The following is a 57,671-nucleotide window of genomic DNA, read 5'->3' as shown; positions in this document are numbered from 1 at the left end:
GTCGACTACGGTGCAGTTCATCTCGACGGAAGCGAAGTCACCGAACTCATCGAACAGCCAGCAAGTGGCGAGTTTCGGCTATTCAACGCGGGGGTGTACGCTTTCACCGAGCAGATATTCGAGACATTGGAGACGCTGTCCGTCGAACGTGGCGAACTTCCGCTGACCGATGCTATCCAACAGTTGATCGCCGACGACAACCACAGCGTCAGTGGCGTCCGCACCGATCATTTCTGGATGGATGCCACCCATCCGTGGGATCTGCTGTCGCTCTCACGAGAGCTCCTGAGTCGTGGCTGGGTCGACGCACCGACCGTCGACACTGACATCTACGTCGCCGAGTCGGCACACGTCCACCCCGATGCAACGCTGGTCGGCCCGGTCGTCGTCGACAGCGACGCCGTGATCGAGGCTGGCGCAGTCGTCGGTCCGTACGCTGCTATCGGTGCAAGCACCACAGTTGGCTCCGGATCGGTAGTCAGCGATGTCGTCGTCGACACTGACACCGTCATCGGCTCCAACACCACCGCCATCGAACTCGTCGCTGGACAGGGCTGCGAGATCGGTGCCGCACTCACCGCTGCCGGTGGACCAGCGGATGTCGTCTTAGACGAGCAGGTCTACAGCAACGTCGACCTCGGTGGCGTGATCGCTGATCGGGTCGACATCGGCGGCGGCGCGACCCTCGAACCGGGGGCACTAATCGGTCCCGGGTCGACCATTGGCGCAGGCGTAATTATTCGTGGCCACATCAACGCTGGCAGTGAGGTGGTCCGCTAATGTGTGGCATCGTCGGCTGTATCGGCCGTGGTGATGGTACCGTCGACGTACTGATGGCGGGCCTCCGAAGCCTCGAATACCGAGGGTACGACTCGGCAGGTATCGCACTCGGCCCATCAATGAGAGTACTCCGCAAATCTGGAGAACTCGACGAACTCGCCGAGGTCGTCGAGACCACCGAGCCAACCGGCACCTACGGCATCGGCCACACTCGCTGGAGCACCCACGGCCCGCCAAACGACCGCAACGCCCACCCACACACCGATGAAACCGGGCGAGTCGCGGTCGTACACAACGGAATCATCGAGAACTACGCCGAGCTCAAAGCCGAACTCCAAGAGGGAGGTGTCACCTTCACTAGCGACACCGACACCGAGGTCGTCCCGCATCTGATCGCCCAAGCATTGGACGCCGGCGACGACCCCGAAACCGCCTTCCACAACACCGTCGACCGCCTCGAAGGGAGCTACGCCATCGCCGCAATCATCGACGGTAGCGAAACGATCTACGCTGCCCGCCAAGGCTCGCCACTCGTCGTTGGCGTCGGTGACGACTGTACCTATCTGGCGAGCGATGTTCCGGCCTTCGTCGAACACACCCGTGATGTCGTCTTCCTCGAAGACGGCCACCGTGTGATCGCCACGAAAACCGGGTATACGATCCTCGATGGGGATCGTGAGCCGGTCGACGTCGACGTCGAGACTGTCTCCTACACAGCCGAGGCCACGGGCAAGAGTGGGTACGACCACTACATGCTCAAAGAAATTCACGAACAGCCCACCGCGCTCCGACAGTGTTTCTCCGGGCGAAGCGACGCCCTCGCAGGGACAGTTACCTTGGAGGAGATCGACGAGATCCCGCAACCAAATGCGGTCCAGTTCGTTGCCTGTGGTACTTCGTACCACGCTGCGCTGTACGGAGCGGCCATCCTCCGAGAAATGGGCATTCCCGCAGAGGCGTATCTCGCAAGCGAGTACGCACTATCGCCGCCGCCGCTCACTCTCGGCACACTCGTGGTCGGAATCACCCAAAGCGGCGAGACCGCTGACACGCTTGCTGCGCTCCGGGACGCGAAAAGCCGCGGTGTCAACACGCTCGCACTCACCAACACGGTCAACTCGACGGCCGCTCGCGAATGTGATCACGCGGTCTACATCCGCGCTGGACCCGAAATCGGGGTCGCCGCAACCAAGACCTTCTCCTCGCAGCTCGTGGGCTGTAATCTGCTCGCCGAGGAGTTGGTCGACGGGCCGCGAGATCTCCGCCCCCTCATCGAGTCACTTCGGAACCTGCCGGACGACGTGCAGTCGATTCTCGACTCCTCGGCCGCCGAAGAACTCGTTGAGGAGTACGGCGGTAGCGATGCCTACTTCTTCATCGGTCGGGGAACGAACGTCGCGGTCGCTCTGGAGGGCGCGCTCAAATGCAAGGAGATCAGCTACGAACACGCTGAGGGGTTCCCGGCGGGCGAGCTCAAGCATGGCCCACTCGCACTTGTAACTCCTGACACACCGGTATTCGCGGTCGTGACTGGTGACGACGAACGGGCCCGGAAAACACTCGGAAACATCAAGGAGGTTCAGGCTCGTGGCGCACCAGTAATTGCGGTCACGGATGGGAAATCCAATGCCGCCGAGATCGCCGACGAGACGCTCATGATCCCTGAAACCGAGGAGCGCGCCGCCCCCGTGTTAGCGAACGTCCAGCTCCAGTTGTTCTCGTATCATCTCGCCGATGCACTGGGTCGACCGATCGACAAACCACGGAATCTCGCAAAAAGCGTCACTGTAGAATAGTTTTCGAATAGAGTCTAAATTGAAGCGTTATAGGGGTTTGAGATTAATATCGTCAGATCAACAATAACATAGTCTCCAGAAACAGAAAGGACAACCGCGAACTATTGCATAATGTAGAAGTCGACGCCGTTGAAAATTTCGACGTCTGTCGGCTCTCTCATTCCGAAAAATCAAACAAACTTCAATCTATTTTGTCGACGGAGGAGTTTGGATCTCCACACCCGATCCTGAGTGAGGAGTGAATTTCACAGAACTACAAGGCGGATGCCACGGGGCTTGACCCCGAGGCAGTTTACGTAGTCATTCATCAACCACTCAGAGGTTTTCCTCATCAACCTCAACAAGGGTGAGTAGTCACACACCACTGTGTCGAGTGTTCCAAGAAAAACACGAACACGCTGAGAACACTACCTCATTTGGTATGAGATGTCTCTATTCAAGACTACTGCTATTGTAGAGCTGTAGAGCAGCTGCAAGCACAATTTCGGAGGTAGAGACACACCCCACTGTGTCAAGTGTTTCACTTCACATCAGCAGATAGCATCGAACAGCCACACCCCACCGTGTCGAGTGTTCTCCACAAAACAGGATCAACTCTCACAGATGCTGCTCAATACGACGTGAAAGCGCGACACCATCGAGTGTGTCGACAACCTCACACACAAGTTTGAGCCCAACATTGAATTCGTACTCGTAGTACTGGCCACCAGCACGACCCTCATTTCGAGACTGCCGGTTGAGAATGCCAAGCATTGCAAGGTCTGCGAGATGGTCATGCATTCGTCGACGAACTAAGGGATCGATATCTGACTGTTCAGCAATGGTTCGATACCGTGGATAAATTTCTCTGACACGGGCTGGTGTTTCTTCCTCTAGTGCAAGCGTAAGTGTTGCCACCAGAGACAAATGACCATGCTGTGTCAGTTCACGCATCCCATGTTCGATCTGACTCTGTTCAAGTGCCTCACGAGCTTTATGAACATTGTCTTCGGTGATCTCTGATTCGTCGGCAGCTCGCGCTAGCTCACCTGCTTTGTAAAGCAGATTTAATGCCTGTCGTGCACTCCCTGTATCCTGAGCAGCAAGTGCAGCACAAAGCGATATCACACCGTGCTTAGCTGCATCATCGTATAGCGCCCCAGCTGCACGTCGATGAAGAATCGCTTCAAGTTCAGGACCATCATATGGTGGAAAGTGGATGTCTTCTTCACAGAGTGTATCTTTGACTTTCGGTGAGAGGTTATCACGGAATCCAAAGTCATTACTGATACCGATGACCCCCGGCTTTGCAGATTCAAGATATCCGTTTGAGCGAGCACGTGGCAGTTCATACAGGATTTCGTCATTACTACCAATATGATCAATCTCATCAAGAACGAGTAAAATCGTCCCACCAATTGCATCAAGTTCCTCATAGAGAATATCAAAGATGCGTTGTTGTGGGTAACCTGTCGTACTGATACGATTTTCTGCAGGTCGGATAGTGTTGACTAGGTTAACAGCAACCTGGTAGGAAGACGAGAGGTTCGTACAATTAAGCCAATAAACTGAGAGATCAATATCGTCATACTGTTTTGTGTCTCGTTTCAGTTGATCAAGAAGGTACCGTGAGACGGCTGTCTTTCCTACACCCGTCTTTCCGTACAAGAAGATGTTCCGTGGCTGAGCACCATTGACGACTGGCTGAAGTGCAGTCTTGTAGGCACTGAGTTCTTCTTCACGCGCAGTGATTGACTCCGGTTGGTAGTCTTCCCGGAGCATCCCTTCATCGCAGAAAATCTCCGTATCACGGGTAAAGGTGGTCATTGAGTATCTCTAATTGATATCTATTGTCTAATAAAACCACCGTGTCGAATGCGTCAAGTGTTATTTGGAACAGATGATCACAAGAATAACACTCGACACAGTGGGGTAACACACAAATTAAAACTGGCTTATTTTAGTTCAAAATAGGGTTTAATCACCGAAAACACTCGACACGGTGGGGTGTCTCGATGCTGTCGACTACATGAGTAGATTACAAAATCATCATTAGCCGAGAATCCAATCGATATGATCGATAGAAAACATTCGACGCAGTGGGGTCTGAGAGAGGGGTATGTTAGGGACATCTCACTACTCGCGATAACACTCGACATGGTGGGGTGCCCGTGTAACACGTCTGAGCTATAGTCTTTTGAGTGTAAGTTCCGGTATTGTGGGTTAGAGTCTCAAAAATAGGTGTCTAAACTGAATTCAATCCTTCTCACCCTTAACGATCAACTCATCAAACAGCTCTATAGTAACTTGCGAATACGTCCTTATAGCCGTACAGCTAGGTGCAGTAAACGAATACCGTTCGAGTGGCGTCGTTGACTCTTAACCTCCGCAGGTCAAGCGAAATCCACGATTTAACTGAGGTCGACCCAACAAGTGCATCAACAACACGGTGATCCAGTTCACGGTTGGCAACCAAACTGCATCTGCAGGCTCACAGCCGACCATCGAATCGTAGTCAGCGGTACTCCATATGTGTGAGATCATGCGTCGACCACTCGACCAAACTGGGAGAAGCAAGAAGGCCCACTCCCAGCGAGGCCGTCAAGCCGAGCAGGATAGTAATTCATCATAGCCAATGGGCGCATAGATAAAATTGGGGAAGATTCTTATTTCTACCCACCATATCTTTGGGTATGTCCGATGTTACACTTGATGAACGAGGCCGTCTAACGCTCCCGAAGAAGGTGCGAGAGCAGTATGGAGACCGTTATCATATCGTCGAAATTCACGATGGGATTAAGTTAGTTCCACTCGCAGAAGATCCGCTTGATGCGCTCCGAGATGAGTTCGCAGACGTAGAGAAGACAGCTGAGGCCCTTCGTTCGGAAGCACGGGAGGCGGCATTGGACGAGGCAGGAAACTAAATGTATGCAGAAACTGATTTTCTTCTTGCACTGATTAAGGATGAAGATTGGCTTGGGGAGGCTGCTGAAACGGTATACCAAACCCACCGTGACAAACTGTGGACCTCCCAATTCACGCTCATCGAACTCTTGTTAGTCGCATATCGAGAAGACAAGGATACAGAACGAGTCATCACTAACGCCGCCAATCTCGTCGAAGTTCGTGGCGATGTTGATACAGTCGTTGCAGCGGCGACGTACGTAGAAGACCACGGATTCACCCCCTTCGACGCCCTGCACCTAGTTGAGTCAGGCGGAGACACCATCGTTTCCAGTGACGGCACATACGAGGGATTTGCTCCCCGTATCGACCTGAAGACAGTAATCGAAGATTGACCCCTCTCAGGCCTGAAACTGTGGGTCTGTGCTCGCACTAGGTATTATATCGGAGTCAAGTAGTTCAAAAGACTCTGATTATCTCCATCACTCCTCTGTGCGTTCAACAATCAATTGATCAAACAACTCAGGCGTAACCGCCGAGTAGGTCCGAATCGCCGTACACCCCGGTGCACTAAACGAATAGCGATCAAGTGGCGTCGACGAACTTTTGATTTCGGCAGGATCGAGCGGAATCCGTGCCTCGTGTTTCGACGAGCCGACAAGCGCCGTCACAACACGATGTCCGAGTGCACGGTTCGCTACCAACCAGACGGCCGCTGCAGGCGCACAGTCGGCCATCGCATCGTAGTCGGCGGGCACCCCGGTATTCAGATCGTTTGTGGGTCGTTCGACCTCAACAGTCACCACGGGCTTGTCGTCGACACCCAACCCAACGAGATCGAGCCGTGTCCGCTCATCCGGGGGACTCCAGTACCGCTCGACGCGATGAACAGGCGACGAGGGTCGCTGGGCGAGTTCGCCTAATGCCCGAGCTGCAATTTCGATGCCCTTGATGTGGGCGGCCGACTCGTTGGCATCCCCATACTTGGGCTCGGGTGGATCCGCACCATTACGGAGGTCTCGCAACAACCCTCGTCCGTCATCGGTCAGATGATAGTACTTCCCCCGTAATTCGTCTTGGAGACTAATTAGACCCATCTCTTTGAGTTCAGCTTCATCGGCACTCGTACAACCCACCTCATCGCGCAAGGGTCGCATTGTCTGGGTAACGATATCCCAGGCCCGTGAATCAATTGCTCGGCGTTGGGCCTTCTCAATCAGCCGCAAAAACATGAGCTGTCGAAGCGAGATGGGTGCAGTCTTGACGTCCCAAGGGTCGATCTGCAAACCGATCTCTGTGATGGGCAAGTCGACGTCCTCAAGCGAGGAGTCTCTGCGAACTGTACGAACTGCATCACAGACGCCTTCGAAGGTTGGAGCGAATGTTTCGTCCGTCGACGGACAGTGAACTGTATCGGTCTGGCTGTCGTACTCGATGCCGTCAGGCAACGATGCGGTCCAGAGTGTGTGTCTGAGTCCGCGGGCGATCTCCTGGTCGCTAAATTCGGTCGACGTCGTACTCTCGGAGGCGGTCACCACATCAGGTCGGCTACGAGAACGCTCGTAGACATCACGAATGGCTTCAGCACAACTCGCTTGTTCGGCGTCTGTGAGTTCGATCTCACTATCTGGATGGCCCTTCGGGAGTGGCAGTGCCCCGACAACGAACGGATCGAATGGCATATGACCTCTTGGAGCGGTCATACTCACTAGCCAGTCACCAACCGGTACTTCGCCGAGAATCCGCTTGGCATCGGTTTGGCTATATTTATGATCGACGGCGGCTTGGGCTGCAAGTGCATCAGACGGGCCGCAAACGAAGGTGCCGATATTACCTGACAGGCTCTCAATTGAGCGATCACTAAATTGAGACAGAAGCTGACTCATTAAGTACAGCCCTACATTAAATTCACGCCCTTCTGCCATAATGTCAAGTAGTATTTGGCTATCTGAAAAAACGTGTGCCTCATCAAGAAATAAAGACGCAAGTGGGTGAATATCACGAGTCGACCGCTGGCGGAGTCGCCCAGCGACAAAGAACTGTGAAACCACGGCACGGCCAAGTTGCTCACGCCGCACACTACTGATCCCACTCATATCAAATATCATTACAACATTATCATTCATTAAAGAATAGAAGTCAATTTGCTCCAACAACTCTGAAGCAGTTCCAAACGCATCCGCAGTGAGACTGCTTCGAAGCAACGGAGTGAGTCGACGAATCGCCCCGTTTGCGAGTGCTTTTCGTGTTTTCGCTGACTCATTGACGAGCGTGTTTATAACAGTTTGGTACCGACTATCAGAGACAGATACAGAATATGTTCCTTCCGATACACTATTCAATTCAGAAACTAGATCTTCAATATTAAAACTATTTAGACCAGAATTAAATAATGATGAGATTATTGTACGAAGTAAATCTAATGACTGAGATGCTTGATTAAAACCTTTTTTGTCGAAAGCCGTCGCTTCAAATACACCCATCGCGGCGTCGACAACAATTTCGATAAGCCGTTCTCTGCTAATATCGATTTCAGGATTATCAAGATAAGGTGTAAGTGTAAATAACGGAAGTCTCGGAAGTGCTTCTACTGCTTCGATAACAGTTATGTCCTCAAGATTTATGTCAGAATGGTAGCACATAGGGAGAAATTCTGTTGCAAACCCGCCCTTTGGATCAACAATAAATGTCAGGCCACTATTATTTTTGGCTGCGCTCAGAGCGGCTATCTGGCAAGTGGTTGTCTTTCCGGCCCCCGAGCGACTTATATGGGCAATATGTCGTCTCCGTTGTGAGGGAGGAATGACAAGCGGCTTCTCTGAGGGCTGAGTAGCCGATTCATACAACAGCCCAATCGGAATCCCACCGGAAGTATCGGTGGTAAGTACATGTTTTGGGGGATGATTCTGCCGCAGCGAACTAGCGTTAGGGAGTTCTGTGGAATTATACATCAGAATCAGAGTGCTTTCGCCGCTGTAGGATGTTATCCATATCTTGTTCAAGCAGATCCAATGTCCGCTTTTTGCCGTCGGTCCTGTAGAACAGATGCTTTGGCAGGTGACGTTTGATGTCTGTACTTGCGTAGGCTATTTTATCTGCGGCGAGTTCAGTCCCGACTTGTTCACATTTATATTTATGGTCAGATGTTGATAAATCGGTCAACCCGTCAATGAGTGGTTTAGATGGGCGGCTTTGTTGTTCTGAGTACGCAATAAGCTCGGTAGGTTCAACATAATACACGCGGTCTTCCTGATCGATATTCGCCTCACTCTTATCACGAAACCAGTTGGTGGCGTCATCGATCTTTTGCTGGATAATACTGTTGTCTTGTGCTTGCTCTTCGTCAGATTCACCGATAAGTTTTGGACGGATAGTCAACACAATCAGATGGTTGTATGGAGATGTACCGATTAGTTCGATGAGTTCATCAAGTACTGTCCGAGATGGTGTGTTGGGTAGACGATTAGTTTCTGTGAGAGTTCCGATTGGAGCTTTTGGGAGTTTACCACACAACGCATAACCGTCCATTTGCTTATCCACGTGAGCATTTAAAAAAGCACTCAGGGGATTCCAATCAGGAAGATAGATTGTATTAAGATCGGGGATATCATTGATTTCGAGATGCGGCTGGTCTGCATATCCAGATTGACCCGTGAATGCGATTATGGGACCGCTCTGAATATTTGTGAGAAATAGTTGCATTGACGCCCTCTTATTATATACATTCTGTAAGCAATGATGCGTAGAGTGAGTAAGCAAGTGGGTGAGCGCTGTAGAGTCAGTTCTAAATCCATCAACTGGAACAATGTACACTGATCTGTCTTTGAGCTGTCCATCCAGTTCTTCTAGGGGTTTTGTAATTGGTCTCATCGAAGTTCCTCCTCAATTTCATCAAACGTGCACTCTATCTCTGTGTATTCCTTGACTGTTGTCTGGGTGAATGGCACCCATCGCCACGCTCGTTCAAAAGCGGTCGAGAATTCAGTTCTAACATGTTCATCTTTTATGATTTTTAATAACTGTCGGAAGCCTGAAACAAACAATATAAACAATATCGTCACAACCACCATTGCTCCTATGAGGAATATAAGATCATACTGAAACAGCATAGCCATAAACCAAAGTAGTAAATCTACAACAATATCTGGTAGGCGTGGTCTCAGTGCCGACTCTATAAGTTCATCTGCCAGAAGCAAGTTAGTTTGATAAACCATGTTGAATACCTAAGATGAGTTTCTTACATTGTTATAAATCTTTCTATCAAATCCATTTTATTTAATTTTGATTGGATTGCAGTTCATATGACTTTGACCGAAGGCTCCGAAGCATTGATGAATGCAGATAGGAGACTCAGTAACACGTTATGCATGATCTAAATGAAATCTCAGATCTACCAATGAGCACTACAATTATGAAACAGGCTATAAGTAGTGCCATAAGAAAAATAATCAAAACAGAAAGAGAGACATCTGTTGATTTTGATTCAAACGTAGATGTTTTTGTGGCCTCAAACGAAATTGAACCCTATTTAAATCCGCCAATAACGGTTAATGATGTTACAGGCAATAATGTAGATGAAATAGAACGTATCGAATTTCATCACTTAGCAAAACAACTCATAACAATTCAAAAGACACTAGTCTCAAATCTTCGGACAATTATTGGAGGTGCACGGTCTGGGTATCATACATCTGATGTAGAAGTTATCGCAGAGACGCCAGACCACTATATTTTGCATGACCGGCAAGAAGTAATCGCAGAGAGTTTACAAGAGGTATGCAAAGTAACACACACAACGCTCACCGCCCACGTCATTACTGTCAATAAAATTCTCGATTCGCTCCAAATTGATCATCCAGAGGGAACAGCACCATGCTGGATAATTATGAAGCCACCACACTGGTATGATGGGCAATGGGCCGTCGTACAGACAATCCAACATCTAATTCAGTCTGGCTTGTCACCGACAGAAACCCTTGACTATTGGATGTGTTCAATTATGGACGTACCAGTGCCATACTGGAGTCACATTCGAGACAAATCGGAATCATCTCAATACCGTCGCATTAGTACAGCAAAAGAAAAACTTGAGGGTCAACCTCCACAAGAAACCAGCCCCGAGTATGAATATTTCACACGGACATATGAGAGTAAAACAGTCGACGGTAAGGAATTTATTACGGTAGATAATGGATTCCTACATTCACAACGTAATGTTTCAAACCCATCATTGAGAGGCAACATGATCTCTGGTTATTCCGGTGCTGGCCCTAAGCAATTAGCAACTGCAATATTAGCCGACGCCTTTGATCGGGATACAGCTATCAAATTCAACCAAAAACTTAATGGCCAAGTCCACAAGATCGCCGATGAGAACGATGACGGCGGATGGACGCTCTCAGAAGATCAACTCTTGAGTTGGATATTAACAAACACTAATTGATTTGGCTCTATTAAAATCCATAGAAGAATACAGTTTCAGGCAGTAGTACGGCTGAATGCAGTCTCTCCCAAAGTCACAGTTACTCTGATTTGTCGAGAAGACAACTACTTAGTTCGGCGAGCAGTCGCACAATACTCCACGATGTTCTCAAAACTACCCCTAATAGATAATAATTTGATGTTAGTCAGAAGACTAGAAGAGTTCGTCAAGAGGCCGGTCTGCACCGTCTTCGGTCTCTGCGTCTTCATCCAGCTCAATAGGGGAGCATCGAAGAGTCGACTGCGACCATATGTTCGGGTTTGAACAACGGTGTCGTGTCTACATTCTTGAACTGAACCTAAAACGAGTCCGAGACAGTATTCAAGCGCAATATCCACCTCAGCCATCCAATCGGTCGGAACCGATCCTAGATTCAATCACGCATGGTCGACGGATATGTTTCAAATCTAGCTTCGAACGGCAACTAAGCCCTCCCGAAGGGCGCCCAATGCCTACGTCGTTTTCGAACAAGACACGGGCGCGAGCCCCGCTGTTCGGAACCTTGTGTGGGATCAAGTCCGACGAGCACGAGATCACCGCGATAGATGCCCATCGAGGAATCACCCTCATCGGAGACCTCACCGAATTGATCGACAACGAGCGTTCCTTTTTCATACCAGTAGTTGGTAATACGGTTTCTTTACTCACTCTGAGAGGTGGAAGCAGTGTTCTGACCCAAACGATTATACTCAATCCCACTCTAAGTGGGAATATGACCAAAGTGGATTCAAAAGGGCGAATCGTCCTCCCGAAGAAGGTGCGAGAAGGTCTCGGTATTACTCCCGGTACAGAAGTAGCGATCCACGAAGAAGACGGGAAAGCAGTCGTAAAACCTGAAGACAATCCCGAAAAAATTATCGAACGCATGAATCGACTCATCGCCGAAACGTCTTCCGAGCGAGAGGAGACGATGCCGATTGGCGAAGGGGCTGACCCCATTGCCCAGAAGCACAGAGACGCGGTTCGAAGAGGGGCAGAGGAAAACAGCGATGAGTGACGCTGATAGATCGTATCTTTTCGATGTCGGTGTGATAGCCCTCGCACACACAGCGGCTCCAGTCCGTGATTCTGCGCTCTCGTACATCCGAGATGCCATCACTGGCGACATAGATGCCGTTGTTCCGTATCCTGCGTTATTTGGAGCACACACCGTCCTGACGACGTACTACGGACATTCAAATGCAGACGCATCTCGGCTGCTCCAGAATTTCATGGATGCGAAACAAATTCATTGGTACGACGGGATGCCCGAGAACGTAGTTCGGAGCGGGTTTTCTCAAGCAAGTGAAGCAAACGTTGGTGGATGGGACGGGTACTATGCTCAGGTAGCGATAGACCAAGGGGTGGACACCGTATTGACGATTGACGACGATTTCGAACGATTTGATACGTTCGAGACCGAGGTCATTCTCTCAGCCGACGAATTTAGCGAACTGAACAGATTTCTTGGAAACTAATTCCGCACCTCACTCTGAATAAAGAAACCGTATTACCAACTACTGACAAACAAGATAGGCTCACATTGTACACTTGGCATCCTCCCGCACTTGAAGACGCGGGAATCCCGAGCGTTGAGATATTAGGGTTTGCAGTCTACCACTTGATCCCTCGGTGAGAATCCGTGGGACAAGTCATGAAGATAGACTCCGGGCTGTGCCAACCAGCCGGTACACCTATTTCCACCAAAACCAGGTGGAGACTCGGAGTTACTTTGATTCAAGTCGAGACGGATGTTTTCCGCCCCGTTCACATCAGCGTTGAACGCCGCATCACACGACTCACACACGTACAACCCGCGTTCCACACGCTGACTGTCGTCTTCTCTACCGCACACACAACACGTCTTGCTCGTGTCGCGCTCTGAGACTTCTACCACTTCGATACCCTCAACCTTCGCTTTGTACGTGAGAATCGATGTGAAGCGGTCGAACGCCCAGCCGTGCAAGTCAAGGTTGCCGTGACGACCCCAGTTCTTCGACTTACCGTTCTCATTCTCTCGAACACCCGCGAGTTCCCCGACGTTGATACGACCCACTTCACGTTCGATACACTTCTCAACGATGTGCTTCGCTAATGAGTGGAAAAAGTGTGTTCGACGTTCCGACCATTTGTGATGTAATCGAGTGGCCTCAGAACCTCCTGAGTCGTCGCACTTAGCGATCTCCTTCGGGAAGTAGTACCCGTCCTGTTTCAATCGGTTTCCGGGGTACAAGTCGGCTTCCTCGGTGCTGTATGCGACCGCTGCGAAGTTACAAATACCGAGGTCAACGCCTGCTGTCTCGTCACCGGGAGCGTCTGGAGTCTCAATTTCGTGCTTACACACGAGGTGGAGTTCCCATTGCCCCTTCGACTTATTGTAAACAGCTCTGACTTGTTGAACATTTTCAACCGTGACCTCGGGACGAGCCTCGTATTTAACGAGGATGTAGTCCCAGTCTCGCGGATGGTCTTTGTGATTCGCGCCTTTCGAGAGGCGGACACGGTTGTGTTTGGTGTCGTGACGGATGCCTTTCTGCTTCCACGTCACCGTGCTTCGAGGGTGTTCTTCGTGGACGCGGTTGCCGTCGTTGTCGTAGTAGTTTCGTTTGCGGTAGCCGGGCGGATTGGCACGAGAATCGTTCTTGCGTTTTCCGTACCACGAGTTGAAGGCTTCAGCAAGTTCTTCCAGAACGCGCTGACTGGACTGACTGTGCAGTCCCTTGTAGTTGTCATGACCTTTCAACTCACGTTTCAAGTCCGAATCGTCGGGGATCTCGCCCGTGTCCTCCCACACTTCTCGGGAGTGATAGTTTGCAACGTTCCACAGTTTCGATGCACTCCATCCATGCAGGTCGAGCATCCGCTCCACTTGTGAGTAGTTACGGATTTTCGCCCGATATGTTCGATGGATGTGCATTCGTGAAACGACTCCATAACCAGTTATGTAGCGTTCTGTAGCAAAAGTTTGGATTAGAACGTGGAATATCTAGCCGGGCAATCGGGAGGTAGTTGGTGTAGAGGATTGTCGGATTCATCCTGCGGCTAAAGCCGCAGGTATTCTTCTTGAATATCTATAATGAGTTCCGACAAGAAACGGGTCCAGTTCCGGGCCCCGAACCGGCTTATCAACCGAACTGATGCACTCGCAGCAGTGTTAGGTGAAGACCGAACAGACATTCTCGTGACTGCACTTCGTGAATATCTCCAGGACGCAGTTCACGATGATACACTCACCCAAGAAATTGGTCGTGTCGCAAAGTCCTCTAGAGTTCAGTAGTAACTGACTCCCGTGAAGGCGGGGTTGCCTCTGGTGTCCAAACCGAGGTACCCCATGCACGCCACAATCGACGTGCGGTTCGAACTGAGTATCGACGACGACAAAACGCTACCGCTCGCCACGCTTGCCGAGGCCGTCACTGACCAGAACCTCGAAGCAGTCCTTCTCGAATCGCTGGTCGAGAGCCTCGACGCCGCCAGCGTCGAGGCGCTCTGTGGTGAGAAACACGCACATGGCAACGGTGACCAGCGCTTCCAACGCGCCGGCACCGACACCCGCACAGCTGTCACAACTGCCGGAGAACACGAGTTCTCTCTCCACTACGTCGAAGATACAGCCGCTTCCCCAGACGAATCCAGCTACTTCCGGCCCGTCGAAGACGTTCTCGACTTCGACGGGCAGAACCGCTATCAGCAGGACATCGCCGCCAAAAGCGTCGATCTCGCTACCTCGCTCAGCTATCGAGACGCTGCCAATCACGGCGACAGCTTCGTCTCGATGCCGTCGCCGACCACCATCAACCGCCGTGCCAAGAAATACGGCCACAAGCTCAAACAGTTCCTTCCAGACTGTGTCGCTGGCACAGACGCTGACGCCGTCATTCCTGACGGGACAAAGTGCCACAGCCAAGACGACGACCGCTCGTCCCACTCCGTCCAAGCAACGCTCGGCGAAGACACCGCCGAAGAGTCACGCTCCCTGCTGGATCTGTCGGTCAACGCTGACTGGGACGAAACTGCCGCCGAACTCGATGATATCGGCGCAGTCACTGACGACGCGACGGTCGTCAGTGACGCTGATAGCGGCATCGTCACAGCCTTTACCGACGAAAACCGTGACCACCAGCTCGATCTCGTCCACGTCGGCCGAACGCTGGGTTACACCCTCTGGGACGATGGCGTCTTCTCCTTGGACCGTCGGAAGGAGATCGTTTCGGAGGTGATCGACGAGGTGTTCCATCTGAAGAACTCTGTGGCGAAGCATCGTCCAGCGGAGGAGTTCGCGGCGATCCGCTCGCGGATCGCGCGAACGAGAGAGCGATTAGAGAAGACAGCGTGGCAACTGGAGCAGTTCGGGTCAGCAAAGGCTGCAGGGTATCTTCGGCGGTGGCTGCCGTCGATTGTGACGTTCGCCGAGCACGCTGTCGAGGGGTTCGAGGTTCCGTGGACCTCGAACCCCGTCGAACGACTGATGGGCGAGGTCAGCAAGCGGTGCAAGAACCAGTGGATGCGCTGGACAGCAGAGGGATTGGAAGCGATACTCCAACTTCGGTTGGTGAAGTACGCCGACCCCGAGTACTACCAAGCGTTCCTCGACGAACTGCTCCAACGTTCGACCAAAACAGCCATCAACTGTGACCTCTCAATTGAGAGTACCAGCGGCAAAGTCTAGACCGCTTTGCAACACGACCAAGAAATTGCCGCAGCCTACTACGACGATGAAATTACCTATGAGCAACTCAAGTCACTGGTCGGCGCACAAGAGGCTGCCAACCTCCGTGTATTGAAACAGCAGCTGGACGACGGCTTCGTTGACGACATCGCCGAGATATAAATGACGAAACTGGTTGCAGATATCTCTGGGCTTGTTAGTCTCGGCATCACTGACGGTACCAACCCTGATCCACTCTCTCTGTGTCTAGCCGTCTACGATGTTTTTGTACCAACAGCAGTGATTGAGGAACTCCAAGAAATCGCCTCATACAATGACATCCATGGTCGGACCGCAACCGTAGTCTGTGATCGAACCGCTGAGTTGACGATACAGTCAGTCGATCTCGACGCCGAGTTCCCGCTTGACGATGGTGAGAACGCTGCAGTGACACTCGCTAACGAAATCGATGCTGAACTGTTTCTGTGTGACGAATTCAATAATGTTGGTTTAATTCATGCCTCACTCGCCAATATACGGCTTGTAACAACGCCAACGTACTCTCGGTGTTTGTCCGAACAGAACGGCTGACAGCTGGCCAAGCCCTCGCTCTCCTCGAAAAAATGAGCAGTGCTCGAAGTTGGAACGAAAATAGCTACGTCCAACGGGCTCGATCGCTACTTGATAGTTCGTAACAGCAATAGGGGTGTGGCCTTTCTTGATTTCTTCACCCACCAAAGACCTGTCACTCACCAATAAATCAAATCGGTGGAGTAAGCGAAACAAATTGATGACACAGTTCCGAATTCATCTTTCGATCGACATTCATCAGCCAAGTTCGCTCGAACAATCACTATCAAGCGCGGATCCGATACTTGGTGAGGAGTGACCACGTCGACTCGAGATGCTCGGCGAGGTCGTCGACAATGGTGCCTTTCGAATGGGAATCTTGCATATGGAACTTGGCCATTGCCGTACACAATCTTCCGTTTTGGTGGCCAACCATCGGTGATATTGACTCATCATCCAAAATCATAAACGGCCGTGACAGACGCTGTATCAGCTCCTGACACCTTTGTCAGCAAACCTGTCCAATAGAGATTCGCTCCGACAGTTTGTCTCGCCACTGCTCGCCGACCCACCATCTGTCGACACCACAGTGTGCCAGCGGCTACTAGGTGATGTCGCACGATGAGTTGTGTGCCACACCAACGGATCTCGACACACTACACACATCTCTCGAGACGCACAGATACCCCACCAGTGCTGTCGACGACAGCAATCGAAACGTGATCAACACACTCGAGAGAACATATAGAATCCATAGAAGACTGCATTGTTCGCTGACAACCGTGCTTTGTGTCCGGTATAAGAAGAACAAGTGGGAGAGACAGAGAACCCCTCAAGGCCGTAAGGCCGACAAAAAGACAAGCTATGGAGACATCAAGGAGACCACGACAACACACCAACGGTCGTCGTGAGCGTCTTCCTACAGCGACACAAGCGTCGACAGATTGGGGCAGTCGACAGTAATGTCAAATCGTGTTCGGTACAGACTGATGGAGTCTCAGTAGGGAAACTGCAAACAGATAGGCCACCACAGAATGGACTCACTCAACAGAACATATCGAGAGTCGACGATAGCTGGTTGTACCCTAGAACCGTCGACATAGCAGTTCGACCATGCGACATAGATTAGCCCAATAAATATCTAACATGCACTCAGAGAGGAACAGTCGACGACTAACTACACACAGACAAAGACCATAGATCACACCGATATCGTGTTCGTCGACAGATCTTGTGTCCACACGGTCCACCATCAGTCGACGTGATCCACACACATTGGTCTCCGACCTCACCCCGTCGTCTGGGGGTGTCTATTCGCCCCGAAGGGGCTTTGCTTAACGTATTTTCAGCTCTATCTCCCTTATACCGGCCGGAGGCCGGGTCTGTCAGTATCTCTAGTCTACCACTCGCTAGCCTAGAAATGCTCTCGATCGCCTAGAACCGATAACAGTTCCTGTCAAAAGACACCTGCTGTTTGGCAGAAATACGTCCATGTATGCCATTTTTCTTCTGACATGGGTGCGATGTGTTCGCATCGCATAAATACACATGACAACAGAGACTGACACAGTTCTCGACGTAATAACTACGCCGGAACACGCACCCAAACGACGGTACCGGTACCACCGCCGCACTGACTCGGGGTATTGGCGCACCGAATACGAATGGACTGGCTGTCTGTGGCGAATGGTCGACCGCCAAGCACTCAGTAAGATCTCGATTCACCAGGAGGTCGACCTATGACAGCTGAGGATCGAACACCCGAGCGCGTCGACGACGTGTTCGTCCAACTGAGCCATCCACGCCGCCGTGCAATCATGCTGCTTGTCGCGGCTGGAGGCGGCCACGGTGTCGATTTACGAACTGCGGCAAGTACGCTCTATGCACTCGAACAAGGCGTGAGCCCGACAAAGGCACCGACACGTGAGGTTACCAACCTCCGAACGAATCTCAAACGAAGCCACCTCCCGCAGCTGACGGCTTCGGGACTACTTGAACAGGACGGCGACCGACTCACTGCAGGGCCTGCATTCGGAGTCTCACTGGAGGTACTGCTTTCGGCAGGCTACTGGCTTGGAACTGCACAGCAACAACAACTCCGAGGTGACAGAGAAAAATAGAGCGCGTCTCTCTCATTGTAACCTACCGGACGCAGTGATTAGCTGAATACAGGTGCTAAGCCCCCTTCCTCAGCGAGTGCCGTAGGCGCGAGCAGGGAGGGGATACAGTGCCGTCATCATCTGTTCGTACACTGTTCTGTTGAAATCCCACAGACCCACGCAACCGCAATGTTCTTTGATTGGGGTGGCCTCTTATTGAGTGAACCCAATAGAATACGACCTCGATTCAGGTTCGCATTCGATGTATTCGCTCCACTACCACCTGATACTCACCACGAAGTATCGGCGCGGAGTGCTAACCGAGGAGCGAACCCAATTCATTCACGAGATCATCTGCGGGTTCGCGGACAATTACGGTGTCGAACTGACCAACCTCGACGGCGAGGACGACCACGTACACATCCTGTTTCGAGCGAAACCCACCACAGACCTCGTGAAGTTCATCAACACAGTCAAGGGCGCGACCGCCCGCCGTATCCGAAATGAGTACGCAGACGAACTGAAAACCGACCTGTGGGGTGACTCGTTCTGGAACGATTCGTACTGCCTCATCTCAACGGGTCAGGTGTCGCTGGATATGCTGAAACAGTACGTCGATAATCAACGCGAGTAGAATGTACTACGCCTACAAGTATCGGCTTGAGCCGTCCGACGCCCACCGCGAGGAGTTAGACCGCCACCGCGATATTTGTCGGCAACTGTACAACCACACGCTCTACCGCCTCAACGAGTACCAAGACGAACACGACGAACTACCCTCCATGACCACGCTTCGGTCGGAGCTCCCCGACCTCAAACAGTGGTGGGACAGCCTCTCGGACGTCTACTCGAAGGTTCTCCAAACTGTTGTAGAACGTCTGTTCGATAACCTCAAAGGTCTCTCCAAGCTCAAGGACAAGGGCTACGGCGTCGGTCAACTCAAGTGGAAGCCGCCACGGGAGTTCCGCAGTTTCACCTACAGTCAGTCTGGCTTCAAGCTCGACAAGAAGGGCGGTCAGACTGTGCTGTCTCTCTCGAAACTCGCGGACATACCGATACGGCTCCACCGCGCCATCCCCGACGATGCGAAACTCAAGCAAGTCACCGTCAAGAAGGAACCGACGGGAGAGTGGTTCGCCACCTTCGGTGTCCAAATGGACCGTGAACCTCCTGAGCCACCAGAGAATCCCAAGAAGTGCGTCGGCATCGATGTGGGGATTCTCACGTACGCCCACGACACCGACGGAACGGCGGTCGGGTCGCTCGACCTTTTGGACGAACGCGAGCGGTTGAAGCGGGAGCAACGGAAACTCTCGCGCAAACAGCACGGATCGAACAACTACGAGAAGCAACGACGTCAGGTTGCGGAGTGTCATGCCGACCTCCGACGAAAACGCCGCGACTTCCTGCACAAACTTTCTGCCTACTACGCTCGGGAGTACGACCTCGTGGCGGTCGAAGACCTGAACGTCAAGGGGATGATCGAATCACCGTCGAACAGCCGCAACACGGCGTCTGCCGCGTGGCGGACGTTCCTCTCGCTACTTGAGTACAAGTGCGAGCGCGAAGGAACGCACTTCGTGGCGGTCAACCCGAGAGGGACTACCAAGGAATGCGCGTCTTGCGGCGTTTCGACGGACAAGCCGTTGTGGGTCCGTGAACACTCCTGTCCCGCCTGCGGGTTTGAGGCGGACAGGGACGCGAATGCGGCGTGGAACATCCTTTCTCGCGGTGCAAAACACATAGGAGTGGGACGCTCCGAATCAACGTCTGTGGAGACTGCGTTCCCTACGGGAACCACTACGGTTCCTGCAAAGCGCGTCTTGGAAGCAGGAAGCCCTACCCTCAAGGAGCCAACGGTGTCAGCCGTAGGCGAGTAGGGTAGGGTAGTTCACTTCGCCACTCGACGAGGTGATGAGTGATAATCGTCGGGAACTTGTTCGGCAAGTTGCGGCGGCTGACCGCGACAGCAATCGAGAGATCTACGATGCACTCGAACACGAATAGCTGCCGTGACAGTCTTCACCGTGATTTTTGTCGCTTTACTTCCGTTCTATACCTTGCATGCTACCGCTATCAGATATGAGTGAGATCCTCCTATTAGGTTTGAACTCGCAAAACAAGAGTTGAACCTCCACTGAGCAACCGTCGACAGCACCCAACCACGTGCAGTGCTGTAGGTGGTTGCAGTTGTGGAAAAAGGAACTTTGGTACGGGGCGGGGCGAAGACGGTTGCAGTCGCCGAAAAGGAACTTCGGTGCGGTGTTGGGCAGGGCGGGAGGCGTCTGCGTCCACGGAATGAACCGCGGTACGGCGGCTGCTGAGAGAGACTGCCTGATCGACAATGAGCGCCGTTTACGACAGCTATTAAGTCAGATCAAATGCATACTCAGTGAATACTGCACCCACTGCAACTAACCGTTTGATCGGTCGACCAGACACTTTGAGAAATAATATAAAATGACATACATCGTTTGAAATACTCATATTCAAACTCTAAACACTTCTTGGGATTTATTGAATCAAAATACTGTACACACTGCAAATAACGAGGTAGTAAGTGAAAAGTAGCCGATGGTAGATGATACAGCGAACGGTGAATCAGTTGAGATACTCACATCAAAACTACAGATACTGCCACCAGAGTCCCAAATTGAAATCAGTTGGTCTTCTACATCGAACGAAACTCACCGAGTACAAGGTGAGATAGTCGACTATCACCACAATTCAGCAGCGAGACGTATTGAGACAGAAGACAGAACACTACTGTTAGTACCAGATGCGAGCCACGAAGAGATTACGGTCTCAGAGCTAACTACGGCTGCAATAATAAATTCTCTCGGGACATTGCAAACAGTGACTGGTTTACAGCATGCCAAAGAAACGCTCAAAATCAATTCAAAAGGTGTTAAATTACCACCCTATCTTTTGGGCTACAGTGGGTTTCTTGTTGTCGACACGCACAGCAGTAGCAAAGAGCTTCGAATTCCAGAATCAGGGCTCAACCAGTACGACGATCGCTTATCATGTGTTATACAAGAGATTATAAACGAAGACGAGCCCTCGGTTGTGAAGATACGACTTCGATCTGGCCCTCATCGGCAATACGAAATCATTGATAATCAGACCAAGTCAAATACAGATAAAAGCAAAGAGACAGTCATTGAATCGGATTATAGTTCACTTGAGCCACTAATCCACACAGTTGCGGCACTTACTGAGAAAATCAAGGATGACAAACAGCTGTCTAAGGACGTAACAAAAGCAGCACTACATAAGCTTCAATCACTGCAAACACCGTTGCTTAAAGCTTATAGTGTGCTCTGTGATCCAGAACCGGATGCTACACCGGTACCATCGGCTCAACAAGCAGACGTCAATACAATAGAGTATCCAACGATTCTTGAACAAATCCAAGCTGAACTCAAACAGTTAGCAGACACAGTATGTGACGAACCAAGTATAGACGTAAGCAGTCAAAAAGTGTACTCGTTCATTCCTGCACAACGAACTATTGACGATCTTTTTTCATTATTGACACCTCCAATACCAGATGTAGATGACTATGATAGAGGTTCGTACGTACCACCTCGCGAATACACGGAGGGGCGTGGTAACGGTGATGGACGATGGCTAGAGTACCAACTCAGCAACGCGTTAGTTCGATGGGGATACAATACAGACATACGGGAAAACGTCTACTGCGTTGAGATTGACGTTGTAGCAGCTCGCCGCAAAAAACAAAATGACCCAACAGACTGGATTGTTGCTGAATGCAAAGACTGGGAGAGTCGACCAATCACACCGGATGTAATTTTCCGACTCTGTATGTTGGCATACACGTGCAAAGCAATGCCGTTGCTTTGCCATACAACTCATCTCACTGAACGGGCTATAGAAATTGCACGCACATGGGAAGTTAGAGTACTCAAACTTGAAGACCTCTATCGAGGATCACTACCAGCCCCAGATATGCTTGATATACAGTATGATATAGATACGTACAGATATGCAGGGGCACTTCGGGAATCACGGAGTATGCTACCTATAATATTCTATAATAAACCAAACAACCACTTCACATATGTGCCCGGATACAAGCCAGATGGGCCACTCTATCAATACAAATCAGTCGAGGAGACAACCGAAACCGACTAACAGTCAGTAATTCACATTTTGAATCCCGGCCGAAGATCAACTCTACGACATCCTTTCGGACCTTCCGAAGTTGCTGAATAGCAGTGAAAATATCTCTCCAAACTATTGTTCGTGAGTCTATCAAATAACAACAAAAGCGAGACCTCGAAAAACCCTCAGTTGTCAGCAGACGCTACCGGTTCGGATTCATGCCCATCTTGTAACCGTCGCTCGGCCTCGTCCCGATCTTCTGGATAGCCGATATCCATCCGCCATCCCTCAAGCCCAATCGCATCAATTGTTCGTCCACTCTGAATCAACAGATCAATTGCTTCGCTGATCTCGTACTCGTCACGATTCGACGGCTGGACCAGATGGCACGCATGGAAGATCGCTGGCGTAAACGTATAGAAGCCGGTCATCACGAGGTTCGATGGTGGCTCTTCGGGTTTCTCGACGACATCGGTGATCTCGCCGTACTTGTTGGTGTCGCAGACACCGTAGCGGGAGGCCTCTTCCCAGTCGACCTCCTCAACTAGGAACGCTGCGTCTGCACGGTCTTCTTGCTGCCTCCGAACAACGTCAGCCAAGTTCGCCTCAAAGACATTGTCACCGAGAATCAGCATGAAGTGGTCGTCAATGTACTCCTCGACGGTCAACAAGGCGTGAGCTAATCCCTTTTGTTCGCGCTGGTGGGCGTAAGTAATTGGAATTCCCTCGTACTCGTCACCATAGTGGTCGATGATCTCTTCTTTGAGATAGCCGACGACCACAACAAGCTCGTCCGTGCCGAGGTCGACGAGTTGGTCGAAACAGTGGGAGAGGATTGGTTTGCCGTCGACTTCGACCATCCCCTTTGGTTTGTCATCGGTCAGCGGCCGCAGCCGCGTGCCCTTCCCTGCAGCGAGTACAACTGCTTGCATGGTCGTAGCGAACAAATCAGCACATAAAGACTTTCTTATGAAAATGACATTTTTTATACCATAATGAGACTCATACGGATCTCTGAGCAGTACCTCAGGAGCGTATTAGCTATGGCGACTCCTGTTTTCCGAACGATGTCAACGAAATCGTCGCCGCTGTCAAAAAGAAGGTTCAGAACTTGCGAGCGAAATCGCTAAATCCCCTAGACAGACAAATGTGTGTCCTCAGTGTTCGCTAACGTCCAACTCCAATTTCTTACCATCTCGTCAATGCACTGGGACGACTAACCGATAAGGCGCGGAACTTCGTCAAAAGTGTCACCGTCGGATAGCTACATAACTGTCGAGGCTGCCGGACAGTTGTAATCGAAAGCGAAAGCACCACTGCAACAGTTCTGCTCGTATGAACCATGACCGACTCCATGCTCGGAAACCGAGCCACGATATCGACCGCTGGTCGACAGGAACCGTCGAATCGGTCGACCAGCGGGATGGACACTGCATTGTCACGGTCAGAGACACTGACGGCGAAGCGGTCGAACTCACTGTGACGCTCGCGATTCGGGACCTGTTTCTCAGTCGGTTAGCTATCGACGACAGCGAGTCGCCGGTTGGCGAGCGTGTCTGGTACCGAAAACATGGTGGCTGAGAGTGCCGCTCTGTCCGTCACGTGGCCCACGCGGCAGCTATAAACAGCGGCTCCGAGTGGGGTCGACGGGCCGCCCACTTAGCTACTGAACTCGTTGCAAACCGGAATCCCGAGCGTATCGTAGTCGCTCATGGCAGCCAATTCGTCCGGCACACTGTGGATGTCGATCTTCTTCTCGACAAGCGTCGTCGGATCGAGTTTACCGGATTCGATCATATCCAGCATCTCGCTGTAGCGGGAGGGCTGGAGGCCGAGCGAGCCCTTAAACTCGATTTCCTTGGCGACGATTTCGTCGGTCGGTAGCGACACCATCCCCTCCTCTTCGGAGGTGGTCAGCCCGATCTGGACGTGGGTGCCACCCTTTCGGAGACTGTTCACCGCGTTCCGGCAGGTGGTTGCAATACCCAACGCATCGGCCGAGACGTCCGCGCCACCGTTGGTGATATCGTGGACCTCGGCCGCGGCATCGTCGACCTCCCTAGCGTTGACAGTGTCGACAGCACCGAGTTCCTCGGCCTTGTCCAGTTTCTCGTCCATCAGGTCGACGCCGATGACGTTCCCACCGAGTGCGTTGGCGATGTGGACCGCCGAGAGGCCGATCCCGCCACAGCCGTGGATGACGACGTCGTCACCTGCGCTAACCGGGGCTCTGTGGGCCATCGCGTGGAATGAAGTCATGAACCGACAGCCACAGCCGGCGGCGGCCTCGGCATCGATGCTGTCGGGCAGCGGGATCGCATTGATGTCGGCGTTGGGGATGTGGACTTCTTCGGCGAACGCGCCGGGAGCCTGATTCATAAACCCGAGGCCGATGTGGTTCTCACAGATGTTCTCGCGGCCGTTGCGACACATATCGCAGCTGCCACAGGCGAAGTTGAACGGGATGGCGACCTCTTGTCCCTCTTCGATACTCTCAACGTCCTCGCCGGTAGCGACGATACGACCGGTTGGTTCGTGACCGAGGACATGTGGTGGGTCAGGGCGGTAGCCGAACCAGTCCCAATCGCCCTGCCAGCAATGCCAGTCCGAGCGACAGACACCACAGCCGATGACCTCGGCGACAGCGCCGTCAGGGTCGGGGTCCGGTCGGTCGACGTCTTGGACCGTCAACGGTTCTTGGAAGCTCTCAAGGAGTACTGCTTGCATCACGCTCACATATGCCAAATGTTATCTAATAAACATTATGGCCCTGTTTCTCTGTCCCACGATGTTGTACGAGATCTGTATAATTCCCGATAGGCGTTAGGTGCTGGATTGTGAATAATTTTTATCGGTGTTTATGCAGTAACATTTGTTGCTATGTCAGTTGATGACCAATCACAGACACCATCGGAGCGTAAATCCGCGATTAAAAAGCGTCACGAGCAGGCCGCAAGCGAGGTGCTACCGGACCACCGGGAACTCTACATCGGCGGCGAGTGGGTCCAGAGTGCCTCCGGCGAGACGTTCACAACAGTCGACCCGACAACCGGTGAGACACTCGCCGAGGTAGAGGCAGGCAACAGCGAGGACATCGACCGCGCGGTCGAGGCGGCGTGGGAGGCCTACGACGAGGTGTATAGCTCCTATTCGAGCGCCGAACGACAGACAATGCTCGAAGCGATTGCCGACCGTATCGAGAACAAAGCCGACGAGTTCGCCCGGCTCGAATCGCTCGACAACGGGAAACCAATTACCGAGGCCCGCATCGATATCGAACTCGTCGTCGACCACTTCCGCTATTTCGCGGGCATCGCTCGGGCCCACGAGGGACGGACGGTCGACACTGACGACAGTCGACACGTCCAAACCATCGAAGAACCCTACGGCGTCGTCGGCCAAATTATTCCGTGGAATTTCCCGCTTTTAATGGCTGCCTGGAAACTCGGCCCTGCGCTGTCGGCTGGCAACACAGTCGTCCTCAAACCGGCCGAGGAAACACCCCTTTCCGTTCTCAAACTGATGGAGGAGGCCGACGACGTGATCCCAGACGGTGTCGTCAACATCGTCACCGGGTTCGGTCCCGATGCTGGCGAACCGCTTTCGAACCACAGCGGCATCCGGAAACTCGCCTTTACCGGGTCGACCGAAATCGGCAGCAAGGTGATAAAAAGCGCCGCCGACAACATCACCGACATCACGCTCGAACTGGGTGGCAAAAGCCCGCTCGTCGTGTTCCCCGATGCGGACTTAGAGCAGGCAGTCCAGACCACGATCACCGCCATCTTCTTCAATACCGGCGAGTGCTGCTGTGCGGGTTCACGACTCTTTGTCCACGAAGACATCAAAGATGAGTTCCTCGACGAACTCGCGGCGGCCGCCGAAGATCTGACCGTCGACGATCCACTGCTGGATGCGACTGATCTCGGCCCGAAGGTGACCGCTGAACAGGTCGAACGAACCATGAGCTACATCGAAGAGGCCGAACAGTCCGGGGCGGCCTTTGTCACCGGCGGCAGCCAGCCCGACGACGAAGCCCTGTCGGACGGCTGTTTCGTTGCGCCAACACTGATCGATAACATCGATCACGACAGTAAGGCCGTCCAAGAGGAGATTTTCGGCCCCGTCCAAGAGGTGTTCTCGTGGAGCGACTACGACGAGATGATCGAGTTGGCGAACGATGTCGACTACGGCCTCGCCGCAGGTGTGATCACCGAGGACCTCACGAAGGCCCACCAGTGTGCCAAAGACATCGAGGCTGGCAACATCTGGATCAACACGTACAACGACTTCCCGGCCGGCCAGCCATTCGGCGGCTACAAGCAATCAGGAATCGGCCGTGAGATCGGCCAAGACGCCGTCGACCACTACACTCAGACCAAGACGATCAACATCAGTCTCAGCTAAGTCGTGACAGTCCCGTTCCCACCAGTCGAGGGCGAGTTCAGCGCCCAACAGATCGCCATCGCCCCCGATGGAACCGCGTACGTCGTTCCCTCGGGGATGCACGAGCGACTCCGAAAGGTGGTTGCTCCCGACCGTGAGGAGCGGGACCCCAAAGTCGCACTCGCGCTATCGGGGTGGATCTGCCTCCAGACAAGCGGGATGACTGATCGGATCAACGTCGACGCCCCGGACAGGCTGACCGATGCAAGCGCTGTCCGGCAGTTTGCACGCGCTCACGACGCGGGATCGGTTGCTATCGCTCGGCATCCGAGTGGCGAGGTTTGTCGGTCGGCTACCCCCATCGAGTTCATGTTTGCAGGCCCGACTGAAGAATAGATCAGAGCGACCAATAGTCCTCTCTGTTTACATAACCCGCACTTTTATGTTGCACAATACGAGTTATCAATTCAGAAGACATGGTCCCTCCGAAACGCAGACAGAGCCTCCCTCCAACACAAACTGAGAAGTCCGTCCGAACTGCCGCAGCCGAACCCCGCGGTGGGTCCGAGAGCTAGATGCTCATTGCAACAGCCGTACTGCTCTGTGGGTTAGTTGCTGGTATCATCGCCGCACAGCTGTATGGTCTCAGACTCGGTGGTGTCCTCATCGTCCCGCTCGTTGCGGTGTACCTCCTGCGGAGCTTCGGGACCTTCCCGGTGTTCGTCCTCAGCACAGTAGCAGCATACGCCTCGATCAGCTACATCAAAACTCGACTCCCGTTGTACGGCCGCCAGCTGTTCGTCCTCTCTATTTTCATCGGGGCGCTCGTTCCGGTCACTATCGTCGAACTACTCGTGGCTGGGGTTGGTGCCGAGACAGCGATTACAGATGTCGAGTTCCTCGGAAGTGTGCTCCCCGGCATCGCCGCCTACAACTTCCACCGTCTCGACACTGAGCAGCGAGTGCTCGATGGCGTCGTCAGTCTGGCAGTGCTGTTGTTCCTGGTCGTCGTCGGGATCGGGCTCACGTTCCTCGTCGGTCTCTCACCGCTGGCCGGGACGCTTCCACCGCTGCTGCTCGCCCCGAAGTCGGATATTGCGCTCGCCTTCGGGCTGACGGTCGACCGGCCACCGCTTCCAGTGATCACATCAAACAGTCTCTCGCTTGTCCTCGTCATCGCCGGGATGGCCATCGCAGAGCTGGTTCGGTTCCGGTACCAGCTTCGTGTCGCCGGGATCATCGTCGTCCCGCTTGTCGTCCTCATCACCTTCCGTAACGGAATGTTACTGCCGGTGTGGATGCTCGCCACCGTTGGGGCCTACGGTAGTATCCAGCTCGTCCACTGGTGGACACTCCTCTACGGACGCGTGTTGCTGGCGTTCGGCATCATCGTGAGCATACTCACGACAGTCTCGTTGGTGTCTGTTGTTCCAGTCATTCACGGCGTGCTCCCCTTCTTTGTCGGCCTGCTTGGCGGCGTCACCGCGTACAACATTCACGTGGTTCCACCCAGAGAGCGACCGGCAACTATCGCAGTGATCGCCGGGACGCTCGTGACAGTCGGCTTCATTGCCCGGCTGCTCGTGACCCCACCGCCGACTGGCCTCCTGACGGAGGTAACCGTCCAACAGCTCCAGCTCGGCGCTGTCATCGTACTACTGGCTCTCGCTGTGCTGGCCAATCTAGAACGAATCGAGCCGCCACAGTCAGTGTCAAATCCCACCGAACCGATGGACCCACTGTCAGGCTGGAGAGGAGGTGACTGACTGATGTGGTCGAGCCGCCAAACAGTGAAAAAGCAGGCACTCGACGGACTCCGCACTGTCGCCAGCGGTGTTGTCGAGGCACTTGGTGCCGGTCCCGCCCACCGTCGGCGGCTCGATGAGATCGATACCCGAATCGTCGTCAGTGGTGTCCGCGGGAAGTCATCGGTGGCCAACTGGCTGCACGAACAGTTCGTCAGCCGCGGCTACGACACCTACACCAAGATAACCGGATCCGATGCACAGGTTCGCTACAACGACACCGTCTCCGAGATCGAGCGCGAACAGCAGGTCAGACTGTACGAAAACGAGCGTGAGCTGGCTCGGTTCGACAGTATCGACGTCGCAATCGTCGAGAATCAAGGAATCAGACCCTACACGACACGGCTGGTCAACGAGCAGTTCGTCGACCCCGATCTGGTGTTTCTCACCAATGTCCGGGAGGACCACCTCGACACGCTAGGCCGTGATCGCACCCAGATCGCTCGGTCGCTCACCCGTGCAGTCCCTCAGGGGACATCAGTTGTCTGTGCCGAACAGTACAAACCGCTACGTGAGTACATCCAGACCGAACTCGAGCGTCGGGATGCACCAGTTACCTTCGTCGACCCGCCGTCGGGGACCGAGAGCGTGCCAGGCAGTGAGTGTGTGTATGGGCTCAACGACGTGCTCGCAGCAGTCGGTGAGCCGCCTGTTCCAACCCAAGAGATCCAGGACCGAATCGATACGCTTCGTCCGTCGTGGCAGCAGCTTCCTGGTGGTCGGGTGTACAATGCGGCGGCGGTCAACGACGTCCAGAGCACGGAACTCGTTCGACAGTCGCTCGTTGAGGATCGGGAGACAGTAATCGAACCAGTGTTGAACCTCCGGTGGGATCGCCGGGGGCGAACGGTGTCGTTCATCCGCTATCTCGACGACCTCTACGAGTCGGGGGCAGTCGAGCAGACCCACATCGTCGGCGACGATCAACAGCTGTTCGAGACGACCGCCTCCCTCCCGGTCGTTCGCCACGACACCGAGACTGAATCGCCGGCGGCAGTTCTAGATGACGCGGTAGCCTCGGGTCGGCCAGTGGTGCTGATGGGCAACACAGTCACGGCGTTCATGGAGGCGATGGCCAGGGAAATCGAGAGCCGAGCAGGGACAGACAGTGACGCTCCGGAGGCGACAACCGCTCCAGAAACAGCCTGAGATGGGACGCCGACACTGACCGGAAAGCGCTACGGGATGCTTGATCAGACACAGTTGCGGTGGCGAACGCTGTCGGTCGAGCGATCTGAGGACCGTCAGCGTTGACCGCACAGACTGGGAGGACACCGAAACCCGAACGGCTACTCGTGTGATAGCTTCAAAAAGGCGGTTACCGGTCAGTATCGACACTGGTCGACAGCATCGCGTCGGGACCGGTGTGGTCGACGACTGGAAGATCCTCCCACGCCCGACCGATAACGGAGTAGGCCGCAACCGCGGCGTAGAAGCCGACAAAGACTCCGGCAATCTGGCCGAGGATCGGAACGACGTTGAGTACCCCCGCCACGATCCCGCCGAGCAACGCCACCAAGAGCATCGTTCCCCAGGCAACGGCGTAGGATCGAGAGAGCCAGATCGGTTTCAGCGTCCCGAACGCGAAGCCAGCACCGAGCGACCGCGTTCGAGCGAAGTTGACCAGTGCTGCCGGAAGCAGGTAGGCAACAACGAACGAAAGGAGCGTCCAGAGCAGCCCACCCACCAGGACAGCCGCCACGCCGAGGCCATCCAGTGAGCCGTCGCCGCTGAGCCCGATTCCGATGGCGACAACGCCGCCACCGAGGATCGTCGGAACAAGCGCGTAGGCAACGCCGATCAGGACTGCTTGCAGTCCGGTGACCGCCAGCTCTCCCCACTCGTCGAACACTGGCGGAACCTCGTCACCTCCGGCGGTTCGGTTCAGTACCCGAATGAAGTAGCCGGCGAGGATGAACACCGGAACCACGAGGAACGCCAACAGCGAGAGCAGGCCACCGATGGCGATGGTCCGTATCGCGTCGTCGCTTTCGGTTGGATATCTGATCGCAACTTCGAGACTCTCACGGAGTCCGTCGGCTCCGCTGCCGAGTATCTCGTCTCGTTCGGCTTGAATTCCGGATTCTTCTTTTGTGTTGTCATTTTATATTCAACAGATGGACGCCTTCTGAGGAGATATAGATAGAGTATCAGAGACAACACTGTTCCTCCGAAAGGTCGGTGCGAAATGACGGTGCTGTGAGCACGGTCGATAAGGAGCTGAGTGTGGATGCGAGACTCTCGGTGGCACGATGTAAGCCACGTACCGAGTCCTCTCTCGAAACAGCAACATGGCACGAGACCGAACCGCAAGCCATGGCTGAGAGGATTCCAGTAACGGTCATCTCCGGGAGCGAGGAGACGACCATCGAGGTCGACCGGGGCACGAACCTCCGAAAGGCACTGCTCGAACGCGAGTTTCCAGTGTACGGAACTGTCTCCCAGTACGCCAACTGCGGCGGCCGGGGGCTGTGTGCGACCTGTACCGTCGAAGTCGACCCCGCCCCGGAGCCAACTCACTGGCACGACGCCGTCGCCGTCCGGTTCGGCTACCCCCGGCTTGTTGTATCGAGGTCGACGAGCCGATAACGGTCAGACTCTTGGACAAACACGTCTGGGGACAGGTGCTTCCGCGGCAGCGATCCGCGAGTAACGCAACGTCTCAACCACTCGTCGACGCACTGACTCGTCGACGCACTGGTTAGATCGAACTCCCGGCGGGCCCCTCAGCCGGCTCTGCGGGCGGTGCGGTCGACTCCCCATCGGTACCGATGAGAGAGCGGTAAAACAGCACCGAGTAGACGAGATACACGGCTCCAACAGGCCACAGGAACAGGATCGAGAGCAGTCCTTCGAGGAATGCGAGTTCAAGCGAGACGGTTGCCGCCGGATCGGTCAGGAACGGAACGGGAGACAGCCACAGCGCCCCTATGTACAACCCACCGACAACCAGCGATCCAGTCAGCACGACGACGAAATAGCCCACCACCGCACGGATATTTTCCGTGACGACTTCTGCACTCCGCTTCAGTCCGTCGACCGCACCCAGATCCTCAATGACAATCGCATGGCCGTGAAACTGGAGAAACACGGAGACTGTAACGTAGAGACCGACAACAACGAGTCCAGCCACCCCGCCGATTACCAACACAGCGAGGCTCTGGCCGGTCGCACTGTAGCTGAGGAAAACGACTACCGCAAGAAGCAACGCGACAATCCCGAGTGCGGTCATCATCGCCAAAATGAGGAGAAACGCACCGAAAATCGAGAGATAGTACTGTTTTCCGTAGCGAACGAACGAGCCCAGCGAAGTACGACTCGAATCGGCGGCCTCGTTTGCCATCCCAATCGTTCCGCCTTGGTATAGTGGCGTCAGCAAAAACAGCAGCCCGGAGATCACGAGGGCAACGACTCCGCCAGCCAAAGGCGGCAACACCGATTGAGTAACCGTTTGGGCGGTCGTGACAATGTACAACAACAGTATCGGGACAAACAGGATCGGGTGAGAGCCAAGGAGTCCAGGAACCTTTTTGAGTGCATTTATAACTGCCATACAGATAGGTGCTGGTTCGTTGATAAAAGTGTATATTACACAACTAGTTAGTTTATGTCAGTTTTGAACTACCAAATGCCTCCAACAGCGGCGGCACGACCTGTTTTTTCCGCGAGAGCAGTCCGTCGACGAACTGACTCCGGTCGCTGAGTGTGATATCGAGCGCGCTCTCGTATGCTGAATCGTCAGTCGACACGACCAACACATGGCTTCCCTTCGCCGGAATGTCGGTCACGAGCAGGACGACACCGTGGTAGTCACCCTCGTCCTGCAACTGCTCCATCGCCTCGATGTAGGCACCCTTCTCCGTGAGGATCGCCTCGCTGTCGGCGACCTCAATCTGACCGATGGCGACAGCACCGTGACTGGTGTCGTACACTTTGAGGTCTCCTTTAAGTGCCTCGCTGGGCGGCAGCGAGCCGACGGTCGACTTCGCTTCGAACTGTTTTTGCCCAAAATCCTCGCGGTCGACAGCCAGACTCTCCGCAAGGGCGGCCGAGGCGTCTCGATCCCGATCAGTTGTGGTCGGCGAGGCCAGTAGCATCGTATCCGAGAGGATTGCGCCGAGCATCAGCCCACGAGTCGACCGGTCAAGGCTAACCTCTCGACGCTCGGCGAGTTCGTGGATGAGCGTTGCTGTACAGCCGACGACATCCGCGAAGTAGAAGGCGGGTCGTGAGCTCTGAAGATCACCGATCCGGTGGTGGTCGACGATCCCTCGAAGCTGATCGGGAGAGAGATCTTCGGGGGCCTGATCGCGCTCGCTGTGGTCGACCAAAATCACGTCGTAATCGCCAACTGTCCGGCGCTCTTCGGGGACCGACACTTCGAACCGCTCTAGGAGGTACTCGCTCTCGGCGTTGATCGGTCCCTGAATCAACGGCGTTGTGGGTGTTCCCTCCGCACTTTTAAGAGCTGCAAAGGCGATTGCCGAACAGACACTGTCTGCATCCGGGCGGGTGTGGCCAACGACGACCGTCGACTCGGAGTCCATACTCGTGATATGGTGACAACTCCCAAATAGCTATGTCCCGATGTCGTGGCGCTCGGCGACGCCACCGGTCGGCTAGGGCAGGAAGTTGACAAAGCTAAAGTTCGTATGTCCCTGTTCGTTCACCAAGGAGACCACAGAATGACACAGATAAGCGTTATTGGCTGCGGAAATATGGGAGGCGCATTTATTAAGGGCCTGCATCAGTCGGGCGGCTATTCGGTAACTGCCTGTGACGTCGACGAAGCGGTTCTTGAGACGATTTCGCCCTACTGCGACCGGACGACCACCGAACTGTCGGTCGCCGCCGAAAGCGAGGTCGTCGTCCTCGCACTGAAACCGGATCTCGTCGGTGCCATCCTCTCGGATCTCGAACTGACGGCCGACCAGACACTGCTCTCGATTGCCGCCGGTGTGTCGACCGAGTTGCTCGAATCCAAAACGGAGGCTACGGTCGTCCGGATCATGCCGAACCTTGCGGCCGAATACGGAATGATGGCCGCCGCCGTCACCGAGTCGACGGTGACCGACGAAATCCGAGCGATCCTCGATGCTGTCGGCGAGTTCGTCGAAGTCTCGGAGTCCAAAATGGATATCGCGACCGCAGTCAACGGCAGCGGCCCCGCCTTCGTCTTCTATCTTATCAACGCGATGGCGGAAGCTGGCGTCGACGGCGGTCTCAGTCCCGAAGACGCCCGGACGCTCGCCGCACAGACATTTAAAGGAGCCGCCGAGACCGTCCTCCAGTCCGACCGGTCCATCGAGGATCTGATCGACGCGGTCTGTTCGCCGAAGGGAACGACCATCGAAGGGATGGACGTGCTGTGGGACAGCGACGTCGAGGCGGAAGTCGGCGAGGCGGTCGCCGCCGCCGAGGAACGCTCGAAGGAGTTGGCCCAGGACGCCGCCGATGAGTGAGACGGACGACGAGGAGGTACTCAGAGTCGACGGTGAAGCCGTTGATCAGACCCGAGAGCTGGCGGCCGACGCCGACCGGGTCATCGTCAAAGCCGGGACGAACTCGCTGACCGACGCCGAGTCGAATCTCGACGACGCGAAACTCGACAAGCTCGTCGACGATCTGGTCGACCTGCTGAATCGGGACAAAGAGGTCATCCTCGTCTCCTCGGGTGCGGTCGGCGCGGGCAAGGGGCTCGTCGGCAACGGTCACGAAACCATCGAGGAGCTCCAAGCGCTGTCGACGGTGGGCCAATCCCACCTGATGCGCCGGTATACCGAGAGCTTCGAACGCCACGGCTACACGGTCGCCCAGATCCTGCTCTCTCAGGACGACCTCGACAACCCCGACCGATTCACCAACTTTCGGAACACCATCGAAACCCTGCTTGAGTGGGGCGTTGTCCCGATCATCAACGAGAACGACGCCGTGGGAACCGAAGAGCTCCGCATCGGCGACAACGATATGCTCTCGTCGTCGCTTGCGATGGGCGTCGACGTCGACCTCCTTGTCACCCTCACTGACGTCGGAGGCGTGTATACGGGCAATCCGAAAGAAGACGAGAGCGCCGAACTGATAGAGGCCGTCGGTCGGAACTACGGCTACGTCCAAGAGTTCGTCGACGAGAGCGCCGGAGAGAGTTTCGGCGGGATTCAAACCAAAGTCTCGGGGGCCCGGACGGTGAGCGAACATGGGATTCCCGCGGTGATCGCCGAGTCGACCGAACCGGATGTTCTGGAGCAAATCGCTACTGCAAAGCCGGTGGGGACGATATTTATCCCTATCAACGGTGGTCACAATGAGTGAGCTGACAACAGAACAAAAAGTAGATGCCGCAGAGACAGCCGCGCTCAAGTTGGCACAGCGTTCCGAAACCGAACGGAATGCTGGACTTGAGGCGATCGCCGACGCAATCGAGGCCCAAAGCGACGAGATTCTCGAAGCGAACGCAACAGATGTCGACGAGGCCGAAGCAATGCTCGAAGCCGGAGAGTACACCCAAGCACTCGTCGACCGACTCGCGCTCAGTGAGTCAAAAATCGAGTCCATTGCCGAGATGGTTCGCAGTGTCGCCGGACAGGACGACCCTCTTGGCGAGACGCTCGAAGCGCGTCGACTCGACGACGGTCTTGAACTCTACAAGCGTTCGGTACCGATCGGTGTTATTGGGACTGTCTTCGAGTCCCGACCTGACGCTTTGGTCCAGATCGCCGCGCTGAGCCTCAAATCCGGCAACGCAGCCATTCTCAAAGGTGGCAGCGAGGCCAGCAGATCGAACCGTGTCCTCTACGAGATCATCGAGGAGGCCACGAGCGACCTGCCGACTGGCTGGGCCCAACTCATCGAAGCCCGAGCGGACGTCAACGCCCTCCTAGAGATGGACGACTCGGTCGACCTCCTGATGCCACGGGGAAGTTCGGAGTTCGTAAAGTATATTCAGGACAACACCTCGATTCCCGTCTTGGGTCACACTGAGGGCGTTTGTCACGTCTATGTCGACGACGAAGCAGATCTCTCGATGGCCGCCGAGGTCGCCCACGACGCGAAAGTCCAGTATCCCGCTGCCTGTAACGCCGCTGAAACACTACTGATCCACGAGGCAGTCGCCGAGGAGTTCGTTCCCGAGATCGCCGACCGCTACGAGGAGACGGGTGTCGAGATGCGAGGCGACGATCGCGTGCGCGAAATTGTCGACACAGATGTCGAGATGGACGCCGCGACAGAGGCCGATTGGTCGACCGAGTACGGTGATCTGATTATCTCGCTCAAAGTCGTCGACTCGCTTGTCGAGGCGGTCGACCACATCAACGAGTACGGCTCGAAACACACCGATTCGATCATCTCACAGGATGCTGACAACGCCAGAGTCTTCATGCAGGGGATCGACTCGGCGAGCGTCTTCCACAACGCCTCAACGCGGTTCAGCGATGGCTACCGGTTCGGACTCGGCGCGGAGGTCGGCATCAGCACCGGGAAAATCCATGCCCGCGGTCCGGTCGGCCTCGGTGGGCTGACGACCTACCAGTACTTCCTCGAAGGCGACGGCCAGATCGTCGCCAGCTACTCCGGACAAAACGCACGGGAGTATGTTCACGAGGAGTTCGACGGTGAATGGACGCCCGGTCGACTCTCCGAGTCGACGGTCACCCAATAGCCTGCGTTTTTCAGCGTCAGTTCGGTGGTATTTTCCGATGTTTTTGTTAGATTCGAACGGTAGTTAATCGAAGAATGTGTTGGGTATGGATATCCACAGATGCAGTATTCAGCCACCAACTGTCAAATATATAGTTCTATTTTTGCGAAATACTTGACTATATTACAATTATAAGGGCGTATAACCCAGCAATTGGTCCTCATTCTTGTATGGACGAAAATAGTGCGTCTCTGGTCGACGGTTCACGTCGAACTATGCTCAAGAACACAGGTCTGGCGCTTGGTCTGGGTATGACATCAGGCCTCGCGGGCTGTCTTGGGAGTGACGGATCGAACACGCAGTTTTCACCAATTGCAGATGAGTTGACAGTCTGGCATGCAATGGGTGGGACAAACGGAGAGACACTCGATCAGATAGGGGCAGATTTCGAGGCCGAAACTGGCACGGCAGTCAACATGGAGTTCCAAGACTCCTACGAGAATGTCTTGACGAATACACTTGCAGCATTCGACTCCGGAAATGTTTCGGATATGTTGCAAGTCGACAGTTTGTTCGCACAACAGGTGCTTGACACTGGCCGAGTCGAACCCGTCGCAAACATTCTTCCCGACGATTTCGAGACAGATGATTTCCTCGACAACGTCGCTGAATTCTTCACTGTCGACGGAGAACTCGCCTCGCTCCCGTTCAACAACTCGAATGCCATCATGTACATCAACCGCGATGCATTCGAGGCCGCAGGACTTGATCCGGATGACCCACCGACGACACTCGCGGAGGTTCGGAGTGCCTCCGAGCAGTTGGTCGACCAAGATGTGACACAGTTCGGTATCACGTGGCCGAACCACGTCTGGTTCGTCGAAACCTGGTATGCGTTCGAAGGAGAACTACTGACCGATGCCGAAAACGGCCACGCGGGTGAACCATCCGAATTCAACACTCCTGAGGCCGTCTATGATCTCTACGAGTGGTGGAAGGGAATGGCCGACGATGGGCTGTACACCAATCCCGGAATAGAGGCATGGGGCGAGGCAACATCGCTATTCATCGAACAAGAGTCGGCGATGCTTCTGACGAGTACGGCCTCGGTGTCCGGACTGATTGCTGACTCCGAGAACTTCGAGGTCGACGCCGCTCCGTACCCCAGTATCAGCGACACGCGGGTCGGACCGGTCATCGGTGGGGCGTCGTTCTACGTTCCTGCAGGATTGCCCGACGATCGGTACGACGAAATCGGGCAACTGCTCGAATACATGGCCGAGCCCGAAGTGCAAACTGAGTGGCACAAGGGCTCGGGGTATTATCCGATCACCAAGAGTTCAGTTGAATCACTCGAAGCCGAAGGCTGGTTCGAGGAGAATCCAATGTACCGTGTCGCGCTCAATCAACTGCAAAATGGTGATGCTGACAACCCGGCGACGAAACGAGCCCTCCTTGGTCCAGCACGGAATGTCCAGACGACAATCCAAGACAAATCAGTCGACATCATCAACTCGGACGAGATCGACTCGGAGATTGAATCCCTGAAACAGGAAGTCGAAGCCACGCTGGGCGACTACTACTGAAAAGATCAACAGAACGATGTCGACACGAGAAATCTTCGACGGGCGGATCGAATCGGCAGTACTCCTCTTACCGACGGTTCTCGTCTCGCTTGTCTTCTTGTACTACCCAGCAGTGCGTGCGTTCCGAACAAGTTTGTTCGATTCGAGTTTCGGTCGACAAGAGGTGTTCGTAGGCGTCGAAAACTACGTCACACTACTCACCGATTCAGGATACCACACGAACGTCCTGCTTTCGATTCTGTTTGCGGTTTGTGTTGTCGTTGGCGTGATGGTCTTTTCGCTGTACATCACGTTTTTAATTCATGAGGTCGACCACGGCCAGACCCTCTATTTGATTTCGGCGATCTGGCCATACGCACTGCCGCCAGCAGTCGGCGCGCTCGTGTTCTTGTTCATGGTTCACCCAACGCTGGGAGTACTGACAGGACCGGTCGAACTGCTCGGTTTTGATGTCGACTGGTTCAACAATGGACGCCAAGCGTTCGTCGTTGTCGCCCTCGCGGCAATCTGGAAGCAGATCGGTTACAACGTGATCTTTATGATCGCTTCGATGAACAGCATTCCCGACACGCTGACCGAGACAGCCAACATCGACGGTGTGAGTCGACTACGACGGTTGGTTTCGGTGTACGCACCGATAATGTCCCCAACGCTGTTCTTCCTCGTGATTATCAATACGATCTATGCCTTCTTCGGTACGTTTGCGTTCGTCGACTTGCTCACCGGCGGTGGCCCCTCGAACGCGACGAACATCCTGATTTTCGATCTCTACCGCGAAGGGTTCTCGTATTTCAACTTCGGTCTCGCGTCGACGAAATCGGTCCTGCTGTTCCTCGTCGTCGGGATTCTCATGTATATCCAGTTTCGGCTCACCGATGAGCACTCTCACTACGGTGCCTAACAATGATAGAACCCATTCAGTACACCAAACAGCGTCTTGCATCGGTAAAAGAGCAATCGACAGCCGAGACGGGATTCGGAAGTCCAGTCGGTGTCCATCTGCAGATCTGGCTACTCGTATTCCTTGTTGTGTTTCCAATCTTTGTCGCGCTGATCGTGAGTACGAAACCACAAGGGATCGTCACGAGTCTGAGTGATCTCGTTCCGGGAACGTATGCCGTCGAGAACTACCGCGAGGCGATTGTCGACTACAACTTCGCTCGTTACATGTGGAATTCGTTCGTGATGGCTGTAATCATTGTTGTCGGCAAGCTCATCGTTTCGGTGTGCGCTGCGATGGCAATCGTCTACTACCGAGTTCCGTACAAAAATCTCGTCTTCTTGTTTATTCTGTTTACGTTGATGCTACCGGTCCCCGTTCGGTTTATTCCGCTGTTCCAGCTAATCAACGACCTCGGATGGGGAAACACGCTACTCGCGATTACAGTGCCGTATCTCGCAAGTGCGACGAGTGTGTTCATCCTTCGACAGCACTTCCTTTCGATCCCGACTTCGATCGTTGAGACGGCGAAACTGGATGGTGTCGGGCCCGTAAAATTCCTGTTTTCAGTGCTGATTCCGATGTCGAAAGGGGTGCTGGTCGGAGTCTCAATAATCATGTTCGTCTATGCGTGGAACCAATATCTGTGGCCACTGGTGATCATTGACTCCCAGGCCAATCAGGTCGCACAGGTTGGCCTTAGTCTCCTTGAAGGCGATGTACAGGGAGGCCAGTTGTCGTGGTCACTTGTGATGGCTGGATCGATGTTGACACTGATCCCTCCGCTGGCGTTGATGATTCTGTTCCGAAAACCGTTGTTAGAAACATTCAGCATTCAACAAAAATAATCCATGACAAGAATCCAACTACAAGACCTTCGCAAGGAGTTCGATGACGTCACTGCAGTCGACGGAATCGACCTCACGATCGAGGATGGCGAGTTCCTCGTCATCGTTGGCCCGAGTGGCTGTGGCAAGAGTACGACACTCCGGCTTCTCGCAGGACTCGAACACGCGACTGACGGACGAATCCGCATGAACGACCGGGATGTCACTGGCATCGAACCCAAAAACAGGAACATTGCGATGGTGTTCCAGAACTACGCGCTGTACCCGCATATGACTGGTCGACGGAACATCAGTTTCGGCATGAAGTCAGCAGGTGAGTTCACCGACCGAGAGATCGAAAAACGGGTCGACCAAGCATCCGAAACGCTCGATATTGCCGATCTGTTGGATCGGAAACCCCAAGCGATGTCCGGTGGCGAACGCCAGCGTGTTGCGCTGGGCCGAGCGATCGTTCGTGATCCGGATGCCTTTTTGATGGACGAACCGCTGTCGAATTTGGATGCGAAACTCCGGATTCAGATGCGCGCCGAGCTGACGAAGCTCCATTCGGAACTGGGGACGACGACGGTATATGTCACACATGATCAGACCGAAGCGATGACACTCGGTGAGAGAGTTGTTGTCATGGAGGATGGCCGAATCATGCAGGTCGACACACCACAGGTGCTGTATGATTTCCCCGAACACAGATTCGTCGCCGAATTTATTGGCGATCCAGCGATGAATATGATCGACGTCTCGCTCGAAACCGGCTCAGCAGTTCACGACGCGTTTCGATTACCACTTCCAACAGGCGGCGCATACAGCGAGGAGTGGACCGAAGCGAACCGAGCTGCAGTGCTCGGTATCCGGCCAGAGGATCTGTATCTGGCGAAAGAGCGACCGAATCTCGGGCAAACAACGTTCACTGCTACTGTCGACGTCACTGAACCACTCGGTGACAGTCTGTTGTTGCACTGTTCGGTCGGTGAGTCGAAATTCAAGATGGAAGCTGAACCAAGAGCCACAATCGAACCTGCTGACGAGATCGAAGTAATGTACGATCCGGCTCGTCTCCATCTCTTCGATCCAGAAACCGGGGAGTGTCGATATCATTCCGAACAGTCGACCGCCTCATTAGAACGTATCGAAAACACACCAGAACCGTAGTCAAAGGCAGATCGTTTGAAATGGATGGTTTGAGACGGATGATTACAAGACGCACTGCGGCAACCTACTCGACAGGAGCACTCACAATGCTCTTGGCAGGGTGTATGAGTCGAGAGACAATGAGAGACACACAAATTACGGGCGATGACGTACAGATCGTTGGGCATCGGGGCTGTGCTGGGCAGTATCCAGAGAATACGGTACTCGCAATGAAACGCTCGGCACCACACGTCGACATGATCGAAATCGATGTCCAGCGATGTGGCTCCGGTGAACTGATCGTCTTTCACGATGATACATTAGACCATCTCACAGAGGCGAGTGGATCAGTTGCGTCGACCGACTGGGAGACCATTCGGGAACTGACAGTGGGTGACTCCGAGCAGACGATTCCACGGTTGGCGACGGTTCTTGATGCGATTCCCACAGATACGGGAGTCAATATCGAACTCAAGCACGTGGGAATCGCTGATGACGTGCTTGCTATTGCAGCGCAAATCGACAATACGGTTCTGTATTCGTCGTTTCAGCCAGCCGCATTGAGTGAGGTACAGACCGTCGACCCAACTGCGAACTGCGCATTACTGTTTGCAGACGCATCCGAGAAATCGGTACAGACAGCAATAGATCTCGACTGCACTGCGATCCACCCGAGATACGATCTTGTTCTCACAACTGACCTAATGAAAACGGCGCGAAAAAATGGGTTCCGTGTGAATACCTGGACGATCTCTGATTCGGATGTCGCAACGGAGCTTATTCAGACTGGAGTCGACGGGCTGATCGTCGACTATTGGAACTTGGAATTTTCGTCGGCTTGAAAAGAGGCAGTACTGAGGGCGATTGACTGTTTTGTTCTATTCTGAAATCAGTCCACAGGTCGAATCGTCGCGTCGACAGAGCCACCCGGCCGCAACGTCGGCGTCGCCCGAAGATCATCCAGTGCGTCCTCGGCTACGTCGACATCGAAGTTTCGAACAATCGTTGCCAGCGCCAAGCGCGCACCCGTGATCGAAAACTGTCGACCGATACAGGCGTGCGGCCCACTGCTGAACGGGAAGTAGGCCTCGACCTCTTGGGGCGACCGGTCGAGCCACCGATCCGGGTCGAACTGCTCGGGATTCTCGAAGTACCGCGGGTCGCGATGGATCGACCACTGCGGCATGATGATCGCCGCCCCCTCCGGAACCCGATACTCCCCGAGCCGCACGTCCGCCGACGCCTGCCGGAAGACCGCCCACGCCGCCGGATACAGTCGCAGCGCCTCCTGAAACACCCGACCCGTATATTCGAGATCCGAAACGTGGTCGTAGCTTGGCGTCTCGTCGCCGATGACCTCGTTGGCCTCCTGCCGTACTTGCTCTCTGATTTCGGGATGCTGCGAGAGCAGACACTGCGTATACGTGAGCGACAGCGCGGTGGTCTCGTGGCCAGCGATCAGGAACGTCGACACTTCGTCGCGGATCTGATTGTCCGGGTACTCCACATCAGGTTTGTCCTCGGCCAGCAACAGCATCGTCAGCATGTCCTTCGGTCGCTCGGTGTCGTCGGGGTCGCGGGCTGCAAGATCCGCCCGTCGACGCTCAATCAACTCCTCGGCCAAGCCGAGAATCCCCTCTGCAGCCTTCTTGAACTCGGGATCAGTCCGGGTGGGAACCCACTCGGGAGTCACAGCATCAAGACCAAACTCGAATTCGTCGCCGGCGGTCTGCATCCAGCCGTGGAACTCCTCGGCGCGCTGTTTGCCGATGTCTTCCCCGAGCAGGATTTCGCTTGCAACCCGAACGGTGAGGGCGGTCATCTCGCCGTGGAGGTTCCGGGAGAGCGACTCGGCGGAGCCAAGTTCGGTCGACCACTCCTCGACCAACGTCTCGACGCGTCGACCGACCGTGTTCGCGTAGGCTTTGACTTGTGGGCCCATGAACGCCGGTCCCATGATGCCGCGTTGTTGTTCCCAGAGACCGCCCTCGCTTTGAACTAGTCCCTGCGTGGCGATCAATGCGGCCGGACCGCTGGCGGGAACGCGGCTGAACTCGGCCGGCCGAGAGAGTGCGTCGTGAACCAACTCGGGGTTCGTCACGACGACCAGCGGCGCGCGGCCGGGGATCGGAACGGCCGCGGCGTCATCGAACCGTGATTGCATCGTCTCGATAAACCGAAAGGTGTCGTCGCCGAACCGGAGCGCATTCAACAGGCCCGACTCCGGTGGATTCGGCAAATCGCGTGCCATATCCCATCTACGGCCTGACCCGGCTTGTAGGTTGGGCTGAAACGGACTGTTGGAGGCTGCATGAGGCGATATTTTAAGCGGCGGGCCTCCCTGTGTAAACTCATGTACGATACTGTTCTGGTGCCAACTGACGGAAGCGATACAGTCGAGCGAACCCTCCCACACGCACTCCGGCTTGCGGCCGACACCGACGCAACGATGCAGATCGTCTACGTCGTCGACACACGAGCGATCCATGCCGCCGACGCCGACGAACGGGACGCGGTCGACGCCGACCTCACGGAAGCCGGCGAGACCGCCGTCGAAACGATTGCTGACCGGGCGGCTGCCAAAGGAATCGACACCGAAACCGCGATCCGGCGGGGCACACCCGACAAAGAAATCGTCCGCCATGCTGAGGAACACGACAGCGACGTCATCGTCATCGGCACTGATGGCAAAACCCCACGCGAGAAACTGCAGGCCCTCGGTAGCGTCTCCGAACGAGTCGTCGACAACGCGCCGATTCCAGTGTTCGTTATCAAAGGCCGCACCGAATGATCGTAACCGCCATCGCCAGTCGGTGATGAGCGACACGCTTAACCGCGAAACCGGCTGAAAAAGACGTAATGACTACCGCACGTCCGGAGGTGTCGACATGAGCTCCGATGCCGTCAGCGACGCCGATCCGTTCCGGCAGGCGTGTGAGGCGCTCGTCGAGGAGATCATCGCTGGCGAGATCGACCGCGATGACCTCGAATCCGCCAAGTTACGGGTCTGTTCGGAGTACTCCGCACCGAAGGTCCCACAGAACACCGAACTCCTCGAAGCCGCCCCCACCGAACACCGCGAGGACGTCAAAGCAGTCGTCAAACGGAAACCCGTCCGCACTGCCTCCGGCGTCTCCCCGGTGGCGATCATGACCTCGCCACACATGTGTCCCCACGGGAAGTGTCTCTACTGTCCCGGCGGCCCCGCCAGCGAGTTCGACTCCTCACAGAGCTACACCGGCCACGAGCCCGCGGCCGCCCGCGGCGTCCAAAACGACTACGACCCGTATGGACAGGTCACCCTGCGGCTCCACCAACTGCGGACGATTGGCCACCCCGTCGACAAGGTCGAACTCATCCTGATGGGCGGGACGATGACCGCCCGGAGCCACGACTACCAGGAGTGGTTCGTCAAACGCGCCCTGCAGGCGATGAATGACTATGACCTCGACAGCAACCCCGAGGCCGCCGAGGGCGTCAGTTTTGCCCAAGATCCCGACGACTACGAGTTCGCGTATCTCGAAGACGTGATCGCCAAAAACGAGACCAACGAAATCCGAAATATCGGGACGACCTTCGAGACCAAACCCGACTGGTGTGATCCCGAGCAGATCAACCGCATGCTCGACCTCGGTGGGACGAAAGTCGAGGTCGGCGTCCAGACCACCTACGAGCGAATTAATCGAGAAATGCACCGCGGCCACGGCAACCAAGCCTCGATTGACGCCAACCGCAGGCTTCGAGACTCTGGCTTCAAAGTCGGGTTCCACATGATGCCCGGCCAGCCCGGCATGACCAAGGAGATGTGTCTGGAGGACTTCCGCCAGATCTTCTCGAATTCGGATTACAAACCCGACTACCTCAAAATCTACCCCACACTCGTCGTTAGGGATACCCTAACCTACGATATGTGGCGGCGCGACGAGTACGACCCACTCGACAACGAGCAGGCCACCGAACTCATTAGCGAGATCATGGGGATGATCCCGAAGTACACCCGCCTCCAGCGCGTCCAGCGCGACATCCCGGCCGACTTCATCGATGCCGGTGTCTGGAAGTCGAACCTCCGACAACTCGCCTCCCAGCGGGCCGACGAAAAGGGGATAGAGATCAACGACATTCGCGCCCGCGAGGTCGGCATGAACGAGGCCGATCCGAACGCCGACGATATCGAACTCGACGTGATGACCTACGAGGTCTGCGGCGGCACCGAACACTTCATCAGTTTCGAAGACCCGGTTCAGGACCTCCTCATTGGCTTTTGTCGACTCCGCTTCCCGAACGATCCGGTGCGCCGCGAACTCCAGAACGCGGCCATCGTCCGCGAGCTCCACGTCTATGGCAGCGAGGCCGGCATCGGGAAAGACGCCGGCGACCGCGACTGGCAACACCGTGGCTACGGAAAGAAACTACTCGCAAAGGCCGAGGAACTCACCGTCGACGCCGGGTTCAACAAACTCAGCGTGATCTCCGGGATCGGCGTTCGGCAGTACTACCGCGAGAAACTCGGTTACACCCAAGACGGACCGTACGTCAGTAAGTGGCTGTGAGTGGTAGCAGACACCAGCAAATGGTAGCAGATGGTAACAAATGGGTTTCTATGGTATCAAACCGGTTAGTCGTCGACTAATCGCGCAACGATACGGAGTCGACGGTAGTCTGCGGTCCACGACCCATCAGTGAAGAACTCATTGCGAAGCCGATTCTCGACGCCCTCGATCACTGACTGCTGGACGTCAGCCGACAGGGAGGCCAGCAGGCTGTCGCCGAACCCCTCCATCCACGTAGCGAGGCCACGCTCGCCGTCGAGGTCGGTTGGCCGGTCGAACAGTGTTGCATACTGCACCTCGAACCCGTGGCTTTCGAGTTTCGTGGCGTACTCGCCGATGGTCGGAAAGTACCACGGCATCGGCGTCTCGTATCCCCGTTCGGCCAGTTCGGCGTGGGTTGCCGAGACGATGGCCTCGATATTTCCGTGGCCGCCGAGTTCGGCGACAAAGCGCCCGCCCGGGCCGAGCGCGTCGACAACCGACTCCAGGACCGCGTCCTGATCGGTCATCCAGTGGAGAGCCGCGTTCGAAAATATCGCATCGAACGGGGAGTCGACCGTAAACTCGTGTGCGTCCGCACAGATGAACTCGCAGTCGGGATAGTTCTCGCGTGCTGAGTCGACCATCTCGGCGGAGCGATCCATCCCAACTGCGGTTGCGCCCGCATCCGAGATCTGCTGTGTGAGATGGCCCGTTCCACAGCCCAGATCGAGAATTCGTTCGCCCGGTTGGGGATCTAAGAGGTCGACAACGTCCTCACCGTACTCGTAGACGAACGAGTGGGCGTCGTCGTAGGTGGCCGAATCCCAACGCTGGTCAGTCTCGGACGGTGGACTCATTGTCGCCAGAAAAACGCTACTCAGTGTAAAGACTACTCACTGCAATTGAACTTAGGGAGCGGCGTCCAAGGGCTGATTGCCTCAAAAATGATCAAACAGACGATCCTAGCCGGTCGCTTCGGCGAGACCGAAGAAGTCGCCAACGTCGCACTGTTTCTCGCCAGTGATATCCTACGTCAACAGTGAGTCTATCTTAGTCGACGGCGGGATGACCCACACCTAAGTAGCCACCTCCTACCTAAAACGGACAGCGGGACACAACCGCTTTGGCCTACTGGCAGTACAGTATATTCATGTCCGATCCTGTCGACCACGCCCCAATAGGGGAGTGGCGACTCATCCGCGAGGAGGCTCGTCCCGGCCCGATGCAGATGGCACTCGACGAGATCGCCGCCGAAACCGCTGCCGCAGGCGGCCCCCGAACCGTCCGCGTCTATCAGTGGGATCCCAGCTGTCTCTCACTTGGCTATCATCAGGACCCCCAGACGGTCGACTGGGAGGCCTGCGAGCAGGCAGGCATCGACGTCACCCGCCGCCAGACCGGTGGCGGCGGCATCTACCACGACAGCTACGGCGACATTTCCTATTCGATTACCGCTCCAGTCGACGAGTTCCCAAGTGACCTCCTAGAGGCCTATCACCAACTCTGCCAGCCAGTGCTCGCGGCCTTCGACCGAATGGGCGTAGAGGCTTCCTTCGTCGAGACCGAAGCCGAGGAACTCTACACCCCGGCCTGCTACCTCCGGGCACTCCATCCGGCCCACGACATCGTCGCGGGCGGTCGAAAGATCAGCGGCAACGCCCAGTACCGCCGGAAGGATGCGGTGATCCAGCACGGGTCGCTGACCTACAGTGTGGATGCAGAGCGACATCTGTCGACGTTTGTCGATCCACCCACTGACGCCGAGACATTCGGCAAGCGTGTGACTGGTATTGACGAGCAGAGCGATATCAACCGAGAAGAAGCGGTCACAGCTCTCGAAGACGCGCTCGCGGAGTGGTGTGGAGCCACTGAGAGCTCGTGGACCGACGCGGAACTCCAGCGAGCCAGAGCCCGCGTCGACGAGCGGTACGCTGCCGAGGAATGGGTTCAGCGAACGCCGGGTCAACGAGAGAAATAAGCCAGTAGTCGGTCCCTACTGTTCGTCCGCGTTGCCGACCGGAGCGCCACAGTCGGGACACTGGTCTGCGAGCAGTGTCATCTGGGCATCGCAGACCGAACAGTACCGCCGGTAGCAGGCTGGATCGCCCATACTATTCCCTGTGACTCGTCGACCATAGCTGTGGTGTCGCCCGAGTCGGCAGCGCTGGCCCGCCGACAGCAACCGGGCATCGAAGTCGCTTTGAGTATCGTCTTTCTATTAGAGGCTATGAACGTCGGTGCACACGTTTCGATCTCAGGGTCCCGTGTCTCCTCGGATACGGAGACGCCGGAGTACAGCGATATTCGCAACGCGATTCCCCGCCAACTTGCCTTCGGCGGCAACTGCGGACAGATCTTCACCACCTCACCACAGGTCTGGAAACAGCCGGAGATCAGCGACGAGGCCGCCGCTGGCTTCCGCGATCTCACCAGCGAGAAACTGGAGGGACCATGGGTGATCCACGGCTCCTACCTCGTCAATCTCTGTACACCGAAAGACGACCTCAGACAAAAGTCACTCGACAGCCTGCAGGCCGAACTCGACGCTGCCGAGCAGTTAGGCATTACCTACGTCAACGTCCATCTTGGTGCCCATACCGGCGCGGGCGTCGAGGGGGGACTCGACAACGCTGCGAGCGTCATCGCAGACCTCGATGTTCCGGATGACGTCCAGCTCCTCATCGAGAGCGATGCGGGAAGCGGCACCAAACTCGGCGGTGAGTTCGAGCACCTCGCCGGCATCATCGAGCGGACGGACAAAGAGATCGGCATCTGTATCGATACCGCCCACACGCTGGTCGCAGGCAACGATCTGACCACACCCGAGGCAGTCGACGAGACGGTCCAACGCTTCGATGAGGTCGTGGGTCTCGAACACCTCGAATACATCCACCTCAACGACTCGAAACACGACGTCGGCACCCACAAGGACGAACACGCCCTAATCGGTGAGGGATATATCGGGGAGGATGGGATCGCCGCCATCATCAACCATCCCGAACTCCGAGACCTGCCGTACGCACTCGAAACGCCGACCGAGGACGGCAAGGGCTTCGAGTGGAACATCGCCAAAACCAAACAACTCCGCGAGAACTGATCGGGCGTGCGACGGTTCTCCGCCGACTACCTCGAACAGACCCGCGAGGGGATGTGGGCCGATTCTCGGGAGGCACTCGTCGACCTCGATCTCGACTCCCGCAGCCGAATCCTGGACGTCGGCTGTGGCACCGGCGAACTGACTCGCGTACTGGCGGCCGACTCGCCCGCCGAGGTCGTGGGCTGCGATGCCGACCCGCGACTCCTAGAGGTCGCCCACGAACACGTGCCAACTGTTGCTGGCGACGGCCTTCGGCTCCCGTTTGTCGACGACAGTTTCGATCTCGTCGTCTGTCAGGCCTTGCTTATCAACCTCCCCGACCCCGCTGCTGCCCTCCAAGAGTTCGCCCGTGTTTCCTCGGACCTCGTGGCTGCCATCGAGCCGAACAACGCAGCCGTGAGCGTCGATTCCACGGTCGACCGCGAGGTCGATCTCGAATCCCGGGTTCGAGAAACCTATCTCCGGGGTGTCGAGACCGATGTGGCCCTCGGCGACCGTGTCGAAACGCTGTTCGAGGCGGCCGGAATCGAAGTCGAGTCGACCCGCCGCTATACCCACGAAAAGCGAACCGACCCACCCTACAGCGAGACTGCCCTCCGGAGTGCGGCTCGGAAGGCAAGTGGGGCAGCCATTGCAGACCACGAGACAGAACTTCGGCGTGGGTTAAAGAACCAAGAGTCGAGCTATGACGAACTCCGCCGCGAGTGGCGAGAGATGGGTCGGAGCGTCATCGAGGAGATTCAGCGCGGCCAGTACGAACGCATCGAACGAGTACCGTTCGATGTGACCGTTGGTCGGGTCGACTGACGAACGGTTGCGCGAGCCCTCACCGCCACCAACGATTGCAATCCGGGCCGAGTCCAAGACGCGTTTCTTGCGTTCCTCACTGTGTCGTCGGAAAGCTCGTCTACGAAACTCACCAGTACCTCAGTGGAAGTCATAACAGCCACGGCCACGACCAGCAGCAAAGCACTGCTGTGTTCAGCTGTTTGTTATAGCAATATTTGGTTTATTGGTGGCTATCGCACGCCGAACAACAACGAGTATTTAAATAACGTCGCCACGGACAGTTGCGCCGGTCTGTTCGGTACGGTAGCGGCTTACGGTGTCAGCTGCTTCCGCAGCCGTTTCGCTGTCGACGCCCATCTGTTTGAGCGCACCCGACAGCGTCGGAAACGGGAGTTCGCCGCCCCGAAGTTTCTTGAGCAGTTCGGTGTCCCACTGGCCCTCAACCCAGAGACAGACGCCGCGGGGGTCGAGTATCTGCTCGTAGGTCTCCTGAGCAAGCGCGCCACGGAGTCGCTGAGTGACGTTTTCATCAAAACTCGCGTTACAGACTTCGAGATGGATCGGTTCATCGTCGCCCAGCAAGTGAGCAGCCAAGCATTTCTCGGGGGCGGCGTGATCGTTGCTGTTTGCCCGGACATACTCGGGATACGCTTCGGCCCATTCGGCCGAAATACTCTGACCGACACCTTTGACCCCGTTTTGCTCGTAGTAGGCCTCAGCCGTCTCGCTGTCTCCGCGGAGCCGAATATCCTTTTTAAGATAGATGTCGAGCCGTTCGATGGGATCGAGACCGAGTGCCACGTCGCCGTACACCCAGATCTCGCGGACCGGAACCGGCATCGGGTCGGTGTCGACCGTCTCAATTAGCGTTTCGACGCGGTCGAGAGCCGAATCTCTGTCGAGTCGCTCATTGTCTGTCATTGCCCAGAGGAGGCACGCCGCAGCCAAACGGGTTTCGACCACGATTGGGATCATACACCGAGTCTCGGTGTATCAATCGTGGTCTGCAAAGCGCGGTCCGCGACATCCCGGAGTTAGGTGCCGGTATCCGCGTGTTCGGTGGGTGAGGTTTGTGATCGGTCGACTCGAAGGCAGGACCGACGTTGCCGGTCGTGTCAGTGACTGCAATCCGTGCCATACTGGAAGAAGAGAGCCACAGCTCCGGTCGATACGATCTCATAAACAATATATTGCGATATAGAATGTTTGAGTGCCGCTACAGTGGAGACGAAACCCGTATCCCCGCCGACCGGCAACAGGTCGCTAATGGAGTGCGACAAGTGCGACAAAGAGGCAGTCATGCATGCATCGTATTCGGGAGCCCACCTCTGTGGGACCCATCTCTGTCTCTCGGTCGACAAACGCGTCCGTCGCCGCATCCGCGAGGACGCACTACTCTCGTCGGAGAGTACGCCCGAAGACCCCGAAAAGTGGGTCATCGGTCTCTCGGGCGGGAAAGACAGCGTCGTGTTGACCCATATTTTGGACGAAACGTTCGGCCACGATCCGCGAGTCGAAATGATGGCGCTGACGATCCACGAGGGAATCGAGGGCTACCGCGACGAGAGCGTCGACGCCTGTGTCGAACTCTCCGATGACCTTGATATGCGCCACGAGATGGTGACCTACGAGGAGGAGTTCGACATCCGGATGGACGATGTCGTCGAGGACGATCCCGAAAACATGGCCGCCTGTGCCTACTGTGGCGTGTTTCGCCGCGACCTCCTCGAACAGTACGCCGACGAGTTTGGCGCGGACAAGCTGTTGACCGGCCACAATCTCGACGACGAGGCCCAGACCGCCCTCATGAACATCTTAGAGGGCGATGTGAAACAGATCGCCAAACATTTCGACGCCAGCCTCGGCAGCTTCGAGGATCGAAACGAGCAGGACGACTTCATCCCACGGGCCAAACCCCTCCGCGATATCCCCGAAAAGGAGGTCGCGCTGTACGCCCACGTGAAGGATTTACCCGCCCATATCACCGAGTGTCCCCATTCCAGCGAGGCCTATCGGGGAGAGATCCAAGAGCTGCTGTGGGATCTCGAAGAGAACCATCCCGGTACTCGCCACTCGATTATGTCCGGCTACGAGGAGCTGGCGGAGTTGACCGCCGACCGATACCGCGGCAGCGAGCAGTCGGAACTCAACGAGTGCGAGCAGTGTGGCTCGAAAACCGGCAGCAGCGTCTGCCGGAAATGTCGACTGATCGAATCGATCAACGCCGTCTGAACCACGCGGGCTAAACGTATCTGGTCGCAAACCGGTCGCTGTCGACATCAAACCAAATGCAATTTTTAGTCATACATGGATTTATGACTTCGTCGACGAACAGATCAATAGGGTCACACGGCCCGGATACATCATGGAACTGAATGATTTCGTCTCACAGAACGAGCCCGATGAAACTGGCGAGCGATTCGAGTTAGAAAACAGCAAACTGCTTGATATCGACGTCGACGGTACGATTATCGCCAAAGTCGGCTCGATGATCGCCTACGATGGCGAGCTGTCGTTTACCGGCAAATCCTCCGCCGAAGGCGGCCTCAAGGGGATGATCAAAAGCAAAGTCTCCAGCGAGGGGACGCCGGTAATGGAGGTCGAAGGCCAAGGTCACGTCTATCTCGCCGACCAAGAAAAGAAGATCCAGATCCTCGAACTCGACGCCGGGGAGTCGATCTCGGTCAACGGCAACGACGTGTTGGCCTTCGAGGATCGCGTCGACTACGAGATCGGCACGATTGGGAGTATCGGCGGTGCCTCGGCTGGCGGACTGTTGAACGTCTATCTCACCGGACCGGGAACCGTCGCAATCACCACCCACGGTGACCCGCTGGTGTTGCAGCCACCGATTCGGACAGATCCCGATGCAACCGTCGCCTGGTCGAGCAACCTCTCGCCGACCCTCAAAGCCGACCGCAGTCTGAAGGACTCGATTGGCCAGTCGTCGGACGAAACCTTCCAGATGAGCTTCGAGGGCAACAGTGGGTTCGTCGTCGTCCAACCGTACGAAGAAGGCACCCAATCGTAACTAGCCGCTCGTCGTTCAATTATCTTAAAAACCGAGACCACAACGGAGTGCCGACGTTAGCGGATGACGTCGAGCCCGTTGCTCGTTTCCGTTTCGACTTCGTCGGTGCCGCCGTCGGACTCCCACGACGTCTTCTTTGGCTTTGCCTCGGTCGCGTCGATGTTTGTGCTTGCATCGAACGACTGATGCTGCTGACCCATACTCTGTTTGGATTTGTCAGCCTGTTTCTGCGTTGTTGGACCAAGCACCTGTGCGCTCTGGACACCGGTCATGATCGCCATGACGCGGACTTTGCCCTTGTAGTTGTCCTGAATGCGGGCCCCCCAGATCACGTTCGCGCTCGCTTCGAGTCGCTCGGTGATGTTGTTGGCGATCCCTTCGGCCTCCTTGAGTGTGAGGTCCGGGCCGCCAGTGATGTGGACGAGACCACCGGATGCGCCGCGATAGTCGACATCTAGGAGTGGATGGTTCATCGCCTCGTTGACCACTTCTTGGGTCTTGTTTTTGTCCTGCGTTTCGCCGACGAGCATCACCGCGACGCCGCCCTGATTCATGATCGACGACATATCAGCGTAGTCGAGGTTGATCAGCGACGGTTGGGTGATCGTCTCCGAGATCCCTTTGACGGTTTCGGCGATGATCTGGTCCATCACCGAAAAGGCCTTGCCGATTGGGAGGTTCGGGACGTAGTCGAGAAGCCGGTTGTTGTCGAGGACAATGATCGAGTCCGCGGTGTTGCGGAGTCGTTCGAGACCCTCTTCGGCTTTGACTGTCCGAGCTCGCTCGACGTTGAACGGTGTCGAGACCATCCCGACGACGATTGCGCCCTGCTCTTTGGCGATCTTCGAGATGACGGGTGCGGCACCGGTACCGGTACCGCCACCCATGCCCGCGGTGACGAACACGAGGTCGGCTTCACCGAGGACCTCCTTGATCGTTCCCTGGGCCATCTCGGTGGCACGCTCGCCCATCTCCGGATCGCCACCGGCACCGAGCCCGTTGGTCAGGGATTTCCCGACCAGGATCTTGGTGTCGGCCTCAATCATCTTGAGATGTTGTTTGTCGGTGTTGATCGCAATCGTGTCCGCGCCGTCGACGCCGATGTTATACAATCGATTGATCGTATTGTTTCCGGCACCGCCAGCGCCGACGATGACGATCCGTGGATCGCCGAACTCGTCGTCGTCATCGAGTGCGGCATCCATGTCTCGCTGTTCGGCCTCGGCGTTTTCGAGCGCATCCTGAACGATATCTTGCATTATGCTTTCACCCAGTTGCGCTCGGTGTTTGATCGTCGTGGCTCTGCGTCATCGTGTTCGTTGAGCATATCGCGGACAGCCGACCGGATCGCCTCGCTCCGGTTCGGAAATTGGCCGGTGTCGACCATTTCCTCGACTTCCTCGATTTGCTGCTTCGGAATTCGTAGTGTCACACGCTCCATGCTTACATTCCCCGGTAAGTCAGTCGACAGTACGGCACGCATTGTGCGTGCTACCGTCGGGGGGGACCGTTTTCGTCCGACCGACGTACACTGTAAGACGACTGTCTTACGCAACTGTATCGTTATGCTGAATGTATATAAAAGTACCGGCGAATGTAAGACACACGTTGTAAGACACGGATAGAGAGCCTGAGTCGGCTGTTTTCGTGTGTTATGCGTTGTCTAACACGTCGGCTGCGGGTGTTCGACGGCCACAGCTGGGGCAGAATCCCCAATCGGACTGGATCTCGTCGCCGCACTCACAGAACAGCCTGTGGCTGGTTTTCTCGCCGCAGTTGGGACAGTAGACGTGCTCGTCGTCGACCGTCTCGCCGCACTGTGCGCAGTCGGTGGCGGCTGGCTCCGGCTGGCCGTATTGCTCTCCGCGGTTGGATGTCTTACGGCCAGTCGACTCGTGGTCGACCGACACATCGTCGGCAGTAACACCCTCTAGGGAGACGTTTACAGTGATATCCGGTGCCGTAGCCGGTGGCTGTGTCTGTCGACGAGCTGATTCTCGTTCGGCCACCAGTTGGTCGAGGCGGTCGGTCACCAGATCGTCGATAGTGACGTCCTCGCTGTCCGTCTGAGTGTCGGACGGGGTCGACTCACGGTCCGTCGTCTCGAGGTGGGCGCGAAGTGCCTCTCGCATCACCTCGCTTTTCGAGGCGTCGAGTGCCTCTAGCCGACTGACGAGATCGTCGTCGGCACGGAACGTGATTTTGCTCATCGGGTGTGACTATTATCAGCATACTATTTGAACCTTCTCTTATGGCAGACAGATGTCAGACGGGGAGTGAACAGTAACCCTTAATTGCGGCAACGGGATACGAATCAGTGACCGCCCTTAGCTCAGCCTGGTAGAGCAGTCGACTGTAGATCGACTTGTCCCCCGTTCAATTCGGGGAGGGCGGACTGCGAGATTTGAACGAAGTGAAAATCTCGATAGCGAGCGGCACCGCCGCGAGCTTTTCCTACGACCAACGGGAGTAGTGAAAAATCTCTCCCGGCCCGAATTGAGCAGCGAACGACCGCAGGGAAGTGAGTGAGTTCAATTCGGGGAGCGGATTTGTTTACACCAAGTCGACCCACCGAGTCGACACCCGAGGAGTTGGATCGTCCGCCAAGAGACAGTCGGCTGAATCATGTTGACAAACCCACAGGGAGTTGGCAAGCCATTTAGCCCCGGCACCCCGACAGACACATATGGACTACGAATCGAACCTTGATCGAGCAATCGAGGATCTGCCGGACCTCGGTGGCTCCGACGAGCGGCTGGATATCCCCGAGGCTGAGGCCCAGAAGGACGGTGCGTTTACGCGGCTGACGAACCTCTCGACAGTCGCTGATGCGCTGGACCGTGATCCAGAGCACCTCCACAGTACGATCCAGCAGGAACTCGGCACGGCCGGACAGTACGAGGACGGCCGAGCGCGCTACAACGGCTCGTTTTCGTCGACCGAACTCGATGCGGCCATCGAGTCATACATCGCCGAATACGTCACCTGTTCGGAGTGTGGCCTTCCCGACACCAAACTCGTCACCGAAAACCGGACCCAGATGCTCCGGTGTGAGGCCTGTGGCGCGTTCCGCCCGGTCGCCAAACGCCGCCGTACCGACGACCACACCGAGACGCCAGATATCGAAGAAGGCGAGACCTACGAGGTCGAGATCACCGGCACCGGCCGCAAAGGCGACGGTGTCGCCGAGCGCGGCAAGTACACGATCTTCGTCCCCGGTGCGGAGGAAGGCGATCAAGTCGAGATCTACATCAACAACGTCAGCGGCACACTCGCGTTCGCGCGGCTCGCCTGATTTTCCGGTACCAACCCTGATTTCCGGTCGACAGCGTCCACCGACGACCACCGCGCGGATCGGTGTTTTCAAACCGCTGGTGGCGTATCCTCTCACAGTGAGTTCCACCGTCGCCATCTGTTTCGATCTGTTCGGCACACTCGTCGACGCCGACCAACCCGAGGAGCCGGCCCTCGCAGTCGCCGACGCACTGGAACAGCGCGGTGTTGCGGTCCCCGATGACTGGGCAGACGCCTACACCGAACCTCATATCGATGCGCCCGAGGGCGCGGAGGTCCCGCTTCCGGCCCACGTCAGCGCCGCCCTCGCCAGCCGGGGCGTCAAGCCGACGGATAATGCGGCCCGCAGAGCAGTCGTCGACGCCTTTGACCCGAGCGTTGCAACCCGGCCCGGCGCAGTCGACGCAGTCGAGGCGGCCCACGCATACGGCCCGGTCGGCCTGCTGTCGAACTGCTCGGTTCCTGAGCTGGTGGGCCGGACACTGATCCGCTCAGATCTGTCGCGCGACGCCTTTGATCAGATCGTCTCCAGTGTCGCCTGCGGCTGGCGGAAACCCGACCGGCGGGCGTTCGAAACGATTGGGAGACAGCTCTCGGTTCCCGTCGACCGACTCATCTATGTCGGCGATACACCTGCGACCGACGGCGGAATCGAGGCTGTTGGCGGCACGTTCATTGACGTAAGCGAGACCCCACTGTCACAGCTTCCTGAGCGATTCAGCGAGGTGTCGACGGCATGAGAGGATGTCGATGGCAGTAACTGCCGCCGCAGTCGTGGTTGCGGTGGCCATCGCTGATCGGCTGGCTGGCGAACTACCGGCTCGCATCCACCCGGTTGTCTGGTTCGGTCGACTCGTCGGACCGGTCGACCGACAGTGGTCGTCGCCGCGAGCAGTCGGAACACTGGCGGCAGTTGGACTGCCACTGCTGGCCGCAACAAGCGTCGCAGTTACGGTCTGGATCGCCGGACTCGTTCATCCGGTAGCTGGTGCTGGGGTCGCCGCAACCGTCCTGTTTTCGTCAGTTAGTCTCCGCCTACTGACCGAGACCGCCCGCGATGTGATCTCGCTGTCAGCAACCGATCTCCCGCGTGCGCGAGATGAACTCCGAGCATTGGCGGGCCGCGACGCGAGTGCGCTGTCGCCTGAACTGGTCCGGAGTGCGGCCGCCGAGAGCGCGGCCGAGAACCTTGCTGATGGGCTGGTTGCCCCGATTACGGCCTTCGGACTGGCTGTTGTCGCCATCTCTGCGGGCGGGTTGTCCGTCCCCATCCTGCCGATTGCGACGGCGGCCGCCGCGTGGGTGAAGGCGGTCAACACGATGGATTCGATGGTCGGCTACCACTCGAAGCCAGTTGGGTGGGCAAGCGCAAAGCTCGATGATCTGGTGATGTGGCTTCCCGCCCGGCTCACCGCGCTGTTCATCGCGGCTGCGGTGAAGAGCCCAGATCCGCTGTCGACCGGTCGACGCTGGGCACGGACCCCGACCTCACCGAACGCCGGCTGGCCGATGGCGACGCTGGCGGCTGCACTCCACGTCCGGCTCGAAAAACCCGACACCTACACGCTGAACTCGGTGGCCGAACTGCCAACGGTCGCCGAAGCCAAGCAGGGCGTCGACATCGTCGACCGCGCTGGCTGGCTGGTGTTTCTCGCGTGGGCGGTGATCCTGCTTGTTTGAGAACCCGGTGGCGGCGATCAGAGGGGCAGTTGCCTTTCTCACACGGCTGCCGGTCGGCGGCGGAGAAGCCGAGTGGAACGCGTTCCGTGAGAGTGCGTACACGATTCCGCTGGTCGGCTACCTCGTCGGCGGGGTCGCCGGATTGGCCTTTTTCCTCCCACTTCAACCGACGACGTTAGTCGCGGTCTACCTCGTCGTCCTCTACGGATTGTCAGGAATCACCCACGCCGATGGGCTGGCCGATGTCGGCGATGCGATGGCAGTCCATGGCGACCCGGAACGTCGACGGGAGGTGCTGAAGGATTCGGCGACCGGCGTCGGCGGGATGTTGCTGCTCGGGGTGACGCTGATCGCCCTGACGCTTGGCGCGCTCGGCTTTGCGGGGAGCAGTTCGATGACGGCGTTCCGGCTCGTGGTCGCCGCCGAGGTCGGCGCAAAACTCGGCATGGTGCTTGTCATCTGTTACGGTCGACCGGCCCACGAGGGACTTGGCTCCCAACTCGTCGGTCGACTCGACCGGTCGGCCTACGGGCCAGCAGTACTGGTCGCCGTTC

At 55.8% G+C, this 57,671-nt stretch carries 54 protein-coding genes, 1 tRNA gene and 3 pseudogenes (2 of these 58 cut by a window edge); 42 read left to right on the top strand and 16 right to left on the bottom strand.

What is annotated here, in order from left to right; genetic code table 11:
• Together HALTADL_RS11690 and glmS are read left to right on the top strand one after the other, a co-directional pair.
• A protein-coding gene (locus HALTADL_RS11690; RefSeq protein ID WP_089673767.1) for a sugar phosphate nucleotidyltransferase crosses the window boundary here: on the top strand, positions 1-780 show its 3' portion. It extends 441 nt beyond the left edge of the window; 780 of the gene's 1,221 nt are visible here — the last part of the coding sequence; its start codon lies off the left edge, out of view; its stop codon occupies positions 778-780.
• Entirely contained in the window at positions 780-2,576 is a 1,797-nt protein-coding gene (glmS, locus tag HALTADL_RS11685) for a glutamine--fructose-6-phosphate transaminase (isomerizing) (RefSeq protein ID WP_089673768.1), read from the top strand. Before HALTADL_RS11690 ends, glmS begins: the two co-directional genes overlap by 1 nt.
• Positions 2,577-3,173: 597 nt before the next feature.
• On the opposite strand, the gene HALTADL_RS11680 is transcribed toward glmS, so the two are convergent.
• The gene (locus HALTADL_RS11680) at positions 3,174-4,382 is read right to left on the bottom strand and encodes an orc1/cdc6 family replication initiation protein (protein WP_089673769.1); all 1,209 of its coding nucleotides are present in this window, start codon (positions 4,380-4,382) and stop codon (positions 3,174-3,176) included.
• Positions 4,383-5,248: 866 nt separating this feature from the next.
• On the opposite strand from HALTADL_RS11680, the gene HALTADL_RS11675 reads away from it, so the two are divergent.
• Entirely contained in the window at positions 5,249-5,479 is a 231-nt protein-coding gene (locus tag HALTADL_RS11675; protein ID WP_089673770.1) for an AbrB/MazE/SpoVT family DNA-binding domain-containing protein, read from the top strand.
• Entirely contained in the window at positions 5,480-5,854 is a 375-nt protein-coding gene (locus HALTADL_RS11670; RefSeq protein WP_089673771.1) for a type II toxin-antitoxin system VapC family toxin, read from the top strand. It abuts the gene before it with no gap.
• Between the two features lie 87 nt (positions 5,855-5,941).
• On the opposite strand, the gene HALTADL_RS17420 is transcribed toward HALTADL_RS11670, so the two are convergent.
• Positions 5,942-8,410 carry an ATP-binding protein gene (locus HALTADL_RS17420; protein ID WP_143054191.1) on the bottom strand — a complete coding sequence of 823 codons (2,469 nt, stop codon included), beginning with the start codon at positions 8,408-8,410 and terminating at the stop codon, positions 5,942-5,944.
• Positions 8,403-9,329 (bottom strand): hypothetical protein, encoded by a 927-nt coding sequence (locus tag HALTADL_RS11660; protein ID WP_143054192.1) that lies wholly within the window; start codon positions 9,327-9,329, stop codon positions 8,403-8,405. Before HALTADL_RS11660 ends, HALTADL_RS17420 begins: the two co-directional genes overlap by 8 nt.
• Positions 9,330-9,855: 526 nt before the next feature.
• Here HALTADL_RS11660 and HALTADL_RS17415 point away from each other — a divergent pair.
• The gene (locus HALTADL_RS17415) at positions 9,856-10,902 is read left to right on the top strand and encodes a DUF6166 domain-containing protein (protein WP_143054193.1); all 1,047 of its coding nucleotides are present in this window, start codon (positions 9,856-9,858) and stop codon (positions 10,900-10,902) included.
• Between the two features lie 489 nt (positions 10,903-11,391).
• On the opposite strand, the pseudogene HALTADL_RS17800 reads toward HALTADL_RS17415, so the two are convergent.
• Positions 11,392-11,494 (bottom strand): annotated as a pseudogene (locus tag HALTADL_RS17800) (type II toxin-antitoxin system PemK/MazF family toxin); the annotation flags it as partial.
• A 159-nt stretch (positions 11,495-11,653) separates the two neighbouring features.
• Here HALTADL_RS17800 and HALTADL_RS11640 point away from each other — a divergent pair.
• Together HALTADL_RS11640 and HALTADL_RS11635 are read left to right on the top strand one after the other, a co-directional pair.
• The gene (locus HALTADL_RS11640; protein ID WP_089673775.1) at positions 11,654-11,938 is read left to right on the top strand and encodes an AbrB/MazE/SpoVT family DNA-binding domain-containing protein; all 285 of its coding nucleotides are present in this window, start codon (positions 11,654-11,656) and stop codon (positions 11,936-11,938) included.
• Positions 11,931-12,398, top strand: coding sequence for a hypothetical protein (locus HALTADL_RS11635; RefSeq protein WP_177171965.1), 468 nt, complete (start codon positions 11,931-11,933; stop codon positions 12,396-12,398). Before HALTADL_RS11640 ends, HALTADL_RS11635 begins: the two co-directional genes overlap by 8 nt.
• 122 nt (positions 12,399-12,520) lie before the next feature.
• On the opposite strand, the gene HALTADL_RS11630 is transcribed toward HALTADL_RS11635, so the two are convergent.
• Positions 12,521-13,837, bottom strand: coding sequence for an RNA-guided endonuclease InsQ/TnpB family protein (locus tag HALTADL_RS11630; RefSeq protein ID WP_089673776.1), 1,317 nt, complete (start codon positions 13,835-13,837; stop codon positions 12,521-12,523).
• Between the two features lie 414 nt (positions 13,838-14,251).
• On the opposite strand from HALTADL_RS11630, the gene HALTADL_RS11620 reads away from it, so the two are divergent.
• From HALTADL_RS11620 to HALTADL_RS17795, 8 genes and pseudogenes are all read left to right on the top strand, one after another.
• Complete coding sequence (locus HALTADL_RS11620; RefSeq protein WP_012659191.1) at positions 14,252-15,589, top strand: ISH6-like element ISHla10 family transposase; 1,338 nt, start codon at positions 14,252-14,254, stop codon at positions 15,587-15,589.
• Between the two features lie 6 nt (positions 15,590-15,595).
• Entirely contained in the window at positions 15,596-15,751 is a 156-nt protein-coding gene (locus HALTADL_RS17405; protein ID WP_162551635.1) for a hypothetical protein, read from the top strand.
• Positions 15,752-16,263, top strand: a pseudogene (locus HALTADL_RS11615) (hypothetical protein).
• A gap of 1,423 nt (positions 16,264-17,686) precedes the next feature.
• The gene (locus HALTADL_RS11610) at positions 17,687-17,881 is read left to right on the top strand and encodes a hypothetical protein (protein WP_089672332.1); all 195 of its coding nucleotides are present in this window, start codon (positions 17,687-17,689) and stop codon (positions 17,879-17,881) included.
• Positions 17,878-18,258, top strand: coding sequence for a DUF7344 domain-containing protein (locus tag HALTADL_RS11605; RefSeq protein ID WP_089672334.1), 381 nt, complete (start codon positions 17,878-17,880; stop codon positions 18,256-18,258). Before HALTADL_RS11610 ends, HALTADL_RS11605 begins: the two co-directional genes overlap by 4 nt.
• 208 nt (positions 18,259-18,466) lie before the next feature.
• On the top strand, positions 18,467-18,871 hold the full coding sequence (gene tnpA, locus HALTADL_RS11600) for an IS200/IS605-like element ISHli11 family transposase (protein WP_089672480.1): 405 nt from the start codon (positions 18,467-18,469) through the stop codon (positions 18,869-18,871).
• Position 18,872: 1 nt separating this feature from the next.
• A complete protein-coding gene (locus HALTADL_RS11595; protein WP_089672336.1) occupies positions 18,873-20,117 on the top strand; it encodes an RNA-guided endonuclease InsQ/TnpB family protein in 1,245 nt (414 codons plus the stop codon).
• A 694-nt stretch (positions 20,118-20,811) separates the two neighbouring features.
• Positions 20,812-22,395 carry a hypothetical protein gene (locus HALTADL_RS17795; RefSeq protein WP_218143663.1) on the top strand — a complete coding sequence of 528 codons (1,584 nt, stop codon included), beginning with the start codon at positions 20,812-20,814 and terminating at the stop codon, positions 22,393-22,395.
• Between the two features lie 155 nt (positions 22,396-22,550).
• On the opposite strand, the gene aglF is transcribed toward HALTADL_RS17795, so the two are convergent.
• A complete protein-coding gene (gene aglF / locus HALTADL_RS11585; protein ID WP_089672338.1) occupies positions 22,551-23,297 on the bottom strand; it encodes a UTP--glucose-1-phosphate uridylyltransferase AglF in 747 nt (248 codons plus the stop codon).
• Between the two features lie 403 nt (positions 23,298-23,700).
• Between aglF and HALTADL_RS11580 the strand changes: the two genes are divergently transcribed.
• A complete protein-coding gene (locus tag HALTADL_RS11580; protein WP_015911540.1) occupies positions 23,701-23,946 on the top strand; it encodes a DUF7861 family protein in 246 nt (81 codons plus the stop codon).
• Between the two features lie 78 nt (positions 23,947-24,024).
• Here the strand turns inward: HALTADL_RS11580 and HALTADL_RS11575 are convergent, their stop codons facing one another.
• The gene (locus HALTADL_RS11575) at positions 24,025-25,092 is read right to left on the bottom strand and encodes a zinc-dependent alcohol dehydrogenase family protein (RefSeq protein ID WP_089672484.1); all 1,068 of its coding nucleotides are present in this window, start codon (positions 25,090-25,092) and stop codon (positions 24,025-24,027) included.
• Positions 25,093-25,245: 153 nt separating this feature from the next.
• On the opposite strand from HALTADL_RS11575, the gene HALTADL_RS11570 reads away from it, so the two are divergent.
• From HALTADL_RS11570 to HALTADL_RS11555, 4 genes are all read left to right on the top strand, one after another.
• A complete protein-coding gene (locus HALTADL_RS11570; protein ID WP_089672340.1) occupies positions 25,246-26,772 on the top strand; it encodes an aldehyde dehydrogenase family protein in 1,527 nt (508 codons plus the stop codon).
• 3 nt (positions 26,773-26,775) lie between these two features.
• Positions 26,776-27,147 (top strand): hypothetical protein, encoded by a 372-nt coding sequence (locus tag HALTADL_RS11565; RefSeq protein ID WP_089672341.1) that lies wholly within the window; start codon positions 26,776-26,778, stop codon positions 27,145-27,147.
• 179 nt (positions 27,148-27,326) lie between these two features.
• Entirely contained in the window at positions 27,327-28,517 is a 1,191-nt protein-coding gene (locus HALTADL_RS11560) for a poly-gamma-glutamate biosynthesis protein PgsC/CapC (protein WP_089672343.1), read from the top strand.
• A gap of 3 nt (positions 28,518-28,520) precedes the next feature.
• A complete protein-coding gene (locus HALTADL_RS11555; RefSeq protein WP_015911535.1) occupies positions 28,521-29,705 on the top strand; it encodes a Mur ligase family protein in 1,185 nt (394 codons plus the stop codon).
• Between the two features lie 169 nt (positions 29,706-29,874).
• Here the strand turns inward: HALTADL_RS11555 and HALTADL_RS11550 are convergent, their stop codons facing one another.
• Entirely contained in the window at positions 29,875-30,498 is a 624-nt protein-coding gene (locus HALTADL_RS11550; protein ID WP_197690649.1) for a DUF4013 domain-containing protein, read from the bottom strand.
• Between the two features lie 374 nt (positions 30,499-30,872).
• Between HALTADL_RS11550 and HALTADL_RS11545 the strand changes: the two are divergent.
• Positions 30,873-31,261: pseudogene (locus tag HALTADL_RS11545) on the top strand (ferredoxin).
• Here HALTADL_RS11545 and HALTADL_RS11540 read toward each other — a convergent pair.
• Positions 31,258-32,109, bottom strand: a complete 852-nt coding sequence (locus tag HALTADL_RS11540; RefSeq protein ID WP_089672346.1) for a DUF7847 domain-containing protein — start codon at positions 32,107-32,109, stop codon at positions 31,258-31,260. The pseudogene HALTADL_RS11545 and the gene HALTADL_RS11540 overlap by 4 nt on opposite strands.
• Before the next feature lie 52 nt (positions 32,110-32,161).
• Positions 32,162-33,103, bottom strand: a complete 942-nt coding sequence (locus HALTADL_RS11535) for a manganese-dependent inorganic pyrophosphatase (protein WP_088901980.1) — start codon at positions 33,101-33,103, stop codon at positions 32,162-32,164.
• A 138-nt stretch (positions 33,104-33,241) separates the two neighbouring features.
• Here HALTADL_RS11535 and proC point away from each other — a divergent pair, with 138 nt between their 5' ends.
• From proC to HALTADL_RS11495, 8 genes are all read left to right on the top strand, one after another.
• On the top strand, positions 33,242-34,018 hold the full coding sequence (gene proC, locus HALTADL_RS11530) for a pyrroline-5-carboxylate reductase (RefSeq protein WP_089672347.1): 777 nt from the start codon (positions 33,242-33,244) through the stop codon (positions 34,016-34,018).
• Positions 34,011-34,865: a glutamate 5-kinase gene (proB, locus tag HALTADL_RS11525; protein ID WP_089672349.1), complete on the top strand. Its 855-nt coding sequence runs from the start codon at positions 34,011-34,013 to the stop codon at positions 34,863-34,865. The genes proC and proB overlap by 8 nt, the downstream gene beginning before the upstream one ends.
• On the top strand, positions 34,858-36,213 hold the full coding sequence (locus tag HALTADL_RS11520) for a glutamate-5-semialdehyde dehydrogenase (RefSeq protein WP_089672351.1): 1,356 nt from the start codon (positions 34,858-34,860) through the stop codon (positions 36,211-36,213). The genes proB and HALTADL_RS11520 overlap by 8 nt, the downstream gene beginning before the upstream one ends.
• Positions 36,214-36,593: 380 nt before the next feature.
• Positions 36,594-37,778: an ABC transporter substrate-binding protein gene (locus HALTADL_RS11515; RefSeq protein ID WP_089672353.1), complete on the top strand. Its 1,185-nt coding sequence runs from the start codon at positions 36,594-36,596 to the stop codon at positions 37,776-37,778.
• A gap of 16 nt (positions 37,779-37,794) precedes the next feature.
• The gene (locus tag HALTADL_RS11510; RefSeq protein WP_089672355.1) at positions 37,795-38,679 is read left to right on the top strand and encodes a carbohydrate ABC transporter permease; all 885 of its coding nucleotides are present in this window, start codon (positions 37,795-37,797) and stop codon (positions 38,677-38,679) included.
• A gap of 2 nt (positions 38,680-38,681) precedes the next feature.
• Positions 38,682-39,566: a carbohydrate ABC transporter permease gene (locus HALTADL_RS11505; RefSeq protein ID WP_089672357.1), complete on the top strand. Its 885-nt coding sequence runs from the start codon at positions 38,682-38,684 to the stop codon at positions 39,564-39,566.
• A gap of 3 nt (positions 39,567-39,569) precedes the next feature.
• Positions 39,570-40,715: an ABC transporter ATP-binding protein gene (locus HALTADL_RS11500; RefSeq protein WP_089672359.1), complete on the top strand. Its 1,146-nt coding sequence runs from the start codon at positions 39,570-39,572 to the stop codon at positions 40,713-40,715.
• 119 nt (positions 40,716-40,834) lie between these two features.
• On the top strand, positions 40,835-41,536 hold the full coding sequence (locus HALTADL_RS11495) for a glycerophosphodiester phosphodiesterase (RefSeq protein WP_089672361.1): 702 nt from the start codon (positions 40,835-40,837) through the stop codon (positions 41,534-41,536).
• Between the two features lie 47 nt (positions 41,537-41,583).
• On the opposite strand, the gene HALTADL_RS11490 is transcribed toward HALTADL_RS11495, so the two are convergent.
• Positions 41,584-42,945: a cytochrome P450 gene (locus HALTADL_RS11490; protein WP_089672363.1), complete on the bottom strand. Its 1,362-nt coding sequence runs from the start codon at positions 42,943-42,945 to the stop codon at positions 41,584-41,586.
• 102 nt (positions 42,946-43,047) lie between these two features.
• Between HALTADL_RS11490 and HALTADL_RS11485 the strand changes: the two genes are divergently transcribed.
• Entirely contained in the window at positions 43,048-43,485 is a 438-nt protein-coding gene (locus tag HALTADL_RS11485) for a universal stress protein (protein WP_089672365.1), read from the top strand.
• A gap of 97 nt (positions 43,486-43,582) precedes the next feature.
• Positions 43,583-45,244, top strand: coding sequence for a tRNA uridine(34) 5-carboxymethylaminomethyl modification radical SAM/GNAT enzyme Elp3 (locus HALTADL_RS11480; protein WP_089672367.1), 1,662 nt, complete (start codon positions 43,583-43,585; stop codon positions 45,242-45,244).
• A 65-nt stretch (positions 45,245-45,309) separates the two neighbouring features.
• Here the strand turns inward: HALTADL_RS11480 and HALTADL_RS11475 are convergent, their stop codons facing one another.
• Complete coding sequence (locus HALTADL_RS11475; protein WP_089672368.1) at positions 45,310-46,083, bottom strand: class I SAM-dependent methyltransferase; 774 nt, start codon at positions 46,081-46,083, stop codon at positions 45,310-45,312.
• A 45-nt stretch (positions 46,084-46,128) separates the two neighbouring features.
• On the opposite strand from HALTADL_RS11475, the gene HALTADL_RS17400 reads away from it, so the two are divergent.
• The 4 genes from HALTADL_RS17400 (at position 46,129) to HALTADL_RS11460 (ending at position 49,130) form a co-directional block, all read left to right on the top strand.
• A complete protein-coding gene (locus HALTADL_RS17400) occupies positions 46,129-46,269 on the top strand; it encodes a hypothetical protein (RefSeq protein WP_162551720.1) in 141 nt (46 codons plus the stop codon).
• A 107-nt stretch (positions 46,270-46,376) separates the two neighbouring features.
• Entirely contained in the window at positions 46,377-47,204 is an 828-nt protein-coding gene (locus HALTADL_RS11470) for a lipoate--protein ligase family protein (RefSeq protein WP_089672370.1), read from the top strand.
• A 249-nt stretch (positions 47,205-47,453) separates the two neighbouring features.
• Positions 47,454-48,323, top strand: coding sequence for a deoxyribonuclease IV (locus HALTADL_RS11465; protein WP_089672372.1), 870 nt, complete (start codon positions 47,454-47,456; stop codon positions 48,321-48,323).
• A 6-nt stretch (positions 48,324-48,329) separates the two neighbouring features.
• Positions 48,330-49,130, top strand: a complete 801-nt coding sequence (locus HALTADL_RS11460) for a class I SAM-dependent methyltransferase (RefSeq protein ID WP_089672374.1) — start codon at positions 48,330-48,332, stop codon at positions 49,128-49,130.
• Between the two features lie 240 nt (positions 49,131-49,370).
• Here the strand turns inward: HALTADL_RS11460 and HALTADL_RS11455 are convergent, their stop codons facing one another.
• Positions 49,371-50,033: a DUF7095 family protein gene (locus HALTADL_RS11455; protein WP_089672485.1), complete on the bottom strand. Its 663-nt coding sequence runs from the start codon at positions 50,031-50,033 to the stop codon at positions 49,371-49,373.
• Between the two features lie 345 nt (positions 50,034-50,378).
• Here HALTADL_RS11455 and ncsA point away from each other — a divergent pair, with 345 nt between their 5' ends.
• Positions 50,379-51,344 carry a tRNA 2-thiolation protein NcsA gene (ncsA, locus tag HALTADL_RS11450; protein ID WP_089672376.1) on the top strand — a complete coding sequence of 322 codons (966 nt, stop codon included), beginning with the start codon at positions 50,379-50,381 and terminating at the stop codon, positions 51,342-51,344.
• Positions 51,345-51,477: 133 nt separating this feature from the next.
• On the top strand, positions 51,478-52,143 hold the full coding sequence (locus HALTADL_RS11445; protein WP_089672377.1) for an AIM24 family protein: 666 nt from the start codon (positions 51,478-51,480) through the stop codon (positions 52,141-52,143).
• A 56-nt stretch (positions 52,144-52,199) separates the two neighbouring features.
• On the opposite strand, the gene ftsZ is transcribed toward HALTADL_RS11445, so the two are convergent.
• The 3 genes from ftsZ to HALTADL_RS11430 all read right to left on the bottom strand — a co-directional run bounded on the left by ftsZ (position 52,200) and on the right by HALTADL_RS11430 (position 54,353).
• Positions 52,200-53,402: a cell division protein FtsZ gene (gene ftsZ, locus HALTADL_RS11440; RefSeq protein ID WP_089672378.1), complete on the bottom strand. Its 1,203-nt coding sequence runs from the start codon at positions 53,400-53,402 to the stop codon at positions 52,200-52,202.
• A complete protein-coding gene (locus HALTADL_RS11435; protein ID WP_089672380.1) occupies positions 53,402-53,584 on the bottom strand; it encodes a ribbon-helix-helix domain-containing protein in 183 nt (60 codons plus the stop codon). Before HALTADL_RS11435 ends, ftsZ begins: the two co-directional genes overlap by 1 nt.
• Positions 53,585-53,795: 211 nt before the next feature.
• On the bottom strand, positions 53,796-54,353 hold the full coding sequence (locus tag HALTADL_RS11430) for a double zinc ribbon domain-containing protein (protein ID WP_089672382.1): 558 nt from the start codon (positions 54,351-54,353) through the stop codon (positions 53,796-53,798).
• A 111-nt stretch (positions 54,354-54,464) separates the two neighbouring features.
• Between HALTADL_RS11430 and HALTADL_RS11425 the strand changes: the two genes are divergently transcribed.
• The 5 genes from HALTADL_RS11425 to cobS form a co-directional block, all read left to right on the top strand.
• A tRNA-Tyr gene (locus tag HALTADL_RS11425) sits at positions 54,465-54,538 on the top strand.
• Between the two features lie 291 nt (positions 54,539-54,829).
• Positions 54,830-55,438: a translation initiation factor IF-2 subunit beta gene (locus HALTADL_RS11420; RefSeq protein ID WP_089672384.1), complete on the top strand. Its 609-nt coding sequence runs from the start codon at positions 54,830-54,832 to the stop codon at positions 55,436-55,438.
• Positions 55,439-55,535: 97 nt separating this feature from the next.
• Positions 55,536-56,177 (top strand): HAD family hydrolase, encoded by a 642-nt coding sequence (locus HALTADL_RS11415; RefSeq protein ID WP_089672386.1) that lies wholly within the window; start codon positions 55,536-55,538, stop codon positions 56,175-56,177.
• 10 nt (positions 56,178-56,187) lie between these two features.
• A complete protein-coding gene (cbiB, locus tag HALTADL_RS11410; protein ID WP_089672486.1) occupies positions 56,188-57,117 on the top strand; it encodes an adenosylcobinamide-phosphate synthase CbiB in 930 nt (309 codons plus the stop codon).
• Positions 57,110-57,671 carry the 5' portion of an adenosylcobinamide-GDP ribazoletransferase gene (gene cobS / locus HALTADL_RS11405; RefSeq protein WP_245708405.1) on the top strand. Its footprint extends 200 nt past the window's final position, so only the first 562 of its 762 coding nucleotides appear in the window; the start codon lies at positions 57,110-57,112; its stop codon lies beyond the right edge, outside the window. Before cbiB ends, cobS begins: the two co-directional genes overlap by 8 nt.

The sequence above is a fragment of the Halohasta litchfieldiae genome, from assembly GCF_002788215.1.
Lineage (GTDB): Archaea > Halobacteriota > Halobacteria > Halobacteriales > Haloferacaceae > Halohasta > Halohasta litchfieldiae.
The sequence above is the reverse complement of the archived record's forward strand: the minus strand, read 5'-3'. Positions and strand labels throughout refer to the sequence as shown.

Excerpts from the sequence above, each read along its gene's own strand:
- HALTADL_RS11605 (WP_089672334.1), top strand. The coding sequence starts at position 17,878 with ATGACAGCTGAGGATCGAACACCCGAGCGCGTCGACGACGTGTTCGTC.
- HALTADL_RS11495 (WP_089672361.1), top strand. The coding sequence starts at position 40,835 with ATGAGAGACACACAAATTACGGGCGATGACGTACAGATCGTTGGGCAT.
- HALTADL_RS11480 (WP_089672367.1), top strand. The coding sequence starts at position 43,583 with ATGAGCTCCGATGCCGTCAGCGACGCCGATCCGTTCCGGCAGGCGTGT.
- HALTADL_RS11595 (WP_089672336.1), top strand. The coding sequence starts at position 18,873 with ATGTACTACGCCTACAAGTATCGGCTTGAGCCGTCCGACGCCCACCGC.
- HALTADL_RS11505 (WP_089672357.1), top strand. The coding sequence starts at position 38,682 with ATGATAGAACCCATTCAGTACACCAAACAGCGTCTTGCATCGGTAAAA.
- aglF (WP_089672338.1), bottom strand. The coding sequence starts at position 23,297 with ATGCAAGCAGTTGTACTCGCTGCAGGGAAGGGCACGCGGCTGCGGCCG.
- ftsZ (WP_089672378.1), bottom strand. The coding sequence starts at position 53,402 with ATGCAAGATATCGTTCAGGATGCGCTCGAAAACGCCGAGGCCGAACAG.
- HALTADL_RS11485 (WP_089672365.1), top strand. The coding sequence starts at position 43,048 with ATGTACGATACTGTTCTGGTGCCAACTGACGGAAGCGATACAGTCGAG.
- glmS (WP_089673768.1), top strand. The coding sequence starts at position 780 with ATGTGTGGCATCGTCGGCTGTATCGGCCGTGGTGATGGTACCGTCGAC.
- HALTADL_RS11680 (WP_089673769.1), bottom strand. The coding sequence starts at position 4,382 with ATGACCACCTTTACCCGTGATACGGAGATTTTCTGCGATGAAGGGATG.
- HALTADL_RS11515 (WP_089672353.1), top strand. The coding sequence starts at position 36,594 with ATGGGTGGGACAAACGGAGAGACACTCGATCAGATAGGGGCAGATTTC.
- HALTADL_RS11640 (WP_089673775.1), top strand. The coding sequence starts at position 11,654 with ATGACCAAAGTGGATTCAAAAGGGCGAATCGTCCTCCCGAAGAAGGTG.
- HALTADL_RS17415 (WP_143054193.1), top strand. The coding sequence starts at position 9,856 with ATGAGCACTACAATTATGAAACAGGCTATAAGTAGTGCCATAAGAAAA.
- HALTADL_RS11465 (WP_089672372.1), top strand. The coding sequence starts at position 47,454 with ATGAACGTCGGTGCACACGTTTCGATCTCAGGGTCCCGTGTCTCCTCG.
- HALTADL_RS17420 (WP_143054191.1), bottom strand. The coding sequence starts at position 8,410 with ATGTATAATTCCACAGAACTCCCTAACGCTAGTTCGCTGCGGCAGAAT.
- HALTADL_RS11660 (WP_143054192.1), bottom strand. The coding sequence starts at position 9,329 with ATGAGACCAATTACAAAACCCCTAGAAGAACTGGATGGACAGCTCAAA.
- HALTADL_RS11670 (WP_089673771.1), top strand. The coding sequence starts at position 5,480 with ATGTATGCAGAAACTGATTTTCTTCTTGCACTGATTAAGGATGAAGAT.
- HALTADL_RS11435 (WP_089672380.1), bottom strand. The coding sequence starts at position 53,584 with ATGGAGCGTGTGACACTACGAATTCCGAAGCAGCAAATCGAGGAAGTC.
- HALTADL_RS11470 (WP_089672370.1), top strand. The coding sequence starts at position 46,377 with ATGTCCGATCCTGTCGACCACGCCCCAATAGGGGAGTGGCGACTCATC.
- HALTADL_RS11520 (WP_089672351.1), top strand. The coding sequence starts at position 34,858 with ATGAGTGAGCTGACAACAGAACAAAAAGTAGATGCCGCAGAGACAGCC.
- HALTADL_RS11420 (WP_089672384.1), top strand. The coding sequence starts at position 54,830 with ATGGACTACGAATCGAACCTTGATCGAGCAATCGAGGATCTGCCGGAC.
- HALTADL_RS11580 (WP_015911540.1), top strand. The coding sequence starts at position 23,701 with ATGAACCATGACCGACTCCATGCTCGGAAACCGAGCCACGATATCGAC.
- HALTADL_RS11630 (WP_089673776.1), bottom strand. The coding sequence starts at position 13,837 with ATGCACATCCATCGAACATATCGGGCGAAAATCCGTAACTACTCACAA.
- HALTADL_RS11575 (WP_089672484.1), bottom strand. The coding sequence starts at position 25,092 with ATGCAAGCAGTACTCCTTGAGAGCTTCCAAGAACCGTTGACGGTCCAA.
- cbiB (WP_089672486.1), top strand. The coding sequence starts at position 56,188 with ATGGCAGTAACTGCCGCCGCAGTCGTGGTTGCGGTGGCCATCGCTGAT.
- HALTADL_RS11540 (WP_089672346.1), bottom strand. The coding sequence starts at position 32,109 with ATGGCAGTTATAAATGCACTCAAAAAGGTTCCTGGACTCCTTGGCTCT.
- HALTADL_RS11635 (WP_177171965.1), top strand. The coding sequence starts at position 11,931 with ATGAGTGACGCTGATAGATCGTATCTTTTCGATGTCGGTGTGATAGCC.
- HALTADL_RS11675 (WP_089673770.1), top strand. The coding sequence starts at position 5,249 with ATGTCCGATGTTACACTTGATGAACGAGGCCGTCTAACGCTCCCGAAG.
- HALTADL_RS11490 (WP_089672363.1), bottom strand. The coding sequence starts at position 42,945 with ATGGCACGCGATTTGCCGAATCCACCGGAGTCGGGCCTGTTGAATGCG.
- ncsA (WP_089672376.1), top strand. The coding sequence starts at position 50,379 with ATGGAGTGCGACAAGTGCGACAAAGAGGCAGTCATGCATGCATCGTAT.
- HALTADL_RS11620 (WP_012659191.1), top strand. The coding sequence starts at position 14,252 with ATGCACGCCACAATCGACGTGCGGTTCGAACTGAGTATCGACGACGAC.
- HALTADL_RS11445 (WP_089672377.1), top strand. The coding sequence starts at position 51,478 with ATGGAACTGAATGATTTCGTCTCACAGAACGAGCCCGATGAAACTGGC.
- HALTADL_RS11455 (WP_089672485.1), bottom strand. The coding sequence starts at position 50,033 with ATGACAGACAATGAGCGACTCGACAGAGATTCGGCTCTCGACCGCGTC.
- HALTADL_RS11475 (WP_089672368.1), bottom strand. The coding sequence starts at position 46,083 with ATGAGTCCACCGTCCGAGACTGACCAGCGTTGGGATTCGGCCACCTAC.
- proB (WP_089672349.1), top strand. The coding sequence starts at position 34,011 with ATGAGTGAGACGGACGACGAGGAGGTACTCAGAGTCGACGGTGAAGCC.
- HALTADL_RS11610 (WP_089672332.1), top strand. The coding sequence starts at position 17,687 with ATGACAACAGAGACTGACACAGTTCTCGACGTAATAACTACGCCGGAA.
- HALTADL_RS11535 (WP_088901980.1), bottom strand. The coding sequence starts at position 33,103 with ATGGACTCCGAGTCGACGGTCGTCGTTGGCCACACCCGCCCGGATGCA.
- HALTADL_RS17795 (WP_218143663.1), top strand. The coding sequence starts at position 20,812 with ATGGTAGATGATACAGCGAACGGTGAATCAGTTGAGATACTCACATCA.
- HALTADL_RS11555 (WP_015911535.1), top strand. The coding sequence starts at position 28,521 with ATGTGGTCGAGCCGCCAAACAGTGAAAAAGCAGGCACTCGACGGACTC.
- HALTADL_RS11430 (WP_089672382.1), bottom strand. The coding sequence starts at position 54,353 with ATGAGCAAAATCACGTTCCGTGCCGACGACGATCTCGTCAGTCGGCTA.
- HALTADL_RS11500 (WP_089672359.1), top strand. The coding sequence starts at position 39,570 with ATGACAAGAATCCAACTACAAGACCTTCGCAAGGAGTTCGATGACGTC.
- proC (WP_089672347.1), top strand. The coding sequence starts at position 33,242 with ATGACACAGATAAGCGTTATTGGCTGCGGAAATATGGGAGGCGCATTT.
- HALTADL_RS11510 (WP_089672355.1), top strand. The coding sequence starts at position 37,795 with ATGTCGACACGAGAAATCTTCGACGGGCGGATCGAATCGGCAGTACTC.
- HALTADL_RS11560 (WP_089672343.1), top strand. The coding sequence starts at position 27,327 with ATGCTCATTGCAACAGCCGTACTGCTCTGTGGGTTAGTTGCTGGTATC.
- HALTADL_RS11570 (WP_089672340.1), top strand. The coding sequence starts at position 25,246 with ATGTCAGTTGATGACCAATCACAGACACCATCGGAGCGTAAATCCGCG.